Below are 56,646 nucleotides of genomic sequence, written 5' to 3' on the forward strand. Positions count from 1 at the left end.
CAGCATGGCGGCCCTGCTGCTGCGCGACGGCAGAGTTCAGCGGGTGCTGGTGGGCTCGGACCGGGTGGCTGCCAACGGCGACTTCGCCAACAAGGTGGGCACCTACGGCCTCGCCGTGCAGGCCCGCCACCACGGCGTGCCCTTCCATCCCGTGGCCCCCTTCTCCACGGTGGACCTAGCCTGCCCGGACGGCGCCGCCATCCCCATCGAGCTGCGCGGCGAGACCGAAGTCCGCGGCTACGGCGCCCTGCGTTGGGCCCCCGAAGGCATGCCCACCTGGAATCCCAGCTTCGACGTCACCCCCGTGGACCTCGTTACCAGCCTGGTGCTGGATCGCGGCGTGTACAGCGCCGATGAGCTTCGCTCGGGCGTGCTGGCCAGGGTCTGCGGCTGATCCGAACCTACCTGAGCATCTCCAGGATGGAGTCGATCTGGGTGGACACCTGGATGATGTTGGCGTTCACGCTCTCGATCTCCTGGGTCAGGGCCCGGACGGTGTCCACGGACTTGCCCATCTGATCGGCCACCACCGCGAAGCCCCGCCCGTGGGTGCCCGCCTTGGCGGCCTCGATGCTGGCGTTGAGGGCCAGCATCTGCATGCTGGACATCACCTGGTTGATCTCCTTGACGATGGCCTGGCTGCCCTGGAGCCCCGTGGCCAGCCGGTCCTTGATCGGGTGGACGACATCGGACACCTCGTCCTGGGTGTGCTGGCGGTGCTCGGCCATGACCTGGATCATCAGCCGGGCCATGCCGTGGGTGAGGATTCCGGTGTGGGTGCCTGCCAGACGCTCGGCCAGCAGCTCATCGAAGCCTTCGATGCCGGTGGTCTCGATCACGAAGTCGACCTTCTCCCGCTTCAGGGCCTGCTCGAAATCCGTGTAGATGGGGATCTGCTTCGCCTTGGCGGCCACCATGGCCGGGGCCGTGACGCTCCGGTCCACCACGAAGCGGATCCGGGCGAGCCTGCTCGAGTCGAAGAAGCCGAACAGCTGCATGCCGCCCCGCCCGCCACCGATCACGCCGATGGTGATCGCCTCATGGTTGGCCGCCAGATCCACCATCGATGCCCCCTGTCCAGACATCCTCATCGGAAGCTGGCCCCAGCGAGTCCACTTATGGATCGGAGCCCTCAGTGGGCAGGCTGGAACTCCCTCAGGGAGGGCGCATTGGTCTTGGTGGCGAAGCCCTCGGGTGGGTAGATGTAGTCCAGGTCGAAGCAGGCGGTGCAGAAGTCCTGGCGGCGTCCGGGCAGCAGCTCCTCGAAGTCGGCCACTTCCAGCCAGCGCAGGCTGTCGGCGCCGAGGTAGTCCCGGATCTCCGCCTCCGACATGCGGTTGGCGATGAGTTCCTCCCGCGTGGGCGTGTCGATGCCGTAGAAGCAGGGGCCGATGACCTTGGGCGAGCCGATGCGGACGTGGATCTCCTTCGCCCCGGCCTGGCGCACCATCCGCACGAGCTTCCGCAGGCTCGTGCCCCGCACGATGGAGTCATCGATGAGCACCACGCGCTTGCCCGGGAAGAAGTCCGGCAGCGGGTTGAACTTCTGCTTCACGCCTTCGTCCCGGCTGGCCTGGGTGGGCTTGATGAAGGTGCGGCCCACGTAGTGGTTGCGCAGGAGCCCCATGCCGAACTCGGCCTGCTTGGCCTTGGCATAGCCCAGGGCGATGAAGTTGGAGGAATCGGGCACGGGCATCACCACCAGGTCATCCCCGTTGGCCAGGGCCGCGTCCTTGGCGGCCATGCAGGCCCCGATGCGCTGACGGGTCTGGTAGACGCTCTCGCCGAAGTGGCTGCTGTCGGGCCGGGAGAAGTAGATGAGCTCGAAGACGCAGTGCCGGGGCTGGAGGGGCGCGCGTCCCACGGACTGCAGGGGCTGGCCTCGCTCCAGCCGGAGGATCTCGCCGGGCAGGACCTCCCGCAGGAGCCGCGCGCCGACGATGCCGAAGCCGCAGGACTCGGAGGAGAACACCGCGCCTTCGCTGGGGGGTTCGCCCTCGCCCTCGTGGGTCAGGTGGCCCATGACCATGGGCCGGAAGCCGTGGGGATCGCGGAAGGCGTAGAGACGGTCGCGGTACATCAGCACCGTGGAGAAGGCGCCCTTCAGCTCGGCCTGCACCCGGGCGATGGCCGCCTCGATGGCCAGGCCGCGGACATGGTACATGGCGATGAGGCGGCCGATGAGCTCGGCGTCGTTGTCACTCTTGAAGACCACACCCTCGCCCTCCAGGCGGGCGCGGAGCTCCCCGTAGTTGATGAGGTCGCCGTTGGAGGAGATGGCCATGACCGGTCCTTCGGCCAGCTCGATGAGGTGGGGCTGCGCATTGACCACGTCGCTGCAGCCTGCAGTCGGATAGCGAACGTGACCGATGGCCGTGGTGCCCGCCAGCCGGCCCTGGACTTCCTCGTCCAGCACCTGTTTCACCAGGCCCATGCCCTTGTGGCCCACGATGCGGCCCCCGGCGTCCCGGGCGGCGGCGCCACAGCTCTCCTGGCCCCGGTGCTGGATGGCAAAAAGGATCGACGCGACGAGTCCGGTGGCGCCTTCAGCTTCAAATACACCTGCAATGCCGCACACGCTGGACCTCCGGAGATGAAAACGCCGCCAGTACCGGAACAGCCTCCGGAGCGGACGGAAGGTCAGGATACCAAGAGGAGCGCTGATTCCGGAGGATGGCGGTCCGGCACCGGCCTGACGGGTTCCATCCGCCTCACTGCCCCCGCCCGCTCAGCGCCTGCAGGCCCACGCCCACCACGATGACCGCGAGGGCCACCCAGCGCATGGGCGTCATGGCCTCGCCGAGGAACGCGCGGGCCATGAGGGCGTTGGCGATGAAGCCGAGGGCCAGGAAGGGATAGGCGTAGTTCACCTGCACCATGGAGAGGGCGCCCAGCCAGACGACCACGCTCACGGCATAGCAAGCCAGGCCCGCGATCACCCAGGGCTCGAGCACCAGCCGGAACAGCGGCCCCGCGGCCAGCTGCATGCCCCCCGCCGCCTGGAGCCCCTTCTTCAGGCAGATCTGCGCCGCGGCATTGAGCAGCACGCCCAGCACGATGAGGGGGATGGCCTTCAGGTTGGGGCTCACGGGGCCTCCTCGGGGATGGGGTTCGGTCGCTTCCTGAGCAGCAGGATCTCACCTCCGCCCGTGGGCACCGAGAGCAGCACCTCGAAGCGGGCTCGCAGGGCCGGCGTCATGCCCCAGGCGTCCTGCTCCCACTCGCCGCGCTGGGCCACGAGACGGGCCTCGGCATCCATGCCTTCCAGGGCCCGGGCCGAGCGCAGCTCGGGCATCAGGTGATCGGTGTAGACCATGACGCCACTGCGGATGGTCTGCCAGTAGAAGACGGGGCGACCGGCGATGAGGGGCTGGACGGCCGCGGTCCAGCGCCGGTAGGACTTGGGGGGATCCAGCAGCCGGAAACCCCAGGTCCCCCCCACCAGGTAGAGCAGGCCCAGAGACAGCGCCGCGCCCGGAACAAGCCGCGCCCCCCGGCCGCGGACCGCCTGCACCACCACGAAGACCGTACCGGCCACCATGCCCAGGGCCATGAGGCGCAGGGGGCCGAGGAAGGAGGCGAGCTGCGCCTGCACCTTGGCGCCGCCCATGCCCAGGGCCAAAGCGCTCAGGGCGGCCGCGGGCAAGGCCAGCCCCGCGGCGAGCAGCCCCCCCAGGCGCCGGGCCCGAGCCGCCTCCGCCCCGCGGATCAGGTCCGCGAGCAGCAGAGCCAGGAAGGGATAGCCCATGAGCAGGTACTTGCCCTGCTTGCTCTGCACCAGGCTCAGGAAGACGAAGGGGACGACGAAGGCCAGCAGGAGGAAGCGCTTCGCGGGATCCGCGAGGCGGCGCTCCCGGCGCAGGTGCAGGGCCAGGGCCGGCAGCCACAGCACCCAGGGGAAGAAGTCGCCCAGCATGTACTCGCCGTACTTCCACCAGGGGTGGATGTGGTCCCAGGCCCGGGTGGCCCGCTCGAAGTTCTGGAAGATGATCAATTCATAGGCGTAGTGGGCCCCGCCCTTCAGGCCCGCCGCGATGTACCAGGGCGAGACCAGCAGCAGCGTGATGGCCAGGCCGGCCACGATGCCCGCCCGGCGCAGGACCGTGAAGTCCCGCTGCCAGGCCAGGAAGGCGGCCAGCACGAGGACGGACAGCAGGGGCGCCAGCGGTCCCTTGGCCAGGAAGGCCAGGGCCAGCCAGAAGTAGGCCTTGAGGAACCAGCGGCGCGGCTCATCGGGCTGCCCTGGCTCCCCGGGGCGCTGCAGCAGCAGGTAGCCCCCCAGCCAGCAGAGCCAGCTCCAGGCCAGCAGGGCCGAGAAGAGCAGGTCGATCTGGATGAACTGGCTCTGCCAGAACCAGAGGGGCGTCGTGGCCAGGATCAGCGCCGCGGGCTCCGCGAGGTCGGGCTCCAGGAAACGCGCGGCCCAGCGCCGGAAGGCCGAGAGGAAGGCCACGGCGGCGAGCACCGAGGGCAGGCGCAGGGCCCAGGCCGCCACGCCCTGGGTGAAGCCGAGGCCGCCGGTGAGCGCATCCAGCAGCACCGAGGCGGCCTTCATCACCCAGTAGTAGAGGATCGGCTTCTCGCTGTAGGGCACGCCGTTGAGGTAGGGCAGGATCCAGTCGCCCCGCAGGCGCATCTCCTTCACGCACTGGGCGAAGTCCGGCTCATCCGGTGCCCAGAGGTCGCGCATGGGGAGCACGGCCAGGAGCAGGAGCGCGAAGAGCAGTTCCGGCGCGTGGGCGCGCAGCCACAGGGCGAGGCGGGAGGGCGAAGACAGCTGGGGTGAAGGTGCGTCCATCCCTCCATCTTCCCCTGGAAGCCGCCTCCCCGCCCAGGGAGTAGAATGGGGCCATGACACCCACCCTGCTCGCCACCCTGCTCCTGACCCTTCCCCTCGCCGCCGACGGCGTGAAGGAGGACCTCAAGCAGGCGGGCAAGGCCGTGGGCCAGACTGCCAAGGAAGGCGGAAAGGCCGTGGGCCAGACTGCCAAGGAAGGCGGAAAGGCCGTGGGCCACGCGGCCAAGGAAGGTGGCAAGACCATCGGGCATGCCGCGAAGGAAGGTGGCAAGGCCGTGGGCCACGCCGCGAAAGAAGGCGGCAAAGCCGTGGGCCACGGTGCGACGACCGCCGCCAAGGGCGTGGCCAAGGGCGCGAAGGAGGCCGCGCAAGGGGTTAAAGAGGCGGTGAAGAAGTAGGTCGAGCCTGGGGCCTGCCCTACCGCCTGCGCGCCACCACTGCCGCGGGGTTCCGCGCCACTTCCTCCCACCGCGCCTTCTCGTCGGCGCTGAGCTGCTTCCAGTTGGCGGCCTTGGCCAGCACGAGGACCGGCTTTGACGGGTCCTCCGCCTTCAGGCAGTCGGCCAGGGTACCCAGCGAGGCTGGGTCTTCGTTGAACCAGCGGCCCGCGTCGGCCAACCGATCCCGACCGTAGGCCAGCTCGCCCGTGCCCGCCACCACCACCACCCGCGTGCGGGCGTAGAAGGGGAGGCCCTGGAAGTAGGTCCCGTAGCTGATCCACCGGGCCTCACCCGGAATGCCACGCACCAGCTCCGCCACGGACTTGCCGGGTCCCGCCGCCGCCTGGGCGGCCAGCACCAGCAGCCAGAGGGCGGTCCCCAGGGCCGCCATCAGGCGGGGACCGCTCAGCCCCCGGGGCCGCAGCGCCCAGGCGCCGAGGCCGGCAAAACCGGCGCCCAGGGCCAGCATCCAGCCGAGACCGCCGAGATCCTTGCGGAAGAGGCCCGCCGCCAGCAGGAAGAGGCCCCCGAGCAGGATCAGCTCCCAGCCCATGCGGCGCAGGGCCAGGCGCTCTTCGCCATCGCGCTCGAAGGTGCAGGCCAGGGCCGCCAGCGGCACGATCGCCGGCAGGATGTAGGGGGGCAGCTTGGAGCCCGACACGCTGAAGAAGACCAGGGGCCAGAGGAAGGCCAGGACCGTGGTGCCGACGATCCAGCGGGCCAGGTGATCCTGCCCCTGGGGACCGCGACCCGTCAGGAAGGTCCAGCTGCGCCTCAGGCCCACGACCGTCGCCGACAGCCAGGGCAGCAGCCCCAGGGCGAGGACCCCGAGGAAGTAGAGCTTGTCCAGCAGCCAGTTGTTGGAGCCCTGCCGCGCGTGCTCATGGGTGAGGAAGCGGCGGAAGTGCTCGTGGATGAAGAAGAAGTCCGCGTGGCCAGGATTGACGCGGTTCACGGCCCAGAACCAGGGCACCACCAGGGCCAGGTAGAGCAGCCAGCCCAGGGGATCCAGGGCAGTGCGCAGCACGGCGCGGCGGAGTGCCGCATCCTTCCACGCGAAGGCCAGGGAGAAGAGGAGGATGCCGCCGGTGAGGATGACTTCCGCCAGCCCCTTGGTGAGCATGGCGCCCGCCAGCAGGACGAAGGTCAGCAGGGTCCAGCCGAGGGCCGGGCGGCCTTCCCGGCGCCGGGCCACGGCCTCCACGAAGGCCGCGATGGCGGCCACCAGGAAGGCGCTGAAGAGGGCGTCCAGGGTGAGCAGCTGCCCCACCAGGAAGGCCAGCAGCCCCGTGGCCGCCATGAAGGGCGCCCACAGGGGGTTCCGGGCGCCCAGGCGCCTGGCCAGCCGCCAGGCGGCCCAGATCATGAGGCCCGAGGCCAGGGCCAGGGGCAGGCGCGCCGCGGCGCCGTTCAGGCCGAAGAGCTTCATGCCGATGGCGGAGAGCCAGTACTGCAGGGGCGGCTTCTCGAAGTAGAGGACGCCGTTCAGGTGTGGGGTCAGCCAGTCGCCCGTCGCCAGCATCTCCCGGGGGATCTCGGCATAGCGGCCCTCGTCCGGTTCCCACAGCGGACGGACCAGCAGGGGCAGCAGGCCGAGGAAGAGCCAGAGGAGCAGGAGTGTGTTGCGTTCGCGGCGCGACATGGGGCGCAGACGGGCGGCTAGTTCTCGGTCTCGATGACCTTCTCTTGCGCCTTGTGCTCTTCCACGAAGAAGTCGATGGTCTTCTTCAGCGAATCCATCATCGAGACCTTGGGCGCGAAGCCGAAGGTGCTTTGCATGCGCTTGATGCTGGGCGTGCGGCGGGCCACGTCCTGGTAGCCCTTGCCGTAGAACTCGCCGCTGCCGGTCTCGACCATGCGGCCTTCGGGAATGCCGCGCTCGATGCGGAAGGGATGGTCCTTCCAGATGGCGATCATCATCTCGGCGATCTCGCGCACGCTGTAGTCGTTCTTGGGGTTGCCGATGTTGAAGATCTGGCCGTCGGCCTTGCCGCCCTCGTTGCGCAGCACGGCCATGAGGCCGTCCATGGCATCGGCCACGTCGATGAAGCAGCGGCGGGCCGTGCCGCCATCCACCAGCTGCAGGGGCTCGCCGTTGAACAGGTTCCAGCTGAACTGGGTCACCAGGCGGCTGCTGCCCTCCTTGGCGGTGTTGAGGCTGTCCAGCTTGGGGCCCATCCAGTTGAAGGGGCGGAACAGCGTGAACTTCAGGCCCTGCTGGAAGCCGTAGGCCCAGATCACGCGGTCGAGCAGCTGCTTGCTGGTGCTGTAGATCCAGCGGTTCATGGGGATGGGGCCGGTGACCAGGGGCGACTCGTGTTCATCGAACTCGGCGTCCGGACACATGCCGTAGACTTCCGAGGTGCTGGGGAAGATGACGCGCTTCTTGTACTTCACGCACTGGCGGACCACGCGGAGGTTCTCCTCGAAGTCCAGCTCGAACACGCGCAGGGGATCGGTCACGTAGATCTTCGGCGTGGCGATGGCCACCAGGGGCAGCACCACGTCGCACTTCTTGATGTGGTACTCGATCCACTCCTTGGAGATGGTCACGTCCCCCTCCACGAAGTGGAAGCGGGGATTGGCCAGGTGGTCCGCCACCTTGTGGGCGCCCAGATCCAGGCCGTAGACCTCCCAGTCCGTGTCCTGCATGATGCGGTCCACCAGGTGGGAACCGATGAAGCCGTTGACACCGAGGATGAGGACCTTCACGTGGACTCCTTGCGCAAACGGTTGAGTTTATCAGGACCCTGCGACAGTGTCCTGCTCAGATCCTGCAGACCACCTTGCCGAAGCCCTGCCCGGCGGCCAGATGGCGCTGGGCTCCGGGGTAGTCCTCCAGGGCGAAGACCTGGTCCAGCACGGGCCGGAAAGGCGGATTGGTGGGATTCCGCTGGATCAGGGACAGCAGCGTCCAGAGGTGCTCCCGGCGGCCCATGTAGGAGCCGCGGATCTGGATCTGCTTGGCGAAGAGGGCCTGCAGATTGAAGGGTGTTTCGGGCCCCGTGGTGGCGCCGCAGGTGACGATGCGGCCCCCGCGGGAGCAGGCGGCCATGCTGGTGGTCCAGGTGGCGGCCCCGGTGTGCTCGAAGACCACGTCCACGCCCCGCTTGCCCGTGAGTTCGCGCACCTTGCCGGCCAGGCTCTTCAGGTCGCCGCGGACGAGCACGTGCTCGGCGCCCAGGTCCCAGCACTGCATGGCCTTGGCCTCGCTGCCCACCACGGCGATGGCGCTGCCGCCCAGGGCCCTCACCAACTGGATGGCGGCGCTGCCCACGCCGCTGCCGCCGCCCCAGACCAGTACGGTCTCGCCGGGGCGCAGCTGGCACTTGTGGACGAGCATCTCCCAGGCCGTGAGGAAGACCAGGGGGAAGGCCGCGGCCTGCTCGAAGCTCCAGTTGCCGGGGATGGGCAGCAGGTTCGCGGCGGGCACCAGCACGTGGGTGGCCGCCGTGCCATCGCACACGTGACCCAGGATGCCGTAGGCCGGGCAGAGCATGTCGTCGCCGCGCAGGCAGGCCGGGCACACGCTGCAGCTGAGCCCCGGCGCGATCATGGCGCTGCCGCCCAGTTCCACGCCCGGCGGCAGGGCCGTGCCCTCGCCGACGGCCTCCACCACGCCCGCGCCATCGCAACCCGGCGTGAGCGGCAGGGGGAGCGGGAAGCCCGGGATGCCCTCGGTGGTCCAGAGGTCCAGGCGGTTGAGGGCCATGGCCTTCAAAGACAGGCGCACCCAGCCCGGCTTGGGGTCGGCGGGCGTGAACGGCTCGTGCACCGGGGAGCCCGCCGGGCCGTGCTCGCGGATGCGGAAACGGAACGCTTCGGCCATGGCAGCCTCCGGGTTATTCCGACTTCAGGGATCGCGTCATCAACCGCCGCACGGCCTCTTCGGGCCGTTCGCCGTTGAGGAGGCGCAGCACCTCGGCGGCGATGGGCAGCTCGAGGCCGTGCTCTCGACCCAGGTCCAGGGCCGCCTCGCAGGTGAACATGCCCTCGATGACCTGGCCGCCCAGGGCGTTCCGGGCCGCCTCCACGCTCTGGCCCTTCCCCACCTTCTCGCCGAAGGTGCGGTTGCGGCTCTGGGGGCCCGTGGCCGTGAGCAGCAGGTCGCCCATGCCGGCGAGGCCCATCACGGTGGATGGCTGGCCGCCCAGCACTTCCACCAGTCGGGACATTTCGGCCAGGCCCCGGGTGATGAGGGCGGCCCGGGCGTTGTAGCCCAGGCCCAGCCCATCCACCAGACCCGCCGCGATGGCGAGGACGTTCTTCAGGGCGCCGCAGAGCTCGGTGCCCAGCACGTCCCGGCTGAGGTAGATGCGCAGCTTCTCCGAGGCCAGCTGCGCCTGCAGAGCCTTGGCGCGCTCCTCTGAGACCGTGAGCGGCAGGGCCAGCACGATGGCCGTGGGCACGCCCAGGGACACCTCGTCCGCGAAGGAGGGGCCGGAGAGGGCGCCGACCGGCACGTCGAAGACGCCCGTGAGAGCCTGCGACAGGGTCTGGTGGGTGCTCTGCAGGATGCCCTTGCTCACGTGGACCACCAGCTCGGGGCGCTGCGGGGTCCGTGAGAGCAGGCCCCGCCAGGCCTCGGGCGACACCTGAGTGGGCATGGCCGAGATCCAGAGGGGCGCCTCGAAGGCGTGGGTGGGATTGTCGGAGGTCTGCAGGCCTTCCGGGAATTCGACGTCCTTGAGCCGCAGGTGCCGCCGGGTGGCGGCCATCTGGGCCATCTCTTCCTCGAAGGGCCCCCAGAGCGCCACCTTCGCGCCCTTCCGGGCCCAGGTCATGGCCAGGGCCGTGCCCCAGGCACCGGAGCCGAAGACGCCGATGTCAGCCTTAGCCATGGGCCTGCTCCTTCTTCGCACCCCAGAGGGGCGACTCGGTGCCCTTCAGCAGGCGCCGGATGTTCTCGTGATGCTTGGCCACGACGATCAGCACGATGTCCGCCCAGAGCAGCAGGACCACGGGCGTGGCCCCCTTCCAGATCAGGACGGCCAGCAGCGTCAGGGCGGCCACCACGCTGCCCAGGCTCACGTAGCGGAAGATCAGCAGCAGCACGATGAACACGCCCAGGGCGGGCAGGATCATGGCGGCACGGAAGGCCAGGGCCACGCCGAGCGCCGTGGCCACGCCCTTGCCCCCCTGGAACTTCAGCCAGGGGGTGAAGACGTGCCCCAGCACCGCACAGAGGGCCAGCAGCGACAGGACGGATTCCCCCATCCCCAGCTGCTTCGCGAGGTACACCGGCAGGAAGCCCTTCAGAATGTCCAGCAGCAGGGTCACGATGCCCAGGGCCTTGCCGCCCACGCGGCTGACGTTGGTGGCGCCGATGTTGCCGCTGCCGTGTTCGCGCACATCGCCCTTCCCCGCCAGCTTCACCAGCAGGAGGCCGAAGGGGATGCTTCCGCACAGAAAGGCGCCGAGGCACCACAGGACCAGGGAAGGCAGGGACATCAGAGGCATGGAGCCAGTGTATCAGCCGTTCCGCAGGGACCGCCGCAGCAGATCCAGCGCCTGGGCGGTGCTGCGCAGCTGTATCTCCGCCCGGTCCCCCGCCATCCTCGGCGCGCGCACCTGCGTTCCGTGCGGACCGGCCAGGGCGATGAAGACCGATCCGACGGGAGCCCCGCCTTCGGCGCCAGGTCCGGCATTGCCGCAGATGGCCAGGGCCCAGGTGGAACCCAGGCGTCGCCGCGCCGCCTCGGCCATGGCCACGGCGCAGGCCTCGGAGACCGTACCCACCTGGGCGAGCCAGGCTGGATCCAGGCCCAGGAGGGCGGTCTTCGCCGCCACGGTGTAGGCCGTCGCGCCCCCCAGGAAGGCCGTGCTGGCGCCGGGAATGGCCGTCAGGCGTGAGGCGAGCAGGCCCCCGCTCATGCTCTCGGCCACTGCGAGGGTCTCGCCCCGGGCCTTCAGCTGATCCAGGATGGCGTCTTCCAGGTTCCCGTCTCCCACGCTGGCCAGGTCATCGCCCAGCACCGGCTCGAAATCGAGGCGGGCCGCTTCCAGCAACCGGGGTTCGGGGCCCCGGGCCAGTAGCTCCACCTGGGTGAGGTTGGCGAGGATGGTCCAGTCGAGGTGGCCATGCCGTTCGCGGGCCTCCCGGGTGCGCTCGTCCAGGTTGCTCTCGGGCACGCCACACACGACCATGCGCAGCGTGTGCACCGGCTGGCCCGCCAGGGGCCGGAGCCGTGGTTCCACCCGCTCCTCCCACATCGTCTTCATCTCGCGGGGCACGCCCGGCATCATGACGATCCGGACGCCGGGGTGGCCCGGCGGGTCCTGCCACCACACGCCGGGGGCCGTGCCCACCTGGTTCCGCAGCGGCTCCGCACCGACGGGGATGAGGGCCTGCTTGAAGTTCACCTGGGGCGGCACCCGGTTGCGGGCGGCATAGAAGGCCAGCATGTCGGCCCGACTGGCGGCATCTTCCACCAGGTCCACGCTGAGGATCTCCGCGAACAGCTCTTTCGTGAAGTCGTCAAAGGTGGGGCCGAGTCCGCCCGTGGTGAGGATGAGGTCCGAGCGCGTCAGCGCCTCGCGGAACAGCCCGGCCAGCTCCTCGCGGCTGTCCCCCACGGCGGTCTTGCGGTGGAAGGCCAGGCCCAGGCCGGCCAGCCGCTCCCCCAGCCAGACCGAGTTGGTGTCCAGGCGCCGCGTGGTGAGCAGCTCCGTGCCGATGGCGATGCATTCGATGCGCATGGATGGAATGGAACCATGGGGCCGGGCAAAGCTCAAAGGCTTCCGCCCTCCAGCCACCGCTGCGTCACCCAGCGCCCGGCCCAGAGTCCGAAGCCGGTGCCCACCATGCTCAGGACCACCCCGGTGGTGAAACCCACCAGGGCACCGAGATACCAGCCCGCCAGACTGCCCACGGTGGCACCCACGAAGCCCATCAGCTTTTCCATGACCTGCCTCCGGGGTTATAGGATGAGGGGACTGCCCGAGGTGTTCCCATGATCGTGCCCGACCTCGATGACCTGGTGCTGGAATCCGACGAGGAGTCGGGCATCCGGGAGCTCGGGCGGCGCTTCCTCGCCCGGGGCCCCTGGACCACGGTGGCCTTCCTGGTGCAGACGAAGACCGATCCCGAGGGCGACTGGGAGGGCCCCTTCCTCTGGCTGCACCGCTACCAGAAGGTGGCCCAGGGCTGGAAGCTGGTGAGCCGCTTCCGCACCACGGAGACGACCCAGCTGGACAAGCTGATGGGAGCCTTCGAGGACTGGAAGGACTATTTCAATCCCGGCAGGTAGCGCTCCCGGATCACGGCCAAGTGGTGCGCCGCGTGGCCGTGGATGATGTAGGGGATGCAGCGCGTCGTGATCTGCTTGCCGCTGGTGGTGCCCTTGAAGTCCCAGGCCGCCTCCGGCAGGCTCCGGCAGAGAGTGAGGGTGGCCTCCCGCGCTGCGCGGAAATCCGCCAGCAGGTCGGCGAGGGTGCGCTCATCGGCCTTGGCCGCCGCCGCGTAGTCATCCTCCTCGAAGCCCGGCAGGGGGGTGGCGTCCCCCCGGCCCAGGCGCAGGGTGCGGTACGCGAAGATGCGCTCGGCATCGCTGAGGTGCTGGAGCAGGTCCTTCAGGCTCCACTTGCCGGGTGCGTAGCGGTAGGCGCCCTGGACCTCGGTGAGGGCCCCGAACAGGGCCGCCACCTCCGCCCCCTGGGCCTGGAGCACCGCCAGGAGGTCACCCTCCGGCGTGGCCCCCAGGTAGTGGGCGTAGGCTTCGCCATATTCGCTTGGCAGGGGTCGCTTGAGGCCCATGGCTACCTCCTAGAAAGTCATCACCTTCATGGTGTTCGTGGTGCCGGATTTCCACAGGGGCAGCCCCATGGTCATCACCACGCGATCGAAGCTGCCCACGCCGTGCTTGGCGATGAGCAGTTCGCGGACCGCCTCCACCATCTCGTCCGTGCTGGCCACGCGGGGGATGATGAGCGCGGTCACGCCACGCAGGATGCCCATGCGGCGGGCCGTCAGCTCGTCCACGGTGGCCCCCAGGACCGGCGTCCGCCCCGCCAGGCGGCTCACCATGCGGGCCGTACCGCCGCCCTCGGTGAAGGCCACGATCCAGCGGGCGTTGATCTCCTCGGCCGTGCGGCAGGCGGCAAAGGCCACGGAGATGTCCGTGCGGGCCAGCACCTTCTCGGCCAGGTCCTCGGGCAGGGTGGTGGCCCGCTGCTTCACGTTGGCGTCCGCCTCCGCCGCGATGCGGGCCAGCCACTGCACGGCCTCGACGGGGTGGGCGCCCGAGGCACTCTCGGCGCTCAGCATCACGGCGTCGGTGCCGTCCCAGATGGCGTTGGCCACGTCGCTGGCCTCGGCCCGGGTGGGCTGGGCGTGCTCGATCATGCTCTCCAGCATCTGGGTGGCGGTGATGACCGGTTTCAGCGCCTTGCGGGCGGCCTTGATGATCTGCTTCTGCAGGCCGGGGACGCGCTCCACGCCCAGTTCCACGCCCAGGTCGCCCCGGGCCACCATGACGCCCCAGCTGACGTCGAGGATCTCGCCCAGGTGCGCCAGGGCCGTCGGGTGCTCGATCTTGGCGATGATGGGCTGGGTGCCACCCAGGTGGTGGATGATGGCCTGCAGCTGCTGAACGTCCGAGGCCCGGCGCACGAAGCTCTGGGCGAAGAGATCCACGTTGTGCTCCACGCCCCACTTGATGTCGACGTGGTCCTTCTCGGTGAGCGGATCCATGTTGATGTCCATGCCGATGGGATGGACGCCCTTCCGCGCCTTGAGCGGGCCACCGATGACCACCTCGGCCTTCAGGAGGTCCGTGCCCTTGGCGAGGATCTTCACGGTGATGGCGCCGTCATCCAGCAGCCAGTGCTGGCCGGGCTCCGCGCCTTCGAAGAGCTCGGGGTGCGGCAGGGGTGCCGCCCAGGCGAAGCCGGTGGGAACGGGCGTGCCCGGCGTGTAGAACACGCCCTCGCTGCCCTCGGCGAGGTCCACGGGCGCCTCCAGCAGGCCAACGCGCCACTTGGGTCCCTGCAGGTCGAGGAACACCGGGATCGAGCGGCCCAGCTCCAGGGCGATGGAACGGACCTTCTCCAGGGCCTCGGACCGCGATTCCGGGTCCCCATGGCTGGCATTCAAGCGGACCGCATCCGCCTCCTTCAAGGCTTCCCGCAGCCGGTCGCCCTGCATGAGGGCAGGCCCCAAGGTCATCACGAGTTTGGTCTTGCGCACATCATCCCCCATCGCTTGCACAGGCATTCCACACACTTTTCCACATGCTGGGCCCGCGTTACAAAGTTATCACAGGCCCTTTCCCTTGCGTCATCGCGGTGATACCTTCGTTCTCCCGATACGGTTGTTGGAGAAGACGGAATGCGAGAGAAGCTGCGAACGCTCGTAGCCGAAATGGTGCGTGGCGGCATTCCACTGGAGCTGGCCCGGCGCGAGTTCGAGCGGGTCTACCTGGAGGAGGTGCTGGCCGCCCATGAGGGCAACCACAGCGCCGCCGCCCGCGAGCTGGGCATCCACCGGAACACCCTGGCCAAGAAGCTCGAGGCCCCGCCGAGCCGGCTGCGCCGCGTAAGTCTCGCCAGCTGATCTCCCTTTGTCCATGTGTCAAAGCCCGGCCCCGCGCCGGGCTTTTCTTTCGACAGGCCGGACCGGGGCCGCTACAACAAAGAATTCCGGGGGGATCGTGAAGCAGGTGGCCATCAATGGAATGGGGCGCATCGGACGCCTCACCCTGCGCCAGCTGGTGGGGCATCCCCACGTGAAGGTGGTGGCCGTCAACGACCTCAGCGACGCCGCCACCCTGGCCCACCTCATGACGTACGACACGGTGCATGGCCGGGCCGAGGTCCCGGTCGGCTCCGAGGGCGACTTCCTCCTCCTGGATGGCCAGCGCATCCGCGTCTTCGCCGAACCGGATCCCGGATCGGTGCCCTTCGGATCGCTTGGCGCCGAGCTGGTCCTCGAGTGCACGGGGAGGTTCACCCGGAGGCAGGAGGCCGGCCGCCACCTGCGGGATGGCGTCGGCCACGTACTCATCAGCGATGCTTCGCCGGACGCGGACCGCACCGTGGTCCTCGGCGTGAACGAAGGCACCCTGGATCTGGATAGGGACCGGATCCTCTCCGGCGCCAGCTGCACTGCGACCTGCCTGGCCCCCATGGTCAAGGTCCTGGACGACGCCTTCGGCCTCGAATACGGCTTCATGACCACGGTCCACAGCTACACCAACGACCAGCGCATCCTGGACCTGCCCCATGAGGACCTGCGCCGGGCCCGGGCCGCCGCCCTGAACATGATCCCCACCAGCACCGGCGCCGCCCGGAGCCTCGGCCTGATCCTGCCCCACCTCGAAGGTCGCCTCGACGGCCTCGCCGTGCGGGTGCCCACGCCCGACGTGAGCATCGTGGACCTCACGGCCACCCTGCACCGCGATGCCACCCCCGCCGCCATCGACGCGGCGTTCCGGGCGGCCGCAGAGGCGGGTCCGCTCTCGCCCTACCTCGAGGTGCTGGACGCCGAGCTCGTCAGCGCGGATCTGGTGGGGAGCACCGCCAGCTGCCTCTACGATCCCTTCCTCACCAAAGTGCTGGGCCCGCGGCTCGCCAAGGTCTTCGGGTGGTACGACAACGAGTGGGGCTATGCGGCCCGACTGAAGGACCTCTGCCTCCTCGTGCTGGAAGGGAGCGGCCGATGAGGCGCCTCGCCCTCAACGGCCTGGGCCGCATCGGCCGACTCGCGGTGCGCCATTTCGGCGCGTCCCGGCCCGAGTTGCTCGGCGCGGTGAACGACCCCGCGCCCCTCGACCAGGTGGTCCAGCTGCTCCGCTTCGACTCCGTCCATGGGCGCAGCGCCCTCGCCGTCGATGGCTGCACGGAAGCGGGCCAGGACTTCCTCCTGCTCGGCGAGTGCCGCGTGCCGCTCTTCCACGCCCGGGATCCTGAGCTGATCCCCTTCCCGGCGGAGACGCGGCTGGTGGTGGAGGCCAGCGGCCGCTTCACGAAGCGGGCCGACGCCGCGCGGCACATGAAGGCCGGCGTCTCCCACGTGGTCATCAGTGCCCCCAGCCCCGACGCGGACCTCACGGTCATCGCCCCGGTGAATGGCGCCGAGCTGGATCCGGCGAGGCACCGGGTCATCTCCAATGCCAGCTGCACGGCCCACGCCACGGCGCCCATGCTCCAGATCCTGGAGGAGGCCTTCGGTCTCGAGCACGCGGGCATGAGCACCGTCCACGTGGTCACCAACGACCAGCGCCTGCTCGATCTGCCCCACAAGGACCGGCGGCGCGGGCGGGCGGCCTTCCAGAGCATCATCCCCACCACCTCCAGCGCCTTCGGGGCCCTGCACCGGGCCATGCCCGGCCTGCCCCCGGGCTTTGATGGCGTGGCCCTGCGCGTGCCCACCCTCAGCGTCAACCTCGTGGACCTCGTGGCCACGCTGCGGCGGGATGCGGATGTCCCCGGTCTGCGCGCCGCCTTCGCCGCCGCGGCCGCCGGTCCCTGGCGCGGGATCGTCGCCCTCGCCGAACCCCACACGGTCAGCTGCGACATCACCGGGCGCCCCGAGAGCGTGGTCATGGACCTGGATCTGACCATGGTGCTGGGGTCGCGCTTCGTGAAGGTCTTCGGCTGGCACGACAACGAGACCGCCTACGCCGCGCGCCTGTGCGAGCTCGTCGAGGATCTGGCGGGAAAGATCTAGATCGACCCCGCCGCGAACCCCGTACTGAAGGCGGCCTGCAGGTTGTAGCCGCCCACGGGGCCGTCCACGTCCAGCAGCTCGCCGCAGACGCGCAGGTTCTCCCAGCCCCGCAGGGCCATGGTCCTGGGGTCCACGGCGGCGAGGTCCACCCCGCCCGCGGCCACTTCGCCCCGGGCCAGGGGCACGGGCTGGGGCTCGCCCAGGGGCAGCGCCGTGACCAGGGCCACCAGGGCCTTCCGGCCGGCCTTCGGCAGATCCTTGAGCATGAGGGTCCGCTCCAGCCCTGCCTCCTGCAGCAGGGGCGCCACCAGCCGCTCGGGCAGGTGCCGCTGGAGCCAGGTGGCGGCCAGCAGCCTGGGGTTGGCCCGCTGCTCTTCCAGCACGGCCGCATCCACGGTCTCGGCTGGCTGCAGGATCGAGGCGTAGCTCAGCCAGGCCGCCCCCTCGCGGCGCGCCTGCTCAGTCGCCTGGCTCAGCTCCAGGGCGGCAGGACCGCTGATGCCCGCCTTGGTGAAGACCACGTCCCCCCGGAAGGCTGAAAGCCTGCGTCCCTCGGGACCGGCTGTCAGGCGGAGCTCGCCGTCCCGCAGAGAGACCCCTTCCCACGCCGGACGGGGGCGCTGCAGTGGGATCGGCGCCAGGGCCGGAAACCACGGCCGCACGGGCACGCCCAGCCCCCTGAGCCAGCCCAGCACCTCGCCGCGGGTTCCCGTCTCGGGGTAGCTGGCGCCCCCCGTGGCGAGGATGAACACTTCCCCGGCGATGGGGGCCCCGTCCAGCACCAGGCCGTCAAGGCGGGGCGATTGTCCCCGCAGCGCGGTCACCCGGGCGCCGGTGTGCACGTCGACCCCCGCCCGGCGGACCAGCATCTCAAAGGCCGCCACCACCGCGCCCGCGCTGCCCGGGCGATCCGCCGGGAAGATCCGCCCGTTGTCGCGGCTGTAGGTCTCGACGCCTTCGCGGTGCAGCAGCTCCAGCACGGCCTGGTTGTCGAAGGCCAGCAGAGAGGGCCGGAGGAACCGGGCCTGGGATTTGGAAAAGGCCTCCAGCAGGGACCTCGGCGAACCGTCGTGGGTGATGTTGCACTTGCCTCCGCCGCTGATGCGGAGCTTCACGCCCAGGCGGCCGTTGGCCTCCAGCAGCCGCACCTGGTGCCCCAGGGAGGCGGCCCGCCAGGCGGCCACCAGCCCCGCCGCCCCGCCGCCCACCACGATGACCTTTGCCATGGCTCCATCATGGCCCAGGCCGCGCTTCAAGGGCAGGCGGGCCCTGGGCAGCTGTAGGCCGTACCATCCGGGTACACTCGATCCATGGCCGCCTTCGGTTTCTCCGTCCCCCGCCCCGCCCAGCTCCGCCGCTTCGGCCGCGTGTTCTACCCCGCGGGTCTACGGATGCAGAAGGCCCTGGCCGAGCACGTGAGCGCCGAGGACCGGCCCGACCAGCTGGTGATCCTGGAGCACGATCCGGTCTTCACCCTGGGCCGCAACGCCACGCCCGCCGACATCCACATGAGCGACGACTTCCTGAGGACCCAGGGGGTCAGCGTCCACCGCACGGACCGCGGCGGCGAGGTGACCTACCACGGGCCCGGACAGATCGTGGCCTACCCCATCTGCAACCTGCGCGGCGGCCGCGAGGACGTGGGTCGCCTCGTGCGTGGCCTGGAGGAGGCCATGATCCGCACGGCGCGGGATTTCGGCGTGGTGGCCGACCGGCTGCAGGGCGCTCCCGGCATCTGGGTGCACACGCCGCGGGGGCCAGAGAAGCTCGGCGCCATCGGCCTGCATCTGAGCCGGTGGATCAGCACCCATGGCATCGCCTTCAACGTGCGGCCGAACCTGGATCACTTCCGCTGGATCACGCCCTGCGGCTTCACCGACAAGGGCGTGTGCAGCCTGGCTTCCCTTCTGGGTGAGGCGAGCCCCACCTGGGAAGCAGCCGCCGACCGCCTCCAGGCCCACCTCGTCGAGCTGCTGGCCCTGGACCTCCAGCCTGCGCGGTCACCCAGCCGCAGCGTGTCCGCCCTGACCTGGCGCCGGACCGCGGCCGGCCCCGAGATCCTCATGATGCTGCGCGTGCCCGAGCACGGGCTCTGGTGGCAGAGCGTCACCGGCATGATGGAACCCGGGGAGACGCCCGAGCAGACCGCGCACCGGGAGCTGGCGGAGGAGACGGGACTCACGGGGACCCTGCGCCCCCTCGGGCTGTCCCACAGTTTCTGGGTGGATCCCACCATCGTACGCTTTCCGGATGCGGAGCCGCGCTTCAACACCGAGGTCTGCTTCTCCATGGAAGTGGCACCCGAGGCCCAGGTCCGCCTCGAGCCCCTGGAGCACAGCGAGTACCTCTGGTGCGGCCTGGACGAGGCCCAGGAGCGCATGAAGTGGGAAGGCTCCAAGGCCGCCGTGGCCCTCCTCCGGAAGGCCCTCGCCGTCTGATCCATCTCGTCCGCCAAGGACTCATGGCCGCTCTCCCCGGGACCGATGAAGGTCCCAGATCACCATGCCCCCCTTGGACCCCGCCACCCCGCCTGATCGACTCGGCACTTGGCCGAGGTCCACGGCATGGCTGCTCATGGGCTATGGCGCCCTGGGCCTGGGCACGCTGCTGCTTGCCCCCGCCGCCCGGGGCCTGGGCCTGAACTCGCTGAACACCCTCGTCTTCGCCCATGCGGGCCTGCTGACGCTGGAGCGCTCCCGGCGCGAGCCGGACGCGCAGCGGGGCTGGTGGCTGTTCTCCCTGGGACTCTTCGCCCAGGCCATCAACCAGGGCTGGGCCACCCTGCACATGTTCCGGCACGGGACCCCTCCACCCTTCCCGGCCTGGGGGGACCTGTTCTCGTTCCTGTCCCTGGGCCTGATCATCGCCTCGCTACTGGCCTGGCCCCTGACCTCCGCCTCGGGATCCGAACGCTGGCGCAAAGGCATGGATGGGCTCGGCGCCGCGCTGTCGGCCTTCTTCCTGGGCTGGTATTTCACCCTGGGCCCCCTCTTCCGGCAGTCGCAGTCCTCCCGTCTCGAACGCACGGCCCTGGTGGCCTTCTTCCTGGGCAACGCCATGGTGCTGGGCACCTGCGCCTACCTGGGGGCCCGGCAGACCTTCCGGTTCCGTGGCCCGCTCGGGTGGATCACGCTGGGCTTCGGGATCTCCATGCTGCAGGTCATGCTCCAGGTGCCACTGGCCCTGGCCGGGCGCTATCACCTCGGCGATCCGGTGGATCTGCTGGTCCTTCTTGCGGCGCTCTTCATCCTGCTGGCACCCCTGGCCCCCCGCTCCCTCGAGCCGGGCCTGCCCCCCAGCTCGGAGATCCGGGACCACTCCCCCGCCGCCCGCATCCTGCCCATGCTGCCCGCGGCCACATCCCTGGCCCTCGTCCTGATCTCGCTGGCCTGGGCACCGACCCGCCTGGACCCGGTCATCCTGGCGCTGGCCGCGGGGATGGCCGGGCTCGGACTGTTCCGGGGCGGGCTTGCCTTGCGGGACCTGCAGCACCTGTCAGTGGCACTGGAAACCCGCGTGCTGGAGCGGACCCAGGACCTGGAGGTCATGCAGGACGCCATGTTGCGGACCGAGCGCATGAACGCCATGGCCGTGCTCGGAGCGGGCATGGCCCACGACCTCAACAACACCCTGGCCACGGTCCGCGCCTGCGCGGAGCTGGCCCGCATGAAGCTGGAGGATGGCCAGATCCCCGAGATCAAGGACCTGGACCACATCCTCGTGGCGGCGGACCAGTCCGCGGCCCTCACCCGCCGGCTCATGAGCTTCGGGCACATGGAGGAGGCTCCGCCCAGGCTCATCTGCCTCCGGGAGGAGCTGTCCCACCTGGAGACCATCCTCCGCATGCTGCTGGGGCGGCAGATCAGCCTTCGACTTGAGCTGGGCGAGGACCGGATCCCGGTGCTGGGCTCCCGCGCCCAGATCGAGCAGATCCTCGTGAACCTGGTGGGCAATGCCCGCGATGCCATGCCCCACGGAGGCGACATCCTCATCCGGCTCTCGAGGTCCGCCTCAGGCGGGAAGCCCATCGCCCGGGTGGAGGTGGAGGACAGCGGCGAGGGGATGACGCCCGAGGTCCAGGAGAAGATCTTCAGTCCCTTCTTCACCACCAAGGGGCCGGGTCGGGGCACGGGCCTGGGCCTCGCCTCCGTCCGCCAGCTCATGCACGACCTCGGCGGCACCCTGGCCGTGGCCTCCCAGCCGGGGATCGGCACGACCTTCGTCCTGCGGCTGCCGCTGGTGGATGGCTGACCAGTCGGGATTCCTTCTGCGGGATCCCGATCCCCGGAGCTTGCGGTCTGTGGTTCGTGTCCGGAGGCCTTCCGCCCCGGATCCTCGACGGCCGCGCGCTTGGTAATCTTGAATAAATTCCGGAGTATCCATGTTCCCCCATTTCACTGAGGACCAGTCCGCCATCCGCGAGGCCGCAAAGGACTTCGCCATGGCCGAGATCGAGCCGGGGGCCGCGGCGCGGGACGCCAGCGGCGAGTTCCCGAAGGAGATCCTGAAGCAGCTCGGCGAGATGGGCTTCCTCGGCATGACCGTGCCCGAATCCTACGGCGGCGCGGGCGTGGATTTCCTCAGCTACATCCTGGCCCTGGAGCAGATCGCCTACGCTGACGCCTCCGTGGCCGTGACCATGAGCGTGAACAACTCCGTGGCCTGCGCGCCCATCCTGTCCTTTGGCAACGAAGCCCAGAAGCAGAAGTACCTGAAGCCCCTGGCCAGCGGCGAGGTGCTGGGCGGCTTCATGCTCACCGAGCCGGACGCGGGTTCCGACGCCGCGGCCCTGAAGACCCGCGCCACCCGCGTGGATGGCGGCTGGCGGCTGAACGGCGCCAAGGCCTGGATCACCAATGGCGGCGTGGGGCGGTATTTCGTCACCATGGCCCGAACGGACCCCGACAAGGGCAAGAAGGGCATCAGCGCCTTCATCCTCGACGCGGACCAGCCCGGCGTGGTCATGGGCCGACCCGAGGAAAAGATGGGCCTTCGCTCCAGCAAGACCGTGATGGTGGCCCTGGAGGACGCCTTCGTGCCCGAGGACGCCATGCTCGGCAAGCCCGGCGATGGCCTGAAGGTGGCCTTCGGCGGCCTCGACGGCGGCCGCATCGGCATCGCAGCCCAGGCCCTGGGCATCGCCCAGCGCGCCATGGACGAGAGCGTGGCCTATGCCAAGGCGCGCATCTCCTTCGGCAAGCCCATCGGCGAACACCAGATGATCCAGACCTACCTGGCCGAGATGGAGTCCCGCCTCCAGGCCTCCCGCCTGCTGGTCTACCGGGCTGCGTCCCTCAAGGAGGCGGGGAAGTCCTGCACCGTCGAGGCCGCCACCGCCAAGCTCTTCACCACGGAGAGCGCCGTCTGGCTCTGTGACCGGGCTGTGCAGATCCATGGCGGCTACGGCTACTCCCGCGAGTACCTCGTCGAGCGGCTCTACCGCGACGTGCGCGTCACCACGATCTACGAGGGGACCAGCGAGATCCAGCGCATGGTCATCGCCCGGGAGTTGTTGAAGTAAAGATTTTCAACGACCGATGAAATTGCCCTTGCCCTCAAGATGCGAGGGAGAGATCCTCATTAGGGTTAATCTAAACCGGGGCCTGCATTTGTCCGTAGTCAGCCTGTCCCCGAGGCAGTTCTTTTCGATCTTCAAGGAGTGGTGATGACGCGTCTCCCGATCCTCCCGGCCCTGCTGGTGGCCTTCTCCCTGGTGGCCCAGGAGGCCCCCAAGGTCCAGCCCCCCGCGGGCGCACCCACGAAGCTGACCCTCCAGGGGGCCATCGAAACCTCGCTGAAGAACAACCTCCAGGTCCAGATCGCCGTCGAGACCCGCGATTTCACCCGGGCCGGTGTGCAAATCGAGCAGGGGGCCTTCGACTGGAACCTGACCAGCGGGCTGAGCATCAGCAAGACCCAGGACGGGATCCGGTACCAGAACCCGGATGGAACGTTCGGCAAGCTGGAAGGAACGAATTTCTTCCGCAGCCTCACTGTCGGGTCCACCAAGGCCTTCGGCTGGGGTGGCAACCTGAGCCTCAGCTACGCCCCGACCTACAGTTCCCACGCGGGAACCCTCTACACCGGCAATACGACCAACCCCTATGACGGCAGTTTCGCCGCCACCTACACCCAGAGCCTCCTGAGGAACTTCGGCCGCGACACGACCGAGAGCCGCCTCATCGTCGCCCGGAAGAGCGCCCTGGCGGCGGACCTCGGCTTCCAGAAGGCCATCATCGACCTGGTGGCCAGCACCGAGTCCCTCTACTGGGACGTGGTCTTCGGCCAGCGGAACCTGGAGAACAAGCAGCAGGCCCTTGACCTGGCCCAGAAGCAGCTCAAGGAGAACCAGATCCGCGTGCAGGTGGGCACCCTGGCCCCCATCGAGGTCACCTCCTCCGAGGCCTCCGTGGCCCAGCGCGAGCAGGACATCATCGCTGCCGAGGCCCAGCTGCTGAACGCGAAGGACGCCCTCATCCGGGCCCTCTATCCCTCTTCCGAGCGCCCTGCCGGTCTTGAGATGGCCGATACCCCCAGCGTGAAGGCCCTGGAGATGAACGAGGCCGCGGCGGAGAAACAGGCCCTGGCCAACCGCATCGAGCTGAAGAGCGCCCGCCTGGATCTGGAATCCAAGCAGATCCTCGAGACCGCCGCCGCCAACCGCACCCTGCCCCAGCTGGACGCCTTCGCCACCTACAACGGCAGCGCGGCCTCGCAGGTCCCTTCGGAAGGCCTGGCGGCCGTCAACAAGGACCTGACCAAGGGCACCTACCCCGGCTACACCGTGGGACTCCAGTTCGCCCTGCCCCTCCAGAACCGGGCCGCCCGTGGCAATCAGGCCCAGGCCCGGGCCAACCGCCGTCAGAGCGAGCTGGGCCTGCGCGACCTGGAGCTGGGCATCACGCTGGAGACCCGGCAGGCCTTCCGCAACGTGGACGCCTCCGCCAAGGGCGTGGCCGCCGCCGAGAAGACCCGCTACTTCCGCGAGAAGGACCTCGAAGCCGAGCAGAAGAAGTTCGAGAACGGCATGAGCACCAACTTCCTCGTGCTCTCCAAGCAGAACGACCTCGACACCGCCAAGAGCAACGAGCTGCAGTCCCAGATCACCTATGCCAAGGCCATCACCGCCCTGGAGAAGGCCCTGGGCCACCTGCTGGAAGCGCGGAAGCTGGAAGTGAAGTAGGGATCAATCCCCTGCTGAAAACGGGCCCCGAACGGGGCCCGTTTTCAGTTACCTCCGCCGTGGGGCGGCGGAGCCTGCGGGCGTTTCAGACTTGGCCTCCGCATCAACCGGCAGCGTGTCCAGCAGCGTCTTCCACTCGAACCAGTCCTTCTTCCCCTTGATCCACTTCTCGAACCAGTTGAACTCGCTGACCATCTTCACCAGCTGGTAGCGCGGCTCGGAGAGGCCGTGGGGCATGCCGGGATACACGATGTACTCCACCGGCACGCCCAGCTTCTTGAGGGCCATGTAGAGCTCGTCGCTCTGGGGCTTGGGCACGCGCTGGTCCGCCTCCCCCACGTGGATGAGCGTGGGCGTCCGCGCGTTCTTGATGTATTTCAGGGCCGATTCGTTCACGAAGTTGTCCCAGGCCTCGTAGGGTTTCCCGCCCAGGTAGAACTCGCGGACGCTCTGCACGTCGCTCTCGGCGTACATGGAGATCCAGTTCACGGCGCCGGCCCCGGTGCTGATGGCCTTGAAGCAGTCCGTCTGGGTCAGGGTCCAGCTGGACAGGTGACCGCCGGCGCTCCAGCCCATCATGCCGAGCTTGTCCGGGTCTGCGATCCCCTCCTGGATGAGGTGGTCCACGCCGCTGAGGATGTCGCCGTAGGACAGGCGCATGAAGTTGCCGCCGATCTGGCGCGTGAAGGCCTCCCCGTAGTTCGTCGACCCCCGGTAGTTGGGCTGGAGCACCGCGTAGCCCGCGGCGGCGTAGACGTGGGGGTAGGTCACGTAGCGGCCCTGGAAGCTGTTCATCTCCGCCGCCGCAGGTCCCCCGTGCAGCTGCACGATGAGGGGATAGCGCTTCCCTTTCTCATAGCCCAGGGGCTTGATGAGCAGGCCCTCCACCTCGACGCCGTCCTTGGCCTTCCAGCGTACGGTCTCCGTGGTGGCCAGGGACAGCTTCGCCACCTGGGGGTTCGCATCGGACACCTTCACCCAGGCTGCCGCCGAGCCCACGGTCTGCGGCTTCGCCACATACAGGTCCAGCGGCTTGCGGGGATGGCTGTAGGTCAGGAGGAAGGCCCTGGCTTCATGGCTGTAGCTGCCCGCCAGGACGCCGGTCTGCTTCGTCAGCTGGGTCATCACCCCATCCGCCACCGACAGCGCAAAGAGGTGCTGGTCCACGCCCACGGCTTCGGTGAAGTAAAGCGTCCGCGAGTCCTCGCTCCAGCTGGCCGCGGACACGCTCAGGTCCTTCCCCGCCATCAGGTTCTTCGCCGCGCCGCCCGCCGAAGGCACCACCCACAGCTTCTCGTTGCGCAGGCGCTCGAAGCGCTCGGGCGCGGCGTAGACCACCCACTGCCCATCCGGGGAGAAGGCCGAGAACCGTGCGTATTTCTCCAGCACCGGATGTGCCTTGCCGCTGCCCAAGTCCAGCAGGTGGAGGCTGGCCTCCTCCTGGGTGATGTCCCCAAGGCCGCGGGCCGCGGGCAGGGCCCGGTACGAGGCCCAGCGGCCATCCTTCGACAGCTGGAAGGCGGTGATCGTGAAGTCAGCCCCCTCGGTCCAGCGCTTCTCCGTCTTGTCCTTCAGATCCATGGACCAGAGGTGGGCCGGCGCCTGCTCTGGATCCGCGAGGCGCACGTCGAATTTCTTCTCCTTGCGCTTCAGGTCATCCTTGTCCATCCGGTCGGGGCTGGTGAAGAAGATGCGACCGCCATCCTCGGTGAACGCGAAGTCGCGGATGGGCGTGGCGTGCTTGGGCAGGGCCGTGACCGCCAGTTCGTCCGTGGCCAGATCCACCAGCGAGAGCTGCCGGTCCTCGGCCTTGCCGGCGCTGAAGGCCAGCCACTTCCCATCCCGGCTGAAGGCGAAGGCATGGACGCCATCCTTGGCCTCCGTGAGCTTGCGGGCTTCGCCGCCCTCCACGGACATGAGGTACACCTGCTGGCTGCCTTCGCGGTCGCTGAGGAAGGCCAGGCGCCGGCCATCCCCCGCCCACTGGGGACTCGTCTCGTTCTTCTCGCGGGTGAAGGTCATCTGCCGCGCGACGCCGCTGGCGGCATCCGCCACGAAGATGTCCGTGTAGCTCTTGCCCGACTTCCAATGGGGCAGGTTCACGGTGTAGACCACCCGGGCCCCATCGGGCGAGAGGGAGCCGCTGCCCACGCCCCGCATCTCCATCACGTCCATGAAGGTCATGGGCCGGGTTTCCTGGGCCCACATGGGACCCGCCAGGACCAGGGCCGCCAGAACGCCACCCCACCGCATCGAACGCATAGGACCTCCTGCCTCGTGACTTGAGGTCTTCATCATGTCCGGGTGTCTGCGCTCAGTCCATCCGCAGGCTGAGGTCCACCGCCGGGGCGCTGTGGGTGAGGGCCCCGACGCTGAGGAAGTCCACGCCGGTCTCGGCCACCGCCCGGGCCCGCTCCAGCGTGAGGTTGCCGCTGGCTTCGAGGAACAGGCGCCGCCCGCTGCGGTCCCGCAGGGCCACGGCCTCGCGCATGTGCTCCAGGCTCATGTTGTCCAGCAGCACGCCATCCACTTCCGGCAATTCCAGGCAGGCCTTGAGCTGGCCCAGGGTCTCGGCTTCGACTTCGATCTTCACCAGGTTCGGCGCACTTCGCCGCGCCGCTTCCACCGCGGCCCGGACGCCGCCCGCCGCCGCCAGGTGGTTTTCCTTCAGCAGCACGCCATCGCCCAGGGTGAGCCGGTGGTTCACGCCGCCCCCGCAGCGCACGGCGTACTTCTCCAGCAGCTTGAGGCCCGGCGTGGTCTTGCGGGTGTCGAGGATGCGGGCGCCGGTGCCTTCGATCGCGTCCACGAACTTCCGGGTGAGCGTGGCCGTCCCCGAGAGCCGCTGCAGCAGGTTCAGCATCACCCGCTCCGCCAGCAGGATCCCGTGGCTGGAGCCCTCGATGTGCAGCACTTCAGCTCCCCTGGCTACGCGCTGGCCGTCCTCGGCCCGCAGGGACACGGCCAGGGCGGGGTCCGTGAGGCGGAAGACCTCCCGGGCCACGGGAAGGCCCGCCAGCACCAGGTCACCCTTGGCGACGACGCGGGCCACCATGGGCCGATCCGGCACGGCCGCCGTGGTCCAGTCCTGGGTGCCCCAGTCCTCGCGGAGGAAGGCGCCCAGCTGCTCGCGGTAGGTTTCGGGATGCGGGTGATGGAACATCGGATACTCCGTCCCCAGCGTACAATGACCGCACACCAGGAGCCCCCATGTCCTTCGTCCTCGTCGAGAAAGCTGACCGCATCGCCTGGGTCACCCTCAACCGGCCCGAGAAGCTCAACGCCCTGAACAACGAGGTGCTGAAGGAGCTGGAGCAGATCTTCGCCGGCCTGGAGCACGATGCCGAAGTGGGCGTGGTGGTGCTCACGGGGGCCGGCGAGAAGGCCTTCGTGGCCGGGGCCGACATCGCCGAGCTGAGAAGCCTGGATACCGCGGCGGCCCGCATCCAGGCCCTCAGCGGCCAGGCGGTCTTCCAGCGCATCGAGGGCCTGCCCAAACCGGTCATCGCCGCCGTGAACGGCTTCGCCCTGGGCGGCGGCTGCGAGCTGGCCCTGGCCTGCCACATCCGCATCGCCAGCGAGAACGCCCGCTTCGGCCTGCCCGAGGTGAGCCTGGGCGTCATCCCCGGCTATGGCGGCACCCAGCGCCTGCCCCGCCTCGTGGGCAAGGGCGTGGCCCTGGACCTGATCCTCAGCGGCGAGATGACCTCCGCCGCCGATGCCCTGCGCATGGGTCTCGTCAGCCGGGTGGTGCCCCAGGCCGACCTCAGGGCCACCGCCGAGAAGCTGGCGAAGACCATTCTCTCTCGCGGCCCCCTGGCCCTGCGCAGTGCCCTGGCCGCCGTCCACGATGGCCTGGAGATGGCCCAGGACAAGGGCCTCCAGTACGAGGCCTCCCTCTTCGGCCTCCTCGCCGCCACCCAGGACATGCAGGAGGGCATGGGCGCCTTCCTGGAGAAGCGTCAGGCGGCCTTCAAGGGCCTGTAGTCATTGCCATCTTCAGAAAAACAGCGGGCCGCATGGCCCGTTGTTTTTTGACACGGGGAACTTCCTACCGCTTGGCGCCTGTGGCGCCCAACGTCACGGCTGCGGTCTGCTCGTTGTTGTGCTGATCCACCACCTTCACGAGGATGCGGTCCCCCCGGATGGCTTCGCGGGGCACCACGACATCGAAGCGCTCCTCCTTCTGATCGAAGACGCGATCTTCAGGCACGATCTGGAGCCAGCGTTCGCCATCGGCGCTGATGGCCGCCTCCTTGAGGACGGAGGTTTCGTCCCGGGCCAGGAAACGCACGCGGACGCCCTCGCCTTCGGCGGTGGCGCTCAGTTCCGCGATGACGGGCGGCGTGTGGTCCACGGTGAAGGGCGCCGTGCGCCACGTGGTGGTGAGCGAGGCGTTGAAGGGGACGGAAGGCGCGTCCGTGGCGGTGACTTCCAGCCGGTAGCGGCCATCGGGCACGGGCAGGGTATCGAAGCTGAAGAACTTCTCCTTCCAGGCCTTCTCGAGGAGCATGGGGGCGCCCCGCTCGGGGATCAGGCGGATCGCGAACTGCAGGGTATCGCCGTTGGGGTCATTCACCCGGAACTGGAAGCTCTGCCCGCCGCGGCGGAAGCTGCGCTTCTCCGCGCCCATGTAGCCCAGGGCCGGAATGAGCTTCTGCGTCTCCAGGGGCACCCGCTCGATCCCGATGTCGTCGGGCGGCGCGGTGCGGGTGATGACCAGCCCCGGCGGCATGATGTCCACGCCCTCCCAGACCGGGGCCAGGTTGCGGTGGGCCCAGAAGAGGCTCACGGTCTCAACGGTGGGCGTGGCGCCACCCCGGGTGCTGCTGAGGCGGAGGCGGAACTGGGCGAAGCGCGCCGCAGGCAGGGCCGGCCGCTCACCGCTGCGGAGCGGCGGCGTCCAGGGGCTCCAGGTGGCGTCGGGGGTCTCGGTGCTGCCGGTCCGGAACTGGAGCTCCACATTGGTCCCCGTGGGCATGTCGGCGTCCAGGTAGGCCCGCCCCCAGTCAGCGATGGGGGCCCCCTTGAGGATCCTGGATTCCAGCGTGCCCTCCGTGGCCTGGGCCTCGGACAGCAGGTGCAGCTCGGCCGGATTCGACCCCACCACGAGCAGGTCTCCGCCGGAGGGCAGGAAGGCCGTGGCCTGGGCCGTACCCAGCTCCTGCACCACCGCGAAGGGATCCATGTCCCGGGCCTTGCCCAGGGGGAGGGAGAAGAGCCGGGAGCGGTTGCCCGTGCCCACCAGCAGCTGGCCCTTCCAGGCCGTGAGGGCGTAGATCTGGCTCTGGGCGCTCTGCCAGAGGGTTTCCGGCACCCGGTCCTTGTCGAGGCGGATGACGGCGGAACGCGCGGTGGCGTTGGCCTCCGCCTGCAGGTAGCCCTCCCGGCGCTCCAGCTGGCCCGTGCTGAACTTGGGCGTGAGCCCGTTGTCGGCGCCGATGTAGAGCTGGCCGTCGGCCACGGCCAGGGCGCGAACCTCATCGAAGGGGGTGTCCATCAGGGTTTCCAGGCGGTCGCCCTGGCGGCTGTAGCGCAGGACCAGCCCGCGGCCATGGCTGCCGAGATACCAGCCCCCCTGGCCATCCTGAGCCAGGGCCGTGAAGGCCGTCTCGTCCGCCAGCTCCGCCAGGCGGCGGCTCGAGCCTTCGCGGGCCTGGAGCAGCAGGGCGCCCTTCTCGGAGCCGCCGGCCACGATCACGGCGTCGCCCTCCACGGCAAGGGCCCACACGATCCGGGTCTCGATGTCGGCGAAGGGCTTCACCTCGCCGCCGGGCGTTACGCGGATCAGCTTCCCCTCCCCGGTGGGAGCCACGATCAAGTCCTGACCCAGCCGCGCCATGGCGAAGACGATGCCGCCCTTCACCTGGCCCAGGGGCTTCATCTGGCCGCCGACGTAGTGGAACAGCTTGCCATCCGTGCCGGCGGACAGGTACGCGCCGCCTGAACCATCCGGCACCGCCGCCCAGATCACGCCTTCCGGGAGCTGGCCCACCCGGCGGAGGTTCGGGGCCAGACGCAGGCGCCCATCGGCGCCGATGCGCACGCCCCGGGTCTCAGAGCCGAGCCAGTCGTTGAACCCGGAGAAGGTGGCGGTGGGCTGGTCGGCCAGGGCAGCCACGCCCATCACGGCCGGGAGGAGGAAAGTCAGCAGGCGCATAGGACCTCGTCGCGAACGCATTTATTCAATCTCCACTTCCAGTTGGCTCAGGCCGCGTACTTCCCGCTCGAGGGGCAGCAGGGCGCGCCCGATGATGCGGCGCTGAAGCCGGTTGTCGCTGCTGGCTCCATCGCCGCCGACCAGGCTGGCCACGGAGGGCGGGATGCCTTCGATGCGGCTGCCGCGCAGGCCGGCGCCGGGCTGGGCCTGCACCAGGAGGGCATAGGCGTGGTTGTTCCGCAGAGCCCCGTTCAGGATCCGCACCACGTCGCCGAGGGAGGCGGTCTCGATCACCCGCTCGTCCGGGTCGGCGGCCGTGAGGCTGTAGCCATCGCCGACCATGAGGATGGCCTTCCCCTTGGTGGCCGAGGAAGGTACCTGGATGTTGAAGGTCGCAGTTTCGCGGACCCCCTGGATGTTCTGGAGGGTCACCAGCACGGGCAGGACCTCGCCCCGCTTGGCGCGGGCCTTGAGCAGGCGCACGCCTGCGATGGCGGTCAGGTCCAGGCGCTCCTCGGCCTTGATGGTGAGCGAAATCCCTTCGATGACGGGCTTCTCGAAGGGGTTCAGGCAGATCGCCTGCAGCATGGCCCCCACGTACTGGGCCATGCGGCCGGGATTCAGGTCCGCGATGACGTTCTCGATCACGATGGCCGGCTGGCCCACCAGCTTGATGTTGCCCTGCATGGAGAGGCTCTGCAGCCCGATGCCCCGGGTATGGGCGTCCAGGGTCTGGGCCACGGCGGTGGCGGCCAGGGCTGCGGTGGCCGTGGGGTGGTCCATGAGCTCGAAGCGGAAATTCAGCGTGCGCTTGCCGCCCAGGTTCAGGCCGATGCGCATGGGCACCATGCGGGCCTCGGCGCCCAGGATGCCCGCCACCCCCGAGCTGCGGTCCAGCCGCAAAGCTCCGATGGGCGCCACGGGCATGGCCAGCTTGAAGGAGTTCTGGTAGCTCGCCACCGTGGTGGACACCGTGGCCGACCACAGGGGCAGATCCACTGGGCCGAGGTTGAACAGCTGATGGCCGAACAGCAGGACCCGCTTGCCGGACACGTAGGTGATGGTGCCTGAGGCCGCCAGGTCCAGGTCCCCCTGCATGAGGGTGATGGCCACCATGCCCCCGGGCTCGATGGGGCTCGCGTCCTCCCGGCCACCGGAAAGCGTGGGCACCGCGGTGAAGGTGACGGGCCAGCCGGACCAGAGGCGCTGGGCCTCGGCACCCAGGGCGCTCCCCACCAGAGCCATGGGCAGGGCCTGGGGATCTCCCTCGCCGGTTAGGGTGTTGAAGTCCAGCATCTGCCCCAGCAGGGCGGCCTTGAGCACCTTGGGGGGCTCCAGCTTGGGCAGGATGAGGGGCGTCCGGCTGGGGGCGAGCTCGGGGATGTCCCGAAGCTGGTCCAGCATCTCGGCAATGGGCGTGATGCCACCGATGGGCTCCTTCTCGAAGGCGATGCCCGTGCTCAAGGCCCCGATGAGCTTGCCATCGATGTAGCAGGGGCTGCCGCTCATGCCGGCGAGGATCCCCGTCTCCGCCAGGGGGCCGCCGGAGGCCCGGACCATGATGCGGCTCCGCCCCGGGGCCGCATTCTTCTGCACGCCCAGGACTTCGAACTCGAAGCGGTCGATCTTCCCGCCCTGGAAGACGGTCCTGCCATAGCCCTTCATGCCGGCCCGGATCTCGCCGACCCCCATGGTGGCGGGGCCCTGGGCGAAAAGGGATGTCAAGGACAAGAACAAGACGGCAAGACTGGCCAGTTTCATGAGGATCTCAAGGAAAGAAAGAAGCCTAACAGACGGCCCCCCTCGGACCCTCCTGTGACCATCAGGTGTCCCAGGCGTCACATTCGTTCCATGACCCAAAGGTCCCCTTCTTTGGAATCCCCCGCCCCGCTACCCTCGGATCATGGAGGAACTTCCTATGCGTTCAAGGCACTTAAGCAGCTCATCCCTCGTCGCCCTGCTGGTGGCAGCGGCACCTCTCATGGCCCAGGGCGTATCCGTCCAGCTGGGTGGCCGAGTACTGGACACCCGGGGCGCTGCAGTGGCCGGTGCCACCGTGGTCATCCGCAATGGCGAGACCGGCCTCACCCGCACCCTGCAGACCAGCGACGAGGGCCGGTACCTGGCCACCTTGCTGCCCGTGGGCCCGTACACGGTGACCGTCACGAAGTTCGGCTACCAGACCGCCGCGAACATCAAGGTGAACCTGAACCTCGGCGATGCCGCCCCCCTGACCATCAAACTCGCCCCCGAGAGCGGTGCCGTGGTCGAAGTGGTCGCCGCGACCGCCCAGGTGGATTCGGAGCGCGCCAGCGCCGCCGCCATCGTCTCCCCCGACAACCTGACCAGCCTGCCCGTCTTGAACCGCTCCTTCACCAACCTCGCCACCCTGGCCCCCCAGGTCGTGGTGGACAGCAGCCGCGGCAACCTGGCCATCGCCGGCCAGCGCGGCGTGAACACCTCCGTCAACATCGACGGCGGCGACAACAACGAACCCTTCTTTGGCGGCGCCACTGGCGCGGCCGAGGGCAAGACCCCCTTCACCATTTCCATCGAAGCCATCCGCGAGTACCAGGTGATCACCGACGGCGCCAGCGCCGAGTTCGGCCGCATGGGCGGCGGCTACGTGAACGCCATCACCAAGAACGGCACCAACGACCTCAGCGGCAGCCTCTTCTACTATCAGCGTCCCCGCGGCTGGGTGGAGGCCGGTCCGACCCTGCGCCAGCCCAATGGCAGCACCACCACGAATCCCGTGGGCGCCTTCCAGCAGGAGCAGTTCGGCTTCAGCATCGGTGGCCCCATCGTCAAGGACAAGCTCTTCTACTTCGTGGCCTATGATGCCCAGCGGAAGAATTCCCCCATCAACCAAGTCTGGGGAGGAGGCTCCCCGGTCGTGTTCACGGCCGCAGACCTCGCAAACGTCAATGTGCAGACCCTGCTGACCAAGAGCGGCAATTACTCCGTGCCTGAGGACTCTGACACATACTTCATCCGCTTCGACTTCAACCCCACCGTTGACCACAATATCCAGTTCCGAGTGAACCACTCCAAATTCAAGGGAGTGACTGGGGCAGCTTCCAATGCCGCCTACGAAAACCTGGCTTCGGACGTCGTAAAAACAGACGCCTACGTCCTGCAGTGGAACTGGGTGATCAGTGGCAGCTGGATGAACGAATTCCGCGCCAGTCAGACCAAGGACGACATGCCCAGGTCGACCTTCTCCACCCTCCCGGAAGTCAGCATCACCAGCGTGGGCTACTACGGGGCCTATCCCTTCGACCGCACCTACAACACCAAGCGCACCCAGATCCAGGAGAACATCAGCTACGTCACGCCCACCTTCCAGTTGAAGGCCGGCATCGACCAGAACGCCATCGACGTGGCCGAGTTCTTCGCCGGCAACTGGCAGGGCGTCTACATGTTCACCTCACTGGCCAACTTCGAGGCCGGGAACTGGTCCACCTACCGCCAGAACTTCGGCCTCAGCGGCAATGTGAGAGACGCCGGACAGTTCGCCACCAACTACAAGCAGCAGGCCGCCTTTGTCCAGACCGACTGGCGCCTCAGCGACAGCTTCAAGCTGGGCCTCGGCGTCCGCTGGGACCGCCAGCAGAACCCCGGCTACCCGATCCTGGACATGAGCGATCCCCTCGCGGGCACGGCTGGCCATGCCGCCGCCATGCCCGTGACCGCGAAGATCCCCAACGACAGCCAGTTCTCGCCCAGGGCTTCCTTCACCTGGACGCCAGCCTTCGACCAGGGCAAGACCGTGGTGCGCGGCAGCGTAGGCCGCTACGTCAGCACCACCCCCGCCGTCTTCTTCTACCAGGTATTCGCCGCGAACGGCATCCGCACCGGACAGGTGGATTTCGTCGTCAAGCCGGCTTCCGGTGGCAACCCGGCCGTGGATGATTCCACGACCTACGGCATCCCGCGCGGCAGCGCCGCCACCAACACCGGTGGTGGAGCATTCAATGCGGCAAATCCCTACTGGATTTCCTCCCTCCCCGGAGGCGCCGCCCTGCCCAAGTTCAACATCTGGACCTTCAATCCCAACTTCAAGAATCCCTACACCGACCGCGCAAACCTGGGCGCCGAGCGGCCCTTCTTCCAGGACCTTGTGCTGGGTTTCTCGGCCACCTATGCCAAGAGCAACCAGCTGGAGCGCACCGCGGACCTGAACCTCGGTACGCCCACTCTGGGTGCCTACGGCCGCCTGATGTATCCCACCCGGCCCAACACCACCTACGGCACCATGGGCATGTACTATTCCGATGCCACCAGCCTGTACCACGCCTATACCGCCAGCCTGAAATACCACAAGGAGGGCAGCGCCTTCGACGCCCAGCTCTTCTACACCTACGCCATCAACAAGGACTCTGACTCCAACGAGCGCAACTACTCCGGCGTCTCGATCCAGGATGCCGGCCAGCTGGGCAAGCAGTGGGGCTACGCCGACACCGACCGCCGTCAGGTACTGACCGGCTACTTCAGCTTCCTGGACAAGGAGATTTCCGGAATTCTTGCCTCCCTGTCCATCCGTTACCAGACGGGGGCGCCTTATACCCTGCTCTACACCAAGGATGTCAACAACGACGGGAACACGAGCAACGACCGCTACTTCGCCAACGGCGTGGACTCGGGCCGCAACACCTACCGCGCCGGTTCCCAGCTCTACATGGACCTCGGCCTGCGCCGGGACTTCCAGGTCACCCGCAAGGTCAAGTTCACGGCCTCCATGGACATCTTCAACCTGCTGAACCGGCAGGACACCTACTTGTCCTACCGCCCCAACTCCGGCAGCACCGATGCGGCTCCGGTCCAGGACCAGACCCAGAACTGGACGGGGTACAGCGCCACCAACTGGCCCGCTCGCCAGATTCAAGTAGGTGGCCGCTTCGCTTTCTAGCACCCACCGTTCGACCAAACGGGCGGCGCTCCGGCGCCGCCCGTTTTTCTTTGGACCGGATGTCGGTGTTTTTTCCAAGCCCGCCCCCTCAAGTGGAGGGACCCCTTCGAGTGGCGGCAGATGCCCTTCGCGTCATCCGGAATTTGCATCTGGGTCGTGCCAATTTGACCTCCTTCGGACATAATTTCCACAATCCTGATTTGGATCCCCCCCCCGGTCCTGAATTCGCTGGCCACCCGGCCCTTCTTGGAGGTCTACATGCCATTCCGCCGCCTACCGACCGTCGCCCTGACGGCGTTCGCCCTTTCCGTCGTGGCCCACGCCCAGACCAGCCAGACCTCCGGCGCCCTTCGCGGCACCGTCAAGGACCGCGGCAGCAAGGCCATCAGCGGCGCCAGCGTCCGCGTCACCAACCTTGAGACCGGCGCGGGCCGCACGGTCCGTTCCGGCGCCACCGGCGACTACACCTTCCCCCTGCTGCCCAGCGGCACCTACGAGGTGCTCGTCTCCGCCCCCGGCTACAAGCCCGTCAAGGAGAATGTCCGCGTCACCCTCGGCAACTCGGTGACCCTGAGTCCCACGCTGGAGGCCTCCGAGGTCGGCGCCGTGGTGGAAGTGGTGGCCTCGGCCAGTTCGGTGGATGCCAAGCAGGTGAGCACGGTGACCACCCTCGATCAGGACCTGGTGGAGACGATCCCCCTGGTCACCCGCAACTTCACGGACGTGGCCAAGCTGGCCCCCGGCGTGACCGCCGGCTCCGGCAGCCCGGCCCGCCTGGTGGTGGAGGGCGGCCGCCAGATCTTCAACGCCATCCAGATCGACGGCGCCAGCAACAACTCCGCCTTCTTCAACGAGCAGCGCGGTGGCGTCTACACGCCCTTCATCTTCGGCGCCGACACCATCAAGGAACTGCAGGTCGTCACCAACGGCTTTGACGCCCAGTACGCCCAGGCCGGCGCCACCATCAATGCCATCACCAAGGGCGGCACCAATGAGGTGACCGGCAGCGCCCTCTACCAGATGCGCAAGACCGCCTGGACCGAGTCCTCCGACCGCCCGCCCTTCGGCGGCTCCCCCGCCTCCGCCCGCACCAACGATTCCGAGAACATCAACTTCAACATCGGCGGACCGCTGGTCAAGGACAAGCTCTTCTACTTCTTCGGCGTGGAGCGCTACACCAAGAAGATCACGGCGAATCCCATCGCCACCACGACGAGCGCTGCCGCCGGCATGGGCGCTGCCGACCTGACCGCCTTCCTGGCCTCGCCCCTGGGCGGGATCATCACCAACCGCTCGGGCTTCACCCTGGCCCAGGAATTCGGCAATCCCGGCGCCGGCATCCCGGCCCACCCCTACCCCATGTCCAACACCAACACGGTGTACTTCGGTCGCCTGGACTGGGTGGCCAGCCAGAACCACCGCTTCGTGCTCCGCGCCAACTTCCAGGACATGACGGACACGCTGCAGAACACCAGTGCCAATCCCAACAACGCCGAGAGCAACAACATTCCCACCCGGGTCCAGTCCATCAGCTGGGTGCTCGAGGCCAACAACATCTGGACGCCTGAGCTCTTCACCGAGAGCCGCCTGCAGCTGGCCCGGGAGGCCCGGCCCATGACCGGCAACGCCGCTGCCGGCGTCCCGGCCATCGCCATCCCGACCTCCGGCACCAACATGTCCTTCGGCACGAAGACCTCCACGCCGCGGGAGAGCAACGAGATCACCACCCAGTTCTTCAGCGCCACCACCTGGGCCCACGGGGATCTGCAGATCAAGGGCGGCGTGGACCTCCTCCGGGTCGACGAGGACAACCAGTTCTTCCAGAACAATGCCGGTTCCTGGCGCTTCGACACCTACGCCGGCGCCACCGCCTGGGCCACGGGCACCATCCCGCCCGCTCCCGCCGCGCCCGCCCCCAACCCCGGCGCCCCCGGCGGCATCACCTATGCCGGCGCCGTGAGCCCCTACAACGGCCGCATTCCCATGTGGACGCACACCAACGGCTTCTTCGGCCAGGCCCAGTACTCCGGCCTGTTCAACAAGCAGCTGACCCTCACCGCCGGGTTCCGCTACAACAAGCAGGAATTCTCGGACAATCCCCATCCGAACCCGAACCTCAAGGGCCTGGACCAGGGCTTCGGCGGCAGCACCACGGATCCCCGCTTCGCGTTCAGCTTCGACGTGGACGGCAAGGGGAAGACCGTGATCCGCGGCGGCTACGGTGTCTTCACCAGCCCCACGCCCCTGCTGCTGCACTCCAACACCATGACCGGCAACGGCCAGATCATCACCAATTACTCGTACACGCTGAACACCGCGAACGCCGGCAACCTCGCCCTCTTCAATTCGGGCCTGCTGAGCGCCGCCAACCTGCTCAGCGGCACCAGCCTCCGCAAGGCCACGGACGCCGAGCTGGCGGCCATCGCCACCAGCGGGCTCTTCACCGCCGGCGCCTCCCCCACCTCCCTCTGGGATCCCGCCAACAAGCTGTCCCAGTCCAAGAAGATGAACCTGGGCGCTGAGCGCGACCTGGGCAACAACCTCGTGGTGGGCATCAGCGGCACCTACGTGAAGTACGAGCACCTGCAGCGCTTCGAGAACATCAACCTGAACCAGGGCCAGGTCGCCGGCGCCGCCGTCAATGGCTTCGGTCCTTCCGCCCCCTACAACGACGGCTACGCCAGCACCGTGGATCTCTGGGGAGGCGCAGGCACTGTGCGGCCGAACCAGGCCACCATCGGCGGCCGGACAGTCGACTTCCGCGCCGGCGCCTTCGCTGCGGGCAACCCGGTCGGCGGCTTCAGCGATGTGTACCTGGTCAAGACTGATGGCTATGGCTTCTACCGCGGCGTCAGCCTGTCCGCGAAGAAGACCTGGAATGACCGCACGGGCCTGATCGCCAATGCCACCTGGTCCCGCAGCCAGGACACGGGCTCCTTCGAGCGCGGCACCTACACCTCCGCCAGCAGCGACTTCACCAGCGAGCTGGGCGCCTCGCTCACGCCCAACCCCCAGAGCCCCGCCTCCAACTTCGGCTACGGCGACAGCGACCGGCGCCTGGTGGCGAACATGGTCTTCTACTTCCCCGTCGGCGAGAACCTCGACGTGGCCATCCGCGGCCTCTACCAGTCAGGCCTGCCCTACACCGCCTACTACTCCAATGATCTGAATGGCGATGGGATGGCCAACCACATCCTGGCCGGTCATACCCGCAATGACCTGCGCCAGCCCAGCTACCAGCAGTTCGACGTTCGGGTGACCCGCGCCTTCAAGGTCACCAAGCGGTTCCACGTCGATGCCATCCTCGACATCTACAACGTCCTCAACAAGCCCGACTTCAACGTGACCAGCGCCAACTACAAGGCCGGGTCCCTGAACACGACCACGAACACCTTCACCCCGAATGCCTCCTTCGGGTACCTGACCGTGGTGGACAAGACCAAGTCCCGCGAAGTGCAGCTGGGCATCCGCCTCAAGTACTGACCGGATCCGCCGCATGAAGAGGCCCCCGCACCCCGGGGGCCTTTTTCATGCGGAAATTCGCTAGGCTGGTTGGATGCGGATACTGGCGTTGGGCGACGTGGTGGGGGAACCGGGGCGGCGGCTGGTGGAGGCCTTCGTGCCCGAGCTGCGCCGGGAGACCGGGGCCGACCTGGTGGTGGTGAACGGCGAGAACGCCGCCCATGGCCACGGCATCACCGAGGCCATCGCTCGGGAGTGGTTCGACCGTCTGGGCGTGGATGTCATCACCACGGGCAACCACGCCTTCGACGTGAAGGGCATCGAGGGCTATTTCCGCCAGGAGCCCCGCCTGCTCCGTCCGGCGAACCACCCCGCCGACACGGCCGGGAACGGCTGGGTGAAGCTGCACACACCATCAGGGGCTGAGGTGCTGGTCATCAACCTCATGGGCCGGGTGCACATGCCCCCCTGTGACTGCCCCTTCCGCTGCGTCGACGCCATTCTGCAGAAGGAGCGGGCCGACCTCGTGCTCGTGGACATGCACGCCGAGGCCACCAGCGAGGCCCAGGCCATGGGCTTCCACCTGGAGGGCCGGGCCGCCGCCGTGCTGGGGACCCACACCCATGTGGGCACCCTCGACGCCAAGGTCCTGCCCGGCGGCACCGCCTATGTCACCGACATCGGGATGACCGGCCCCTACGAGGGCGTCATCGGCATGAAGAAGGAGGCCAGCCTGGGCCGCTTCCTCAAGGTGGTCCGGCCGAAGTACGAGGTCGCCGAAGGGGACCTCCAGCTCCACGCCGTGCTGGTCACCACCGAGGGCAAGAAGGCCACGGGCATCGAACGGATATTGCGAAAGCTTTGAGGGTCAAGTAATTCAATTTCCAAAATTCTGTTTCTCTAAGGGGCCCACCCCTTCAGCGACTGAAGCGCCTCAACATCCTCATGTTCCTGCGGTAAGCCACGCCGCGGGTGAAGTTGATGGCCACCTGGCGGGGGAAGCGGGTGATGGAACTGGCCAGGGTGATGAAGGTGCGGACGGTCTGGGCGGGCCCCCTGCCCTGACGGCTGGCATTGTCGTAGTAGACCATCAGGGCCTGGCGCATGGTGGCGCGCGGCAGGTTGAAGAGGCCGTAGCTCTCGATGACGTCGTGGTTGATGCGACGGGTGCCGTCCTGCTCGGTGACGATGAGGTCCTCGGGTCGGATCTCTTGGCTCATGGCGACTCCCTGGGTCAAAAGTGTATCGGCCCCTTTCCGGCATTGCTCAAGCCATGCCAATCCGGGGGACTATTCCTCCAACTTGGGGAACACAACTCCCGCCAGGGCCGCGCCGACGAGCGGGGCCACCCAGAAGAGCCAGAGCTGGGACAGCGCCCAGCCCCCCACGAACAGGGCCGGGCCCGTGCTGCGGGCGGGATTCACCGAAGTATTGGTGACCGGGATGCTGATGAGGTGGATGAGGGTCAGGCAGAGGCCGATGGCAATGGGGGCGAAGCCCGGGGCGGCCTTCTTGGCCGTGCTGCCCAGAATCACCATGAGGAAGAAGAAGGTCATGACCACTTCGGTCAGGAAGGCGGCACCCAGGCCGTACTTGCCCGGGGAGTGGTCGCCGTAGCCGTTGCTGGCGAACCCGCCGATGGCGGACCCATTGCCCGTGGCGATGACGTAGAGGATGGCCGAGGCCGCCACGGCCCCCAACACCTGGGCGATCCAGTAGGGCACCAGGTCCTTGTAGGCGAAGCGTCCGCCCACCGCCAGCCCCAGGGTCACGGCGGGGTTCAGGTGGCAGCCGGAGATGGGCCCGATGGCATAGGCCATGGTCAGCACCGTGAGGCCGAAGGCCAGGCTGACCCCGTGGAGGCCGATGCCCACGCCGGGAAAAGCCGCCGCCAGCACGGCGCTGCCGCAGCCGCCGAGGACCAGCCAGAGCGTTCCGAAAAATTCCGCCGCAAGCCGCTTGTTCACACGTGCCTCCTGGGAAGAAAAAGCGCAAGAAAGGGTGAGTCGCGCTCAGTCTAACGGCGGCCTTCAGGCTTGCAAGAAAAAGCGGCTCAGCCGAGCCGGGCCCAGCCCTCGAGATACAGGTTGAACCCGGGATCGACGGCCGCCTTCTGCTGGACCAGGGCCCTGATCTGGGCCTCCTCGGCCTCCATCTGCTCCGGCGTCAGGTGGCCTGAGAGCGTCATGGCCCGCAGCCACACCAGGAAGGTGGTGAGGGCATCGAACTGGTTGTAGCGGACGATGCCCGTGATGTCCCCGGCCCGCCAGAGGTCGACGACGCTCTTGCCATCCGTCCCCAGCTTGCCCGGGATGCCGCAGGCCGTGGCCAGCTCGTGCAGGGTGGAGGAGGCCTTGCCCCAGGCCCCCGTGATCTCCCGCAGGTCGATGTGCTGGTTGCCGTAGCGGTCGAAGAAATCGCCGGCCGCCCACTTCTCGGCGCTGCGGCCGAGGCCGGGAATCGAGAGGCGATGGACCATGGCCCGCTGCACCAGGATGGGCAGGTCCGCATCCCGGGAGTTGAAGCCCACCAGCTGCGGCTTCTTGTCGCCCATGGCCACCAGGAAGCGGCGCAGCAGGTCGTCCTCCGGCAGCGCCTCGGAGCCCTCCGGCAGGGCATAGAGCCGGTGCGTGACCTCGCCATGCTTCACGGTGCGGATCACCGCCGCGATGGAGACCACCCGACACAGGATGGTCTTCAGGTAGGGCCGGGGCTCGGCCTCGGTGGCCCCACCGTAGGCCCACATGCGCTCGATGACGGCTTCATCCGTCAGGTCTCTGGGCAGGTCGAGCACCCGGCGGCCGGTGGCGGGATCGGGCACCCACTCGGCATCGAAGGCGAAGATCTGGTGGTGGGGGGGACGCAGCATGACGGACCTACCTTTCCAGGGCCCACTTGCCACCGCCGCCCAGGGCGCAGGCCAGGCCCGCCAGCAGGCGGAAGAGCCCGCCCAGGTTCGAGAGCAGGCCACTGCCGTGCAGCCAGCCATGCACCAGGGGCCAGCCCAGGATGGCAGCCAGGATCCCGCCCGCCAGGGGCACCCAGAGACCAAGGAGGATCATCCCGCCGCAGATCAGCTCGCCCAGGGCCAGGCCCCAGCCGGCGGCATGGCTGAAGGTGATGGCCCCGTGGGCCCCTCGCAGCACGGCGAAGGCCTGAACGGCGGCCAGGCCACCCACGGCCAGCCGCAGAAGCAGCAGCGCCCAGTCGATGCGGGTTTTAGAGCTCATAGCAAAACCCCACGGGGTCGCGCGAGGGTCGCCGGGCGAGCGAGGCGAGGAACGCGAGGAGACGCGTAGCGGGTACTACGCGCGACGAGCGTGACGCGGCATCGCGACGCCCGCCGGCCCTCGCCCGGAGGGATGAAGCCAGGCAGGCGCCCCGCGGCGTCAGGTCCCTTGAACAACGAACCACGTTGCCCTGCGGGCCCTTCCTTGCTGTGCATCCTGCCTGGCTTCATCGCGACCTCGTCGGGTTTTGTTATGAGCTCTACAGAAGCAGCCATGGTGTCCCCGGGAATCGTCCATTGTAGGCTGGGGACACCCCGCAGGAACCACCATGCTCCGAGTCCTCGCCTTCGACGCCGACGACACCCTCTGGCACAACGAGACGCACTACGCCGAATGTCAGGAGGCCTTCCGCGACCTGCTGCGGGCCTACCATGACGACGCCTGGATCGACGCCCGCCTGCACGACACGGAGATGCGGAATCTCCATCACTACGGCTATGGCATCAAGGGCTTCACCCTCTCCATGATCGAAACGGCCCTGGAGCTCACCGAGGAACGCCTGGACGGCGCCGGCATCCGGCGGGTGGTCGAGCTGGGCAAGGCCATGCTGTCAAAGCCCGTGGAGCCTCTGCCTGGCGTGGCCGAGGTGCTGCAGGAGCTGTCGACGTCCTTCGACCTCATGGTGATCACCAAGGGCGATCTGTTCGACCAGGAGACCAAGCTGGCCCGGTCCGGACTGGGGCCGCACTTCTCGAAGGTGGAGATCGTCTCGGAAAAGGACGAAGCCGCCTACGCCGCCATCCTCACCCGCCACGGCCTGGCCCCTGGGTCCTTCACCATGGTCGGCAATTCCGTAAGGTCGGACATCCTGCCGGTCCTGGCCCTGGGGGCCCGGGCCGTCCACATCCCCTACGCCCTGACCTGGGCCCATGAAGCGGTCGCCACCCCGCTGGAAGCCCCCTTCCCGGTGCTGGAATCCATCCGCGAGCTTCCGGCCCTGCTGGCTGGCTGGTGACCGATTTCTCAGGCCGCGGAGGCTATCCTTGGGGTTGGACCACCCCCACCAGCGCAGACCTGCCTGCAGCACCCTGCGTGCTCAGTCCATTCCCCTCGACCTACTCTGTTCGCACTCCCAGGAGATATCCCATGAGCATCCAGAACATCGGCGTCATCGGCGCGGGCCAGATGGGCAACGGCATCGCCCATGTCTTCGCCCAGGCGGGTTTCAGCGTGCTGATGCAGGACATCAGCGAGGCCTTCGCCGCCAAGGGCGTGGCCACCGTCGACAAGAACCTGCAGCGGGGCGTGGACAAGGGCAAGATGACCGCCGATGAAAAGGCCGCCGTGCTCGGCCGCATCCGCACCACCACCCGGCTCGAGGGTCTGGCCGCCTGCGACATCGTGATCGAGGCCGCCACGGAGAAGTGGGAGGTCAAGAAGCAGATCTTCGAGACCCTGGATGCGGTCTGCAAGCCCGGCGCCATCCTGGCGTCGAACACCAGCAGCATCTCCATCACCAAGCTGGCGGCGGTCACCAAGCGGCCCGAGGCCTTCATCGGCATGCACTTCATGAACCCAGTGCCGGTCATGCAGCTCATCGAGGTGATCCGCGGCCTGGCCACCGGTGATGGCACCTTCGAGGCGGTCATGGCGCTGTCGAAGCAGCTCGGCAAGACCCCCATCCACTGCAACGACTTCCCGGGCTTCGTCAGCAACCGCGTGCTGCTGCCCATGATCAACGAGGCGATCTACGCACTGTACGAGGGCGTGGCCAGTGTGGAGAGCATCGACGGGATCATGAAGCTGGGCATGAACCACCCCATGGGTCCGCTCACCCTGGCGGATTTCATCGGCCTGGACACCTGCCTCTTCATCCTCAACGTGCTGCACGAGGGCCTGGGCGATCCCAAGTACCGCCCCTGCCCCCTGCTGATCAAGTACGTGGACGCCGGATGGCTCGGCAAGAAGTCGGGCCGCGGATTCTACGACTACAGCGCAAAAGCCTGAGTCCAATCCATCTTCCCCAACGCCTCACCTTCAGGAGGTTCTGAATGGCCACCGCACGCGTCCGCGAAATCCTCTCCTGGTACGCTTCCGATACGCCGGGAGTGAAGGCCAACCTGGCCCGCCTCATGAACACGGGCAGGCTCGCCGGTACCGGCAAGTTCGTGATCCTGCCCGTGGACCAGGGGTTCGAACATGGCCCCGCCCGCAGCTTCGCCCCCAATCCCGCGGGCTACGATCCCCGCTACCACGTGGAACTGGCCATCGAGGCCGGCTGCAACGCCTACGCTGCGCCGCTGGGCTTCATCGAGCACGTGGCCTCGGACTACGCGGGGGACATCCCCCTCATCCTCAAGCTCAACAACAGCGATTGCCTCAGCAAGGGCATCGAACCCTGCAGCGCCATCACCGGCAGCGTGGAAGACGCCCTGCGCCTGGGCTGCGCCGCCATCGGCTACACCATCTATCCCGGCAGCGGCGCCCGCAACGAGCAGTACGAGGCCCTGCGCGAGCTGATCCTCGAGGCCAAGTCCGTGGGCCTGCCCAGCGTCGTCTGGTCCTATCCCCGGGGCGCGGGCCTCTCCAAGGACGGCGAGACCGCCGTGGACGCGGCCGGCTATGCCGCCCAGATCGCCGCCCAGCTGGGCGCCCACATCATCAAGGTGAAGCCGCCCAAGAAGCACCTGGAAGTGAAGGAGGCCGCCGCCACTTTCGAGAAGACGGGCATTCCCATCGACACGCTCTCGGACCGCGTGCGGGAAGTCGTGCGCAGCGCCTTCGGCGGCCGCCGCATCGTGATCTTCAGCGGCGGCGAGGCCAAGGGCACCGAGGAGGTGCTGAAAGAAGTGTCCGAACTGGCAGCGGGCGGGGCCTTTGGTTCCATCATGGGCCGCAACGCCTTCCAGCGGCCCAAGGCCGAGGCCATCCAGCTGCTGCATACGGTCATGGATATGTTCAAGAACGCGAAGTAGGGCGTTGCTCGTAACGCTGCTCGTTCCGAGATAGAAGAGCGGCGTGAAAGCGCCGCTCTTCTGTTTCGCATTCAGTTGTCTTTCTATCTCGGAATGCGAAGCATTCCGAGCCTGGCGAGCTACTTGGGCGGATGTTCCAGGAACGACAGCCCAGGGCATTTCTCTGCGGTCGTCCGTCGCTGCCAGTCGTTCTCGAAGAGGATGGCGGGGTTGCCCTCCACGTCCTCCACCAGCTCGCCCCAGAACTTGCTGGGCTCGGGCCAGCCTCCTTCGATCCAGCGGGCCATCTGGAAGCCGCGGGGCTCCAGCAGCACGGGGCAGGCGTACTCGTCCTTGAGGCGGTGCTGGAGCACCTCGAACTGCAGGCGGCCGATGGCGCCCAGGATGGGCAGCGGCGCGCCGCCCTTGGGCCAGAAGACCTGCACCACGCCTTCTTCCGCGATCTGGCCCAGCCCCTTCAGGAAGCCCTTGCGGGCGCCGGGATCCGCCAGCCGGACGGAGGCGAACTGCTCGGGCGAGAACCGGGGCACGGCATGGAACTCCACGGCCCCCTGCGAGCTGAGCACGTCGCCGATGCGGAAGAGGCCAGGGTTGATGAGGCCCAGGATGTCGCCGGGGTAGGCCTCGTCCACGATCTGCCGTTCGCGTCCGAAGAACATGTGGGGGTAGTTCAGCTTGATGGACTTCTTCTCGCGCACGTGGAGGGCGTCCATGCCCCGCTCGAAGCGCCCGGACACGATGCGGGCGAAGGCCACCCGGTCCCGGTGGGCCTTGTTCATGTTGGCCTGCACCTTGAACACGAAGGCCGTGAAAGGCTGCTCCGGCGCGATCTCGCCGCCCGCCATGAGGGGGCGGGCACCGGGCGCCGGGGCCAGGTCCAGGAACTCCTCCAGGAACTCGGCCACGCCGAAGTTGTTCACCGCCGAGCCGAAGAACATGGGCGACTGCTCGCCCCGGAGAAAGGCCTCGCGATCGAAGGCCGGCAGCACGTGGTCCATGAGGTCCACGTCGTCCTTGAGCTGCTGCAGTTCCGCAGGCGTCAGCAGGGCCGCGATCTCCGGATCGTCCAACCCGCCCTGCCCGGCCACCCGGGCCTTGCGTCCGGCCTTGGCCCGCTCGAAGACCTGGATCTGCCCCGTGGCGCGCACGTAGACGCCCTTGAAGTCGGTGCCCGAGCCGATGGGCCAGGTCATGGGCACGGCGTGGAGGCCGAAGAGCTCCTCCACCTCGTCGATGAGCTCCACCGGCTCACGGCCCGGGCGGTCCAGCTTGTTCACGAAGGTGAAGATGGGCAGCCGGCGCTCCCGGGCCACGCGGAACAGCTTCTTGGTCTGCTCTTCCACGCCCTTGGCGCAGTCCAGCAGCATCACCACGGCATCGGCGGCCGTGAGGGCGCGGTAGGTGTCCTCGCTGAAGTCCTGGTGGCCCGGCGTGTCCAGCAGGTTGATGGCCTTGCCCAGGTACTCGAACTGCATGGCCGCCGAAGTGACGCTGATGCCGCGCTCCTGCTCGATGCTCATCCAGTCGGAATGGGCCGCGGCCCCGCCCTCCCGGGCCTTGACGGAGCCCGCCCGGTCGATGGCGCCCCCGTAGAGCAGCAGCTTCTCCGTCAGCGTGGTCTTGCCGGCATCGGGGTGGCTGATGATGGCGAAGGTTCGCCGCCGCTGAATTTCTTCGCTGAGGGTCATGGGGTTCCGGACATAGAAAGGCGCGGACTAACGCCGCGCCTGTCCATTGTCCCGTGTTGGGCGCCCAGACTCAACCCCGCGCCGCCATCCGCCGCTGGACCTCGGCTTCATCCACATCCTCGATGTGGGTGGCGATCCACCAGTTGTTGCCCCATGGATCCTGCACCCCGGCATTGCGGTCGCCATAGAACTGGTCGGAGGGCTCCATCAGGGAGGCTCCGCCCGCCGCCAGGGCGGCCTGATAGACGGCATCGGTGTCCGGCACATAGAGGTAGAAGCCGGTCGGCATGGGGTTCCAGGGTTCTCGGGCCTGCGCCACCATCACCATCGAATCGCCGATGCGCACTTCCGCGTTGGCGATGGCCCCGTCAGGGCGAAGGGCGCGGCTCAGCACTTCCGCCTGGAAGGCCTTCTGGAGGAAGGCCAGCAGGCCCTCCCCGTCGGCCACGACCAGGTAGGGCGTGACCCTGTGATATCCCCTGGGGATAGGCTCAACCATGATGTCCTCCTTGCTCGCTCCAAAAGGGCGCGAATGCGCCCTGTTGGAGCTGGGAACAACTACTTGGTAATCCCCACCTGCTGAAGCATCCAGGCCGTCTCGAAGGCCTTGTCCTTCAGCGCGTCATAGCGACCCGAGGCCCCTCCGTGGCCCGCGGGCTCCATCTTGATCTTCAGCAGCAGGGGGTTGTTGTCGGTCTTGAGGGTGCGAAGCTTGGCCACGTATTTGGCGGGTTCCCAGTACATCACCTGGCTGTCGTTGAAGCTGGTGGTGATGAGGATGGCCGGGTAGGCCTTCCTGGCGAGGTTGTCGTAGGGGCTGTAGGCCCGCATGTAATCGAAGGCCGCCTTCTCGTTGGGGTTGCCCCACTCGAGGTACTCGCCGACGGTCAGGGGCAGGCTGGCATCCATCATGGTGTTCATCACGTCCACGAAGGGCACGGCGCTGTGCACGGCCTTGAAGAGATCGGGGCGCAGGTTGGTGACGGCACCCATGAGCAGGCCACCGGCGCTGCCGCCCTCAATGACGAGCCGGTCCTTGCTGGTCCACCTCTCCTTCACCAGGAAGTCGGCGGAGTCGATGAAGTCGGTGAAGGTGTTCATCTTCTTCATGAGCATGCCGTCGTCGTGCCAGGCTTCGCCCATCTCGTTGCCGCCGCGGATGTGGGCCAGGACGTAGACCATGCCCCGGTCCAGCAGGCTCAGGCGGGTGCTGGAGAAGGTGGCGGACATGCCGGCCCCGTAGGAGCCGTAGGCGTAGAGGAACAGGGGGGCGGAGCCATCCCGCTTCACGCCCTTCTTGTAGACCACGGAGAGGGGCACTTTGGCACCATCGCGGGCCGTGGCCCAAAGCCGTTCCGTCGTGTACTGGTTCTTGTCATAGCCGCCCAGGACCTCCATCTGCTTGAGCAGGGTCTGCTTCCCGCTGGCCATGTCGCAGTCGTAGACGCTGGCGGGGGTGACCATGGACTGGTAGCTGAAGCGGAAGGAAGGAGATGTGTACTCCGGCGTCCCGCCCGGGAAGGCCGCGTACACACTCTCGGGGAAGGTGACGTCCCGCCAGGTCTTGAGCTTCACGTCGAAGATGCGGAACCGGTCCAGCCCCTGGTTCTTCTCGCTCACCACGAGGAAATCCCTGAAGGGCTCCAGGCCCTCCAGCAACACGTCGGCGCGGTGGGGCAGGACCTCCTTCCAGTGCTTGGGATCAGGGGTGGCCACGGGTGCCGTCACCAGGCGGAAGTTCTTGGCGCCCTTGTTGGTGCGGATGTAGAACAGGCCTTCCCGGTGTTCCAGATCGTACTTGTGGCCCTTCTCCCGGGGCAGAAGCACCTTGAAGGCGCCCTTGGGGTCCGTGGCCGGCAGGTAGCGAGTCTCCCAGGTATCCGTGGACTGGCTTTCCACCACCAGGAACTTGTGGTCCTTGCTCCGCCCGACGCCAATGCGGTAGAGCTCGTCCTTCTCCTCGAACACGAGCACGGGCTTGCCCGCCATCAGGTCCAGGCGCCAGAGCTGGTCCGAGCGCTTGGTGACCGCATCCTCAGTCACGAAGAAGACGTGCTGGGCATCGCCGGCCCAGGTGAACGAGGTTACCCGCTCGGCCAGGGGCACGCTGACCTTCCCGGTGGCAAGGTCCTTCGTGAACAGGGTGTACTGGCGGAATCCGGTGGCATCCGTGCTGTAGAGAAGGGTGCGGTCGTCGTCACTGACGGTCATGCCGCCCAGGCTCAGGAACTTCAGCCCCTTGGCCAGCTCGTTCTGATCCAGCAGGACCTCCTCCGGGGCCTTCTCGTCGTAGACACCCCCCTGGGCCGCCTTTCGCCGGCACTGGATGGGGTATTGCTTCCCCTCCTCGGTGCGGGAGTAGTAGTAGAAGGCCCCACGGCGGACGGGGACGCTCAGGTCCGTCTGCTTGATGCGGCCCAGCATCTCCTTGTAGAGGGCCTCCGAAAAAGGCTTCAGCCCCGCGGTCACGGCCTCAGTGTAGGTGTTCTCCGCATTCAGGTAGCTCACGACGTCGGGGTTCGTCTTCTCCCGCAGCCAGAACCAGGGGTCATTCACCTTCTCGCCGTGCCAGACAGATACATGCTCGACCTGCTTGGCCGTGGGTGGAACGGGGCCCTGGGCCAGCATGGTCATGGAGGCACTCACGAGGGCCGCCAGGCCCGCGAGGCGGAGGGGATGGGAGGGCATGGCAGGCTCCTGTAGAACACGGTGTCCACCGTACCACGAAAAAACAGGCCCCTCGGTTGAGGGGCCTGGCTGTTAATTGTTTGTCAGGTTCGCGAAAGCCTACTTCTCCTCGAGCGTGGGGATGCGCATTCCGTAGAAGGAGCGCCACACGAAGACGGTGGAGATCAGGAAGAAAACCAGCGACCAGGCATGGGCCACGGCCGGGTTCAGCTCGATGGCCAGCTCCACGGCGAGCAGGCCGAAGAGGGTCGTGAACTTGATGACCGGGTTCAGGGCCACCGAGGAGGTGTCCTTGAAAGGGTCGCCCACGGTGTCGCCCACGACGCAGGCGTCGTGGAGGGCCGTGCCCTTGGCCTTCAGCTCGGTCTCGACGAGCTTCTTCGCGTTGTCCCAGGCGCCACCGGCATTGGCCATGAAGATGGCCTGGTAGAGGCCGAAGACGGCGATGGAGATCAGGTAGCCGATGAAGAAGAAGTGGTTCAGGCAGGCGAAGGCCAGCGTGGAGAAGAACACGGCCAGGAAGATGTTGAACATGCCCTTCTGGGCGTACTGGGTGCAGATCTCCACGACCTTCTTGGAGTCTTCCACGGAGGCCTTGGTGGCGCCCGAATCCAGGTTGATGTTCTGCTTGATGAACTCCACCGCGCGGTAGGCGCCCGTGGCCACGGCCTGGCAGGCCGCGCCGGAGAACCAGAAGATGATGGCGCCGCCGGTGATGATGCCGAGCAGGAAGAGGGGGTTGATGATGGACAGCCCCTCGACCACCTTGGGCACGCCGAACTTGCCGTTCAGCAGCTGGATGATGGAGAAGATCAGGGTGGTGGCGCCCACGACCGCCGTGCCGATGAGCACGGGCTTGGCGGTGGCCTTGAAGGTGTTGCCCGCGCCGTCGTTCTCTTCGAGGTACATCTTGCCGTTCTCGAAGTCGGGCTTGAAGCCGAAGTCCTTCTGGATCTCGGCCTCGATGCCGGGGATGGCTTCGATGGTGGAGAGCTCGTAGACGGACTGGGCGTTGTCGGTCACGGGGCCGTAGGAGTCCACGGCGATGGTGACGGGTCCCATGCCCAGGAAGCCGAAGGCCACCAGACCAAAGGAGAAGATGGCCGGGGCGGCCATGAAGTCACCCAGGCCGAAGGTGGAGACGTAGTAGGCCGCGCCCATGAGGGCGACGATGGTGAGACCCATCCAGTAGGCGGAGAAATAGCCCGCCACCAGACCGGAGATGATGTTGAGGGAGGCGCCGCCCTCCTTGGAGGCCGTGACGACCTCACGGACATGACCTGAGTTCGTGGAGGTGAAGGACTTCACCAGCTCGGGGATCAGGGCGCCGGCCAGGGTGCCGCAGGTGATGATGGTCGAGAGCTTGCACCAGAGGTGGCCGGGCAGGTTGCCGATGAGGAGGTAGGACAGGACGTAGGTGATGACGATCGAGAGGATCGAGGTCAGCCAGACCAGCGTGGTCAGGGGGGTCTCGAAATCGAACTTGCCCAGGGAGCCGAACTTGGCCTTGGACCAGATGCCGTTGATCCAGTAGGAAGCGGCGGAAGTCACGACCATGCCCACGCGCATGACGAAGATCCACACCAGCAGGGCCACCTGGATGTCCTGGTACTTGGGTCCGGCCGTCAGGGGATTGACTGCCAGCAGGATGAAGGTGATCAGGGCCACGCCCGTCACGCCGTAGGTTTCGAAACCGTCCGCCGTGGGGCCGACGGAATCGCCCGCGTTGTCGCCCACGCAGTCGGCGATGACGCCGGGGTTGCGGGCATCGTCTTCCTTGATCTTGAAGACGATCTTCATGAGGTCGGAGCCGATGTCGGCGATCTTGGTGAAGATGCCGCCCGCGATGCGGAGGGCCGCGGCACCCAGGGACTCGCCGATGGCGAAGCCGATGAAGCACGGACCAGCGGCATCACCGGGGATGAAGAGCAGGATCCCGAGCATGAGTAGCAGTTCGACGGAGATGAGCAGCATGCCGATGGACATGCCCGCCTTGAGGGGGATCTCCATGGTCGGGTAGGGCTTGCCGCCCAGGGACGCGAAGGCCGTGCGGGAGTTGGCGAAGGTGTTGATGCGGATGCCGAACCAAGCCACGGCCACGGAGCCCAGGATGCCGACGATCGAGAAGAGCAGGACCACGATCACCTGGCCCCAGCCCATGGGGGTGTGGGAGAGGTATTTGAAGTAGGCGATCATGATGACCGCGATGAAGGCCCAGAGGACCGAGATGAACTTGATCTGCGTGACCAGGTAGGTCTTGCAGGTCTCGTAGATCAGCTCGGAGATCTCCAGCATGGACTTGTGCACGGGCAGGTCCCGGATCTGGGCGTACTGCACGAGGCCGAAGCCGATGCCGAGCAGGCAGATGAAGAGCCCGATCAGCAGCAGGTTATGGCCGGTCATGCCCAGGAAGCTCCCCTGCAGGGCCGGGATCTTCAGGTCGGCCTCGCCGGCCAGGGCCGGACTGGTGCAAAGAAGGGCGAGGGCGGCTGTCATGCCCAGCCTAAAGGCTCGGGTTGACGCCAGGGCGCCAAGCAGGCGTTTCATCGTCTCCATGGTTTTCCTCCAGTTTGGATGCGGGGATGGGGGACTAGGGGTGCGGAAGAAGCAGTAGTCCGGAGTGTCGAGGTGGTCTGCGTTGATGCAACACGAGCCCCCAACCCGGGGGGCGAACCACCAAAGATCATGTTTGGATCGTGGGCAACTCTAGCGTGGAACAGCCCTCCACCGCAAGACCGGCGCCTTTCCGCGGGCCGGATTCCAGCGCACTGCGGGGCCGGGGCGCAGTGTGACCTAGGTCCACGCCTGGGGGCTTGGGATTCCGGGCCCCAGGGAAGATAATCGGGTCCCATATGACCCCGTTCCTCGAAGCCGGTCCCCTGCCCACCTCGGGATCCCTGTTCCATCACCACGCCTTCTTCAAGGAGTCCCCCTATGTCCGTCGCTGAACAGAGCATCGCGGGCGCGGAAGCACGCGGCCACGGCTTCCTGGCGTCCTCGGTCGGCCGCAAGGTCATCATGGCCGCCACCGGCATCGTCCTCTTCGGGTTCGTCACCGTCCACATGATCGGGAACACCCAGGCCTACATGGGCGCCGAGCACTTCAACGCCTACGCCACCTTCCTGCACAGCATGCTGCATGGCGGCGGGATCTGGATCTTCCGCGCCGTGCTGCTGGCCGCCACCGGCCTCCACATCTGGGCCGCCGTGACGCTGACCCTGGACAACCAGGCCGCCCGCCCCGTGGGCTACCGCGCCCAGCAGAGCGTCGCCTCCACCTGGTCCTCCCGCACCATGCGCTGGAGCGGGTTCATTCTCGCGGCCTTCATCGTCTATCACCTGCTGCACCTGACCACCGGCCAGGCGCACCCCAACTTCGACCACGCGAACCCCTACGCCAACTTCGTGAACGGCTTCAAGGTCCCCGCCGCCGCCGGATTCTACATCGTGGCCCAGCTCTGCCTCGGCCTGCACATGTGGCACGGCGTCTGGAGCGTCACCCAGTCCCTGGGCCTGTCCCATCCCCGCTACGACAGCCTGCGGCGCAACTTCGCCACGGGACTGACCCTCCTGGTGGTGGGCGTGAACATCTCCTACCCCATCGCCGTCCTCACCGGCTTCATCCACTGATCCGAAGGAGAGCCATCCATGGAACTCAATTCCCGAATCCCAGACGGCCCCATCGAGAAGAAGTGGGACAAGCACAAGTTCGACCTCAAGCTCGTGAACCCGGCCAACAAGCGCAAGTACAAGGTGCTCGTGGTGGGCTCCGGCCTGGCCGGGGGCGCCGCCGCAGCCTCCCTGGCCGAGCTCGGCTACGAGGTCGAGTGCTTCTGCTACCAGGACAGCCCCCGCCGGGCCCACTCCATCGCAGCCCAGGGCGGCATCAACGCCGCCAAGAACTACCACAATGACGGCGACAGCGTCCGCCGCCTCTTCTACGACACGGTCAAGGGCGGGGACTTCCGCGCCCGCGAGGCCAACGTGCACCGCCTGGCCGAGGTCAGCAACAACATCATCGACCAGTGTGTGGGGCAGGGCGTGCCCTTCGCCCGGGAATACGGCGGGCTGCTGGACAACCGCTCCTTCGGCGGCGCCCAGGTGAGCCGCACCTTCTACGCCCGCGGGCAGACCGGCCAGCAGCTGCTGCTCGGCGCCTACCAGGCCCTGCAGCGGCAGGTGGGCCTCGGCACCGTGAAGATGTTCGCCCGCCATGAGATGCAGGAGCTCATCGTGGTGGACGGCGTGGCCAAGGGCATCGTCACCCGCGACATGATCACGGGCGAGATCAAGTCCCACCTGGCCGATGCGGTCTGCCTCGCCACCGGCGGCTACGGCAACACCATGTATCTGGCCACCTACGCCAAGGGCTGCAATGGCACCGCCATCTGGCGCGCCCACAAGAAGGGCGCGGCCTTCGCCAACCCCTGCTTCACGCAGATCCACCCCACCTGCATCCCCGTCACGGGCGACCACCAGAGCAAGCTCACGCTGATGTCCGAGTCGCTGCGCAACGACGGCCGCATCTGGGTCCCGAAGCGCAAGGAGGACTGCGGCAAGCCCGCCAGCCAGATTCCCGAGGAGGACCGCGACTACTACCTGGAGCGGAAGTACCCCTCCTTCGGCAACCTGGCCCCCCGTGACATCGCCAGCCGCGCCGCCAAGCAGGTTTGCGATGACGGTCGCGGCATCGGCGAGACGGGTCTGGGTGTCTACCTCGACTTCGAAGCAGCCATCAACCGTCTGGGCGCCAACAAGATCGAGGAGAAGTACGGCAACCTCTTCGAGATGTATGAGCGCATCACGGACGAGAACCCCTACAAGACGCCCATGCGCATCTTCCCCGCCACGCACTACACCATGGGCGGCCTCTGGGTGGACTACAACCTGATGAGCACCATCCCCGGCCTCTTCGTGCTGGGCGAGGCCAACTTCTCCGACCACGGCGCCAACCGCCTCGGCGCCTCGGCGCTCATGCAGGGCCTCGCCGACGGCTACTTCGTGATCCCCTACACCATCGGCGGCTACCTGGCCGGCATCAAGCCCGGCACCCGCATCAAGGCCGACGATCCCGCCGTGAAGGCCGCCGAACAGACGACCGCGGAGCGCGTGCAGAAGCTCTTCGCCATCAACGGCAAGGAGACGCCCACCCACTTCCATCGTGAGTTGGGCAAGGTGATGTGGGAGTTCTGCGGCATGGGCCGCAACGAGGCCGGGCTCAAGAAGGCGCTCCAGAGGATTCCCGAGATCCGCGAGGAGTTCTGGAAGAACCTCCGCATTCCCGGCATCGGCGGTGAAGTGAACCAGTCCCTCGAACTGGCCGGCCGCGTGGCCGACTTCCTCGAGATCGGCGAGCTCATGTGCCTGGATGCCCTCGAGCGCCGCGAATCCTGCGGCGGCCACTTCCGCGAGGAATGGCAGACCGAGGAGGGCGAGGCTCTCCGCGACGACGAGAACTTCTGCCACGTGGCCGCCTGGGAATACAAGGGTGAGGGCCAGACGCCGGTGCGCCACACCGAGCAGCTGACCTTCGAGAACGTCCACCTCGCGACCCGTAGCTACAAGTGAGGAACTGAGCCATGGCCAAGCACATCAATCTCACCCTGCACGTGTGGCGGCAGAAGAACACCAAATGCGACGGCAAGTTCGTCGAATACCCCGCCGAAAACATCAGCCCCGACATGTCCTTCCTGGAGATGCTCGATGTGGTGAACGAGGGCCTCATCCGCAAGGGCGAGGAACCCATCACCTTCGACCACGACTGCCGCGAAGGCATCTGCGGCCAGTGCGGCATGGTCATCAACGGCCGCCCCCATGGGCCCAAGGAGCGCACCACCACCTGCCAGCTGCACATGCGCAGCTTCAAGGACGGCGAGAGCATCACCCTCGAACCCTGGCGCGCCGAGGCCTTCCCGGTGCTCAAGGACCTGATGGTGGATCGCGGCGCCTTCGACCGCATCATCGCCGCAGGCGGCTTCATCAGCGCCCCCACGGGGAGCCCGCAGGACGCCAACGCCCTGCCCATCCCCAAGGAGAACGCCGACCTCGCCATGGATGCCGCCGCCTGCATCGGCTGCGCCGCCTGCGTGGCCGCCTGCCCCAACGCCAGCGCCATGCTCTTCGTGTCCGCGAAGATCAGCCAGCTGGCGCTGCTGCCCCAGGGCCAGCCCGAGCGCTACATCCGCGTCCGCGACATGGTCGCCCAGATGGACGCCGAGGAGTTCGGCACCTGCACCAACCACAGCGAGTGCGAAGCCGCCTGCCCCAAGGGCATCAAGATGGAGAACATCGCGCGCATGAACCGCGACTTCATCAAGGCCAGCCTCACCTACCGTCCCGCCACCAGCGGCGGCGGTGCCGGCTGAGCTTGGCCCGATCCACGAAAACGCCCGGCATTCGCCGGGCTTTTTTTTGGCTCTTCCGGGACATCAGGGACACGAGAAAACCAACCGCGAATGACGCGAATCGCCCTTCGGGCGCGCGAATGGTGAATGGGCATTCCCCGGGCACGGGGCGGCTAAGCCTCTGCGTCTTCGCGCCCATTCGCGTCATTTGCGGTTGCTTGGCAGTTCCCTTTTCACGAGTTCCGCCAGCCCCACGGTCGTGTTGGCTGCCGGGTCGTCCAGCACGGCTTCCAGGAGCCGCTTCTGCAGCTCTCCCAGCCATGGACCGCCGGGGCGGCCTGCCAAGGCCATCAGGGCGGCGCCATCCAGGGCAAGGTCTCGCACGCTGAGGGGCGGCCGCGCCGCGAGCAGGGCCTCCAGCCGGGCCATCAGGGCCTGGTGCTCCGCCTGTCGCAGGTCCCAATCCAGGCCCTTGGCCCGCTGGTCCGCCACCCGGAAGGCAGCCCACCGCCCCAGCTCCAGCCCATCGGCGTCCAGCCGCCCCAGCAGTCGCCGGCAGGCGGCATCGCCCCAGGCTCCGGTGGGGTGGGTGCCGTGATGGCGGATGAGGGCCAAGGCCGCCTTGCGCAGGGCATGGCTGGCCTTCAACCGCTCGAAGATCCCCTCGGCGAGTTCCAGGGACCTGGCCTCGTGGCCGTAGAAATGGACCTCGCCATCGGCCCCGACGCTGCGCGCGCCGGGTTTGCCTGCGTCATGCAGCAGGGCCGCCCAGCGCTGGAACGGCTCGGCCGGCACGAAGCGGACCACCTCCAGGGTGTGGCGCCAGACGTCGTGGGCATGGTGGCGGTTCTGGCCGCAGCCCACCATGGCCCGCAGCTCCGGCAGCCACAGATCCAGAAGCCTGCTCTCCGCCAGGAGCGCCAGGCCCCGCTGGGGCTCGAGGCCCCGCAGCAGTTTGTCCAGCTCCACGAAGACGCGCTCCACGGCCACCTTGCGGGCCACCTCCAGCCGCTCGGGGATGGCCGCCAGGGTGGCAGGCTCCACCTCGAAGCCCAGCTGGGCGGCGAAGCGGCAGGCCCGCAGGGGACGGAGCCCATC

47 protein-coding genes (2 of these 47 running past the window's edge) are annotated in these 56,646 nt (G+C 67.8%); 20 read left to right on the forward strand and 27 right to left on the reverse strand.

Features of this window, described 5'->3' with window-relative positions; genetic code table 11:
* On the forward strand, positions 1 to 394 hold the 3' end of the coding sequence (gene mtnA / locus QOZ81_RS09130) for an S-methyl-5-thioribose-1-phosphate isomerase (RefSeq protein WP_291198685.1). Its footprint begins 602 nt before the window's first position; only the last 394 of its 996 coding nucleotides appear in the window; its start codon lies off the left edge, out of view; its stop codon occupies positions 392 to 394.
* 7 nt (positions 395 to 401) lie between these two features.
* On the opposite strand, the gene QOZ81_RS09135 is transcribed toward mtnA, so the two are convergent.
* The 4 genes from QOZ81_RS09135 to QOZ81_RS09150 form a co-directional block, all read right to left on the reverse strand.
* Positions 402 to 1,064 (reverse strand): methyl-accepting chemotaxis protein, encoded by a 663-nt coding sequence (locus tag QOZ81_RS09135; RefSeq protein ID WP_291198682.1) that lies wholly within the window; start codon positions 1,062 to 1,064, stop codon positions 402 to 404.
* A gap of 68 nt (positions 1,065 to 1,132) precedes the next feature.
* The gene (gene purF / locus QOZ81_RS09140; protein ID WP_291198679.1) at positions 1,133 to 2,578 is read right to left on the reverse strand and encodes an amidophosphoribosyltransferase; all 1,446 of its coding nucleotides are present in this window, start codon (positions 2,576 to 2,578) and stop codon (positions 1,133 to 1,135) included.
* Positions 2,579 to 2,711: 133 nt separating this feature from the next.
* Positions 2,712 to 3,089 (reverse strand): hypothetical protein, encoded by a 378-nt coding sequence (locus tag QOZ81_RS09145; RefSeq protein ID WP_291198677.1) that lies wholly within the window; start codon positions 3,087 to 3,089, stop codon positions 2,712 to 2,714.
* The gene (locus QOZ81_RS09150) at positions 3,086 to 4,798 is read right to left on the reverse strand and encodes an ArnT family glycosyltransferase (RefSeq protein ID WP_291198675.1); all 1,713 of its coding nucleotides are present in this window, start codon (positions 4,796 to 4,798) and stop codon (positions 3,086 to 3,088) included. Before QOZ81_RS09150 ends, QOZ81_RS09145 begins: the two co-directional genes overlap by 4 nt.
* Positions 4,799 to 4,851: 53 nt before the next feature.
* Here QOZ81_RS09150 and QOZ81_RS09155 point away from each other — a divergent pair, with 53 nt between their 5' ends.
* A complete protein-coding gene (locus QOZ81_RS09155; protein WP_291198673.1) occupies positions 4,852 to 5,196 on the forward strand; it encodes a hypothetical protein in 345 nt (114 codons plus the stop codon).
* A 19-nt stretch (positions 5,197 to 5,215) separates the two neighbouring features.
* Here the strand turns inward: QOZ81_RS09155 and QOZ81_RS09160 are convergent, their stop codons facing one another.
* From QOZ81_RS09160 to QOZ81_RS09190, 7 genes are read right to left on the reverse strand one after another with little or no spacing between them, the layout of a single operon-like run.
* Positions 5,216 to 6,880, reverse strand: coding sequence for a glycosyltransferase family 39 protein (locus tag QOZ81_RS09160; RefSeq protein ID WP_291198671.1), 1,665 nt, complete (start codon positions 6,878 to 6,880; stop codon positions 5,216 to 5,218).
* Between the two features lie 17 nt (positions 6,881 to 6,897).
* Positions 6,898 to 7,950: a bifunctional UDP-4-keto-pentose/UDP-xylose synthase gene (locus QOZ81_RS09165; protein ID WP_291198668.1), complete on the reverse strand. Its 1,053-nt coding sequence runs from the start codon at positions 7,948 to 7,950 to the stop codon at positions 6,898 to 6,900.
* Positions 7,951 to 8,005: 55 nt separating this feature from the next.
* The gene (locus tag QOZ81_RS09170; RefSeq protein ID WP_291198665.1) at positions 8,006 to 9,067 is read right to left on the reverse strand and encodes a zinc-binding dehydrogenase; all 1,062 of its coding nucleotides are present in this window, start codon (positions 9,065 to 9,067) and stop codon (positions 8,006 to 8,008) included.
* 13 nt (positions 9,068 to 9,080) lie between these two features.
* Complete coding sequence (locus QOZ81_RS09175; RefSeq protein ID WP_291198662.1) at positions 9,081 to 10,079, reverse strand: NAD(P)H-dependent glycerol-3-phosphate dehydrogenase; 999 nt, start codon at positions 10,077 to 10,079, stop codon at positions 9,081 to 9,083.
* The gene (plsY, locus tag QOZ81_RS09180) at positions 10,072 to 10,689 is read right to left on the reverse strand and encodes a glycerol-3-phosphate 1-O-acyltransferase PlsY (RefSeq protein ID WP_291198659.1); all 618 of its coding nucleotides are present in this window, start codon (positions 10,687 to 10,689) and stop codon (positions 10,072 to 10,074) included. The genes QOZ81_RS09175 and plsY overlap by 8 nt, the downstream gene beginning before the upstream one ends.
* A 21-nt stretch (positions 10,690 to 10,710) precedes the next feature.
* Positions 10,711 to 11,937: a CinA family nicotinamide mononucleotide deamidase-related protein gene (locus QOZ81_RS09185; RefSeq protein ID WP_291198657.1), complete on the reverse strand. Its 1,227-nt coding sequence runs from the start codon at positions 11,935 to 11,937 to the stop codon at positions 10,711 to 10,713.
* Between the two features lie 32 nt (positions 11,938 to 11,969).
* The gene (locus tag QOZ81_RS09190) at positions 11,970 to 12,143 is read right to left on the reverse strand and encodes a hypothetical protein (protein ID WP_291198655.1); all 174 of its coding nucleotides are present in this window, start codon (positions 12,141 to 12,143) and stop codon (positions 11,970 to 11,972) included.
* A gap of 48 nt (positions 12,144 to 12,191) precedes the next feature.
* On the opposite strand from QOZ81_RS09190, the gene QOZ81_RS09195 reads away from it, so the two are divergent.
* Complete coding sequence (locus QOZ81_RS09195; protein ID WP_291198652.1) at positions 12,192 to 12,488, forward strand: hypothetical protein; 297 nt, start codon at positions 12,192 to 12,194, stop codon at positions 12,486 to 12,488.
* Here the strand turns inward: QOZ81_RS09195 and QOZ81_RS09200 are convergent.
* Positions 12,467 to 12,994, reverse strand: a complete 528-nt coding sequence (locus QOZ81_RS09200; RefSeq protein WP_291198649.1) for a DinB family protein — start codon at positions 12,992 to 12,994, stop codon at positions 12,467 to 12,469. The two genes, QOZ81_RS09195 and QOZ81_RS09200, sit on opposite strands and share 22 nt — an antisense overlap.
* 9 nt (positions 12,995 to 13,003) lie before the next feature.
* The gene (gene pyk / locus QOZ81_RS09205; protein ID WP_291198646.1) at positions 13,004 to 14,425 is read right to left on the reverse strand and encodes a pyruvate kinase; all 1,422 of its coding nucleotides are present in this window, start codon (positions 14,423 to 14,425) and stop codon (positions 13,004 to 13,006) included.
* 141 nt (positions 14,426 to 14,566) lie between these two features.
* Between pyk and QOZ81_RS09210 the strand changes: the two genes are divergently transcribed.
* The 3 genes from QOZ81_RS09210 (at position 14,567) to QOZ81_RS09220 (ending at position 16,906) form a co-directional block, all read left to right on the forward strand.
* Positions 14,567 to 14,791 (forward strand): helix-turn-helix domain-containing protein, encoded by a 225-nt coding sequence (locus tag QOZ81_RS09210; RefSeq protein WP_291198643.1) that lies wholly within the window; start codon positions 14,567 to 14,569, stop codon positions 14,789 to 14,791.
* A 97-nt stretch (positions 14,792 to 14,888) separates the two neighbouring features.
* The gene (locus QOZ81_RS09215; protein WP_291198640.1) at positions 14,889 to 15,899 is read left to right on the forward strand and encodes a type I glyceraldehyde-3-phosphate dehydrogenase; all 1,011 of its coding nucleotides are present in this window, start codon (positions 14,889 to 14,891) and stop codon (positions 15,897 to 15,899) included.
* A complete protein-coding gene (locus tag QOZ81_RS09220; protein WP_291198637.1) occupies positions 15,896 to 16,906 on the forward strand; it encodes a type I glyceraldehyde-3-phosphate dehydrogenase in 1,011 nt (336 codons plus the stop codon). Before QOZ81_RS09215 ends, QOZ81_RS09220 begins: the two co-directional genes overlap by 4 nt.
* On the opposite strand, the gene QOZ81_RS09225 is transcribed toward QOZ81_RS09220, so the two are convergent.
* A complete protein-coding gene (locus tag QOZ81_RS09225; RefSeq protein ID WP_291198634.1) occupies positions 16,903 to 18,132 on the reverse strand; it encodes an NAD(P)/FAD-dependent oxidoreductase in 1,230 nt (409 codons plus the stop codon). The genes QOZ81_RS09220 and QOZ81_RS09225 overlap by 4 nt on opposite strands.
* An 84-nt stretch (positions 18,133 to 18,216) precedes the next feature.
* Here QOZ81_RS09225 and lipB point away from each other — a divergent pair, with 84 nt between their 5' ends.
* From lipB to QOZ81_RS09245, 4 genes are all read left to right on the forward strand, one after another.
* Positions 18,217 to 19,344: a lipoyl(octanoyl) transferase LipB gene (lipB, locus tag QOZ81_RS09230; RefSeq protein ID WP_291198631.1), complete on the forward strand. Its 1,128-nt coding sequence runs from the start codon at positions 18,217 to 18,219 to the stop codon at positions 19,342 to 19,344.
* Positions 19,345 to 19,408: 64 nt separating this feature from the next.
* Positions 19,409 to 21,157 (forward strand): sensor histidine kinase, encoded by a 1,749-nt coding sequence (locus tag QOZ81_RS09235; RefSeq protein WP_291198628.1) that lies wholly within the window; start codon positions 19,409 to 19,411, stop codon positions 21,155 to 21,157.
* Between the two features lie 130 nt (positions 21,158 to 21,287).
* Positions 21,288 to 22,427 carry an acyl-CoA dehydrogenase family protein gene (locus QOZ81_RS09240; RefSeq protein ID WP_291198625.1) on the forward strand — a complete coding sequence of 380 codons (1,140 nt, stop codon included), beginning with the start codon at positions 21,288 to 21,290 and terminating at the stop codon, positions 22,425 to 22,427.
* A gap of 144 nt (positions 22,428 to 22,571) precedes the next feature.
* Positions 22,572 to 24,089 (forward strand): TolC family protein, encoded by a 1,518-nt coding sequence (locus tag QOZ81_RS09245; protein ID WP_291198622.1) that lies wholly within the window; start codon positions 22,572 to 22,574, stop codon positions 24,087 to 24,089.
* A 48-nt stretch (positions 24,090 to 24,137) separates the two neighbouring features.
* Here the strand turns inward: QOZ81_RS09245 and QOZ81_RS09250 are convergent, their stop codons facing one another.
* Positions 24,138 to 26,351 (reverse strand): S9 family peptidase, encoded by a 2,214-nt coding sequence (locus QOZ81_RS09250; RefSeq protein ID WP_291198619.1) that lies wholly within the window; start codon positions 26,349 to 26,351, stop codon positions 24,138 to 24,140.
* 52 nt (positions 26,352 to 26,403) lie between these two features.
* Positions 26,404 to 27,252: a carboxylating nicotinate-nucleotide diphosphorylase gene (gene nadC, locus QOZ81_RS09255; RefSeq protein ID WP_291198617.1), complete on the reverse strand. Its 849-nt coding sequence runs from the start codon at positions 27,250 to 27,252 to the stop codon at positions 26,404 to 26,406.
* Between the two features lie 47 nt (positions 27,253 to 27,299).
* On the opposite strand from nadC, the gene QOZ81_RS09260 reads away from it, so the two are divergent.
* Positions 27,300 to 28,076, forward strand: a complete 777-nt coding sequence (locus QOZ81_RS09260; RefSeq protein ID WP_291198614.1) for an enoyl-CoA hydratase-related protein — start codon at positions 27,300 to 27,302, stop codon at positions 28,074 to 28,076.
* A 64-nt stretch (positions 28,077 to 28,140) separates the two neighbouring features.
* On the opposite strand, the gene QOZ81_RS09265 is transcribed toward QOZ81_RS09260, so the two are convergent.
* Entirely contained in the window at positions 28,141 to 30,249 is a 2,109-nt protein-coding gene (locus tag QOZ81_RS09265) for a hypothetical protein (protein WP_291198611.1), read from the reverse strand.
* A 21-nt stretch (positions 30,250 to 30,270) separates the two neighbouring features.
* The gene (locus tag QOZ81_RS09270) at positions 30,271 to 31,974 is read right to left on the reverse strand and encodes a SpoIVB peptidase S55 domain-containing protein (protein WP_291198608.1); all 1,704 of its coding nucleotides are present in this window, start codon (positions 31,972 to 31,974) and stop codon (positions 30,271 to 30,273) included.
* 193 nt (positions 31,975 to 32,167) lie between these two features.
* On the opposite strand from QOZ81_RS09270, the gene QOZ81_RS09275 reads away from it, so the two are divergent.
* The 3 genes from QOZ81_RS09275 to QOZ81_RS09285 all read left to right on the forward strand — a co-directional run bounded on the left by QOZ81_RS09275 (position 32,168) and on the right by QOZ81_RS09285 (position 39,488).
* Complete coding sequence (locus QOZ81_RS09275) at positions 32,168 to 35,161, forward strand: TonB-dependent receptor (protein WP_291198605.1); 2,994 nt, start codon at positions 32,168 to 32,170, stop codon at positions 35,159 to 35,161.
* A gap of 258 nt (positions 35,162 to 35,419) precedes the next feature.
* Positions 35,420 to 38,644, forward strand: coding sequence for a TonB-dependent receptor (locus tag QOZ81_RS09280; protein WP_291198602.1), 3,225 nt, complete (start codon positions 35,420 to 35,422; stop codon positions 38,642 to 38,644).
* A gap of 73 nt (positions 38,645 to 38,717) precedes the next feature.
* Positions 38,718 to 39,488 (forward strand): TIGR00282 family metallophosphoesterase, encoded by a 771-nt coding sequence (locus tag QOZ81_RS09285; protein ID WP_291198599.1) that lies wholly within the window; start codon positions 38,718 to 38,720, stop codon positions 39,486 to 39,488.
* Between the two features lie 52 nt (positions 39,489 to 39,540).
* Here QOZ81_RS09285 and QOZ81_RS09290 read toward each other — a convergent pair whose 3' ends face one another.
* From QOZ81_RS09290 to QOZ81_RS09305, 4 genes are all read right to left on the reverse strand, one after another.
* Entirely contained in the window at positions 39,541 to 39,843 is a 303-nt protein-coding gene (locus QOZ81_RS09290; RefSeq protein WP_291198596.1) for a hypothetical protein, read from the reverse strand.
* Between the two features lie 69 nt (positions 39,844 to 39,912).
* Positions 39,913 to 40,590: an aquaporin Z gene (gene aqpZ / locus QOZ81_RS09295; protein WP_291198593.1), complete on the reverse strand. Its 678-nt coding sequence runs from the start codon at positions 40,588 to 40,590 to the stop codon at positions 39,913 to 39,915.
* A gap of 86 nt (positions 40,591 to 40,676) precedes the next feature.
* Entirely contained in the window at positions 40,677 to 41,492 is an 816-nt protein-coding gene (locus tag QOZ81_RS09300) for a hypothetical protein (protein WP_291198590.1), read from the reverse strand.
* Positions 41,493 to 41,499: 7 nt separating this feature from the next.
* Positions 41,500 to 41,853 carry a hypothetical protein gene (locus tag QOZ81_RS09305; protein WP_291198587.1) on the reverse strand — a complete coding sequence of 118 codons (354 nt, stop codon included), beginning with the start codon at positions 41,851 to 41,853 and terminating at the stop codon, positions 41,500 to 41,502.
* 328 nt (positions 41,854 to 42,181) lie between these two features.
* On the opposite strand from QOZ81_RS09305, the gene QOZ81_RS09310 reads away from it, so the two are divergent.
* From QOZ81_RS09310 to QOZ81_RS09320, 3 genes are all read left to right on the forward strand, one after another.
* Positions 42,182 to 42,868: an HAD family hydrolase gene (locus QOZ81_RS09310; protein ID WP_291198584.1), complete on the forward strand. Its 687-nt coding sequence runs from the start codon at positions 42,182 to 42,184 to the stop codon at positions 42,866 to 42,868.
* Positions 42,869 to 42,999: 131 nt separating this feature from the next.
* Positions 43,000 to 43,860, forward strand: coding sequence for a 3-hydroxybutyryl-CoA dehydrogenase (locus QOZ81_RS09315; protein ID WP_291198581.1), 861 nt, complete (start codon positions 43,000 to 43,002; stop codon positions 43,858 to 43,860).
* A 44-nt stretch (positions 43,861 to 43,904) separates the two neighbouring features.
* The gene (locus tag QOZ81_RS09320) at positions 43,905 to 44,828 is read left to right on the forward strand and encodes a class I fructose-bisphosphate aldolase (protein WP_291198578.1); all 924 of its coding nucleotides are present in this window, start codon (positions 43,905 to 43,907) and stop codon (positions 44,826 to 44,828) included.
* A 119-nt stretch (positions 44,829 to 44,947) separates the two neighbouring features.
* Here the strand turns inward: QOZ81_RS09320 and QOZ81_RS09325 are convergent, their stop codons facing one another.
* The 4 genes from QOZ81_RS09325 to QOZ81_RS09340 all read right to left on the reverse strand — a co-directional run bounded on the left by QOZ81_RS09325 (position 44,948) and on the right by QOZ81_RS09340 (position 51,751).
* Positions 44,948 to 46,516, reverse strand: coding sequence for a peptide chain release factor 3 (locus tag QOZ81_RS09325; protein ID WP_291198575.1), 1,569 nt, complete (start codon positions 46,514 to 46,516; stop codon positions 44,948 to 44,950).
* A 70-nt stretch (positions 46,517 to 46,586) separates the two neighbouring features.
* Complete coding sequence (locus tag QOZ81_RS09330) at positions 46,587 to 47,015, reverse strand: VOC family protein (RefSeq protein ID WP_291198572.1); 429 nt, start codon at positions 47,013 to 47,015, stop codon at positions 46,587 to 46,589.
* A gap of 59 nt (positions 47,016 to 47,074) precedes the next feature.
* The gene (locus tag QOZ81_RS09335) at positions 47,075 to 49,204 is read right to left on the reverse strand and encodes a S9 family peptidase (protein ID WP_291198569.1); all 2,130 of its coding nucleotides are present in this window, start codon (positions 49,202 to 49,204) and stop codon (positions 47,075 to 47,077) included.
* A gap of 99 nt (positions 49,205 to 49,303) precedes the next feature.
* Positions 49,304 to 51,751 carry a sodium-translocating pyrophosphatase gene (locus QOZ81_RS09340; RefSeq protein ID WP_441316729.1) on the reverse strand — a complete coding sequence of 816 codons (2,448 nt, stop codon included), beginning with the start codon at positions 51,749 to 51,751 and terminating at the stop codon, positions 49,304 to 49,306.
* Between the two features lie 387 nt (positions 51,752 to 52,138).
* Here QOZ81_RS09340 and QOZ81_RS09345 point away from each other — a divergent pair, with 387 nt between their 5' ends.
* The 3 genes from QOZ81_RS09345 to QOZ81_RS09355 are packed head-to-tail and all read left to right on the forward strand — an operon-like array spanning position 52,139 to position 55,569.
* Positions 52,139 to 52,834, forward strand: coding sequence for a succinate dehydrogenase cytochrome b subunit (locus QOZ81_RS09345; RefSeq protein ID WP_291198563.1), 696 nt, complete (start codon positions 52,139 to 52,141; stop codon positions 52,832 to 52,834).
* A gap of 18 nt (positions 52,835 to 52,852) precedes the next feature.
* Entirely contained in the window at positions 52,853 to 54,772 is a 1,920-nt protein-coding gene (locus QOZ81_RS09350) for a fumarate reductase/succinate dehydrogenase flavoprotein subunit (protein ID WP_291198560.1), read from the forward strand.
* An 11-nt stretch (positions 54,773 to 54,783) separates the two neighbouring features.
* The gene (locus tag QOZ81_RS09355) at positions 54,784 to 55,569 is read left to right on the forward strand and encodes a succinate dehydrogenase/fumarate reductase iron-sulfur subunit (RefSeq protein WP_291198557.1); all 786 of its coding nucleotides are present in this window, start codon (positions 54,784 to 54,786) and stop codon (positions 55,567 to 55,569) included.
* Between the two features lie 183 nt (positions 55,570 to 55,752).
* Here the strand turns inward: QOZ81_RS09355 and QOZ81_RS09360 are convergent, their stop codons facing one another.
* Positions 55,753 to 56,646, reverse strand: partial view of a CCA tRNA nucleotidyltransferase gene (locus QOZ81_RS09360; protein WP_291198554.1) — the 3' portion only. It continues 465 nt past the right edge of the window; 894 of the gene's 1,359 nt are visible here — the last part of the coding sequence; the start codon falls outside the window, past its right edge; it ends in the stop codon at positions 55,753 to 55,755.

It is taken from the genome of Geothrix sp. (assembly GCF_030219325.1).
Lineage (GTDB): Bacteria > Acidobacteriota > Holophagae > Holophagales > Holophagaceae > Geothrix.

Bases quoted from the DNA above. Each gene is read 5' to 3' on its own strand.
- QOZ81_RS09340 (WP_441316729.1), bottom strand. From the start codon at position 51,751: ATGAAACGCCTGCTTGGCGCCCTGGCGTCAACCCGAGCCTTTAGGCTG.
- QOZ81_RS09320 (WP_291198578.1), top strand. From the start codon at position 43,905: ATGGCCACCGCACGCGTCCGCGAAATCCTCTCCTGGTACGCTTCCGAT.
- QOZ81_RS09195 (WP_291198652.1), top strand. From the start codon at position 12,192: ATGATCGTGCCCGACCTCGATGACCTGGTGCTGGAATCCGACGAGGAG.
- QOZ81_RS09285 (WP_291198599.1), top strand. From the start codon at position 38,718: ATGCGGATACTGGCGTTGGGCGACGTGGTGGGGGAACCGGGGCGGCGG.
- nadC (WP_291198617.1), bottom strand. From the start codon at position 27,252: ATGTTCCATCACCCGCATCCCGAAACCTACCGCGAGCAGCTGGGCGCC.
- QOZ81_RS09310 (WP_291198584.1), top strand. From the start codon at position 42,182: ATGCTCCGAGTCCTCGCCTTCGACGCCGACGACACCCTCTGGCACAAC.
- QOZ81_RS09225 (WP_291198634.1), bottom strand. From the start codon at position 18,132: ATGGCAAAGGTCATCGTGGTGGGCGGCGGGGCGGCGGGGCTGGTGGCC.
- QOZ81_RS09250 (WP_291198619.1), bottom strand. From the start codon at position 26,351: ATGCGTTCGATGCGGTGGGGTGGCGTTCTGGCGGCCCTGGTCCTGGCG.
- QOZ81_RS09350 (WP_291198560.1), top strand. From the start codon at position 52,853: ATGGAACTCAATTCCCGAATCCCAGACGGCCCCATCGAGAAGAAGTGG.
- QOZ81_RS09290 (WP_291198596.1), bottom strand. From the start codon at position 39,843: ATGAGCCAAGAGATCCGACCCGAGGACCTCATCGTCACCGAGCAGGAC.
- QOZ81_RS09240 (WP_291198625.1), top strand. From the start codon at position 21,288: ATGTTCCCCCATTTCACTGAGGACCAGTCCGCCATCCGCGAGGCCGCA.
- QOZ81_RS09325 (WP_291198575.1), bottom strand. From the start codon at position 46,516: ATGACCCTCAGCGAAGAAATTCAGCGGCGGCGAACCTTCGCCATCATC.
- QOZ81_RS09190 (WP_291198655.1), bottom strand. From the start codon at position 12,143: ATGGAAAAGCTGATGGGCTTCGTGGGTGCCACCGTGGGCAGTCTGGCG.
- QOZ81_RS09160 (WP_291198671.1), bottom strand. From the start codon at position 6,880: ATGTCGCGCCGCGAACGCAACACACTCCTGCTCCTCTGGCTCTTCCTC.
- QOZ81_RS09260 (WP_291198614.1), top strand. From the start codon at position 27,300: ATGTCCTTCGTCCTCGTCGAGAAAGCTGACCGCATCGCCTGGGTCACC.
- QOZ81_RS09235 (WP_291198628.1), top strand. From the start codon at position 19,409: ATGCCCCCCTTGGACCCCGCCACCCCGCCTGATCGACTCGGCACTTGG.
- QOZ81_RS09150 (WP_291198675.1), bottom strand. From the start codon at position 4,798: ATGGACGCACCTTCACCCCAGCTGTCTTCGCCCTCCCGCCTCGCCCTG.
- QOZ81_RS09335 (WP_291198569.1), bottom strand. From the start codon at position 49,204: ATGCCCTCCCATCCCCTCCGCCTCGCGGGCCTGGCGGCCCTCGTGAGT.
- QOZ81_RS09155 (WP_291198673.1), top strand. From the start codon at position 4,852: ATGACACCCACCCTGCTCGCCACCCTGCTCCTGACCCTTCCCCTCGCC.
- QOZ81_RS09345 (WP_291198563.1), top strand. From the start codon at position 52,139: ATGTCCGTCGCTGAACAGAGCATCGCGGGCGCGGAAGCACGCGGCCAC.
- QOZ81_RS09305 (WP_291198587.1), bottom strand. From the start codon at position 41,853: ATGAGCTCTAAAACCCGCATCGACTGGGCGCTGCTGCTTCTGCGGCTG.
- QOZ81_RS09245 (WP_291198622.1), top strand. From the start codon at position 22,572: ATGACGCGTCTCCCGATCCTCCCGGCCCTGCTGGTGGCCTTCTCCCTG.
- QOZ81_RS09315 (WP_291198581.1), top strand. From the start codon at position 43,000: ATGAGCATCCAGAACATCGGCGTCATCGGCGCGGGCCAGATGGGCAAC.
- lipB (WP_291198631.1), top strand. From the start codon at position 18,217: ATGGCCGCCTTCGGTTTCTCCGTCCCCCGCCCCGCCCAGCTCCGCCGC.
- QOZ81_RS09135 (WP_291198682.1), bottom strand. From the start codon at position 1,064: ATGGTGGATCTGGCGGCCAACCATGAGGCGATCACCATCGGCGTGATC.
- QOZ81_RS09265 (WP_291198611.1), bottom strand. From the start codon at position 30,249: ATGCGCCTGCTGACTTTCCTCCTCCCGGCCGTGATGGGCGTGGCTGCC.
- QOZ81_RS09220 (WP_291198637.1), top strand. From the start codon at position 15,896: ATGAGGCGCCTCGCCCTCAACGGCCTGGGCCGCATCGGCCGACTCGCG.
- QOZ81_RS09275 (WP_291198605.1), top strand. From the start codon at position 32,168: ATGCGTTCAAGGCACTTAAGCAGCTCATCCCTCGTCGCCCTGCTGGTG.
- QOZ81_RS09170 (WP_291198665.1), bottom strand. From the start codon at position 9,067: ATGGCCGAAGCGTTCCGTTTCCGCATCCGCGAGCACGGCCCGGCGGGC.
- QOZ81_RS09185 (WP_291198657.1), bottom strand. From the start codon at position 11,937: ATGCGCATCGAATGCATCGCCATCGGCACGGAGCTGCTCACCACGCGG.
- QOZ81_RS09175 (WP_291198662.1), bottom strand. From the start codon at position 10,079: ATGGCTAAGGCTGACATCGGCGTCTTCGGCTCCGGTGCCTGGGGCACG.
- QOZ81_RS09300 (WP_291198590.1), bottom strand. From the start codon at position 41,492: ATGCTGCGTCCCCCCCACCACCAGATCTTCGCCTTCGATGCCGAGTGG.
- QOZ81_RS09280 (WP_291198602.1), top strand. From the start codon at position 35,420: ATGCCATTCCGCCGCCTACCGACCGTCGCCCTGACGGCGTTCGCCCTT.
- QOZ81_RS09355 (WP_291198557.1), top strand. From the start codon at position 54,784: ATGGCCAAGCACATCAATCTCACCCTGCACGTGTGGCGGCAGAAGAAC.
- QOZ81_RS09210 (WP_291198643.1), top strand. From the start codon at position 14,567: ATGCGAGAGAAGCTGCGAACGCTCGTAGCCGAAATGGTGCGTGGCGGC.
- plsY (WP_291198659.1), bottom strand. From the start codon at position 10,689: ATGTCCCTGCCTTCCCTGGTCCTGTGGTGCCTCGGCGCCTTTCTGTGC.
- QOZ81_RS09200 (WP_291198649.1), bottom strand. From the start codon at position 12,994: ATGGGCCTCAAGCGACCCCTGCCAAGCGAATATGGCGAAGCCTACGCC.
- QOZ81_RS09330 (WP_291198572.1), bottom strand. From the start codon at position 47,015: ATGGTTGAGCCTATCCCCAGGGGATATCACAGGGTCACGCCCTACCTG.